Annotated in this window: 53 protein-coding genes; 33 read left to right on the plus strand and 20 right to left on the minus strand. The window is 69.7% G+C overall.

The features are described from left to right. A partial coding sequence (locus WBA97_RS09225; RefSeq protein WP_424230310.1) for an NADase-type glycan-binding domain-containing protein occupies positions 1-1,060 on the plus strand: 1,060 nt, incomplete at its 5' end. A 16-nt stretch (positions 1,061-1,076) separates the two neighbouring features. On the opposite strand, the gene WBA97_RS09230 is transcribed toward WBA97_RS09225, so the two are convergent. Further along, the gene (locus WBA97_RS09230) at positions 1,077-2,741 is read right to left on the minus strand and encodes a hypothetical protein (RefSeq protein ID WP_424230311.1); all 1,665 of its coding nucleotides are present in this window, start codon (positions 2,739-2,741) and stop codon (positions 1,077-1,079) included. A 79-nt stretch (positions 2,742-2,820) separates the two neighbouring features. Next, on the minus strand, positions 2,821-5,568 hold the full coding sequence (locus WBA97_RS09235; RefSeq protein WP_424230312.1) for a choice-of-anchor D domain-containing protein: 2,748 nt from the start codon (positions 5,566-5,568) through the stop codon (positions 2,821-2,823). Positions 5,569-5,743: 175 nt separating this feature from the next. On the opposite strand from WBA97_RS09235, the gene WBA97_RS09240 reads away from it, so the two are divergent. Both WBA97_RS09240 and WBA97_RS09245 read left to right on the plus strand, forming a co-directional pair. Continuing rightward, positions 5,744-7,087, plus strand: coding sequence for a hypothetical protein (locus WBA97_RS09240; protein ID WP_424230313.1), 1,344 nt, complete (start codon positions 5,744-5,746; stop codon positions 7,085-7,087). Positions 7,088-7,282: 195 nt separating this feature from the next. Beyond that, positions 7,283-7,915 (plus strand): response regulator transcription factor, encoded by a 633-nt coding sequence (locus WBA97_RS09245; RefSeq protein ID WP_424230314.1) that lies wholly within the window; start codon positions 7,283-7,285, stop codon positions 7,913-7,915. Between the two features lie 341 nt (positions 7,916-8,256). Here the strand turns inward: WBA97_RS09245 and WBA97_RS09250 are convergent, their stop codons facing one another. The 3 genes from WBA97_RS09250 to WBA97_RS09260 all read right to left on the minus strand — a co-directional run bounded on the left by WBA97_RS09250 (position 8,257) and on the right by WBA97_RS09260 (position 12,722). After that, positions 8,257-8,940, minus strand: coding sequence for a response regulator (locus WBA97_RS09250; protein WP_424230315.1), 684 nt, complete (start codon positions 8,938-8,940; stop codon positions 8,257-8,259). Next, complete coding sequence (locus WBA97_RS09255) at positions 8,940-11,075, minus strand: histidine kinase (RefSeq protein WP_424230316.1); 2,136 nt, start codon at positions 11,073-11,075, stop codon at positions 8,940-8,942. Before WBA97_RS09255 ends, WBA97_RS09250 begins: the two co-directional genes overlap by 1 nt. Before the next feature lie 246 nt (positions 11,076-11,321). Continuing rightward, positions 11,322-12,722, minus strand: a complete 1,401-nt coding sequence (locus WBA97_RS09260; protein ID WP_424230317.1) for a hypothetical protein — start codon at positions 12,720-12,722, stop codon at positions 11,322-11,324. 99 nt (positions 12,723-12,821) lie between these two features. On the opposite strand from WBA97_RS09260, the gene WBA97_RS09265 reads away from it, so the two are divergent. Beyond that, positions 12,822-13,289, plus strand: coding sequence for a hypothetical protein (locus tag WBA97_RS09265; RefSeq protein WP_424230318.1), 468 nt, complete (start codon positions 12,822-12,824; stop codon positions 13,287-13,289). Positions 13,290-13,654: 365 nt separating this feature from the next. Here the strand turns inward: WBA97_RS09265 and WBA97_RS09270 are convergent, their stop codons facing one another. Then, positions 13,655-14,308 carry a TetR/AcrR family transcriptional regulator gene (locus WBA97_RS09270; protein ID WP_424230319.1) on the minus strand — a complete coding sequence of 218 codons (654 nt, stop codon included), beginning with the start codon at positions 14,306-14,308 and terminating at the stop codon, positions 13,655-13,657. An 87-nt stretch (positions 14,309-14,395) separates the two neighbouring features. On the opposite strand from WBA97_RS09270, the gene WBA97_RS09275 reads away from it, so the two are divergent. The 3 genes from WBA97_RS09275 to WBA97_RS09285 are packed head-to-tail and all read left to right on the plus strand — an operon-like array spanning position 14,396 to position 17,078. Further along, positions 14,396-15,547 carry an acyl-CoA dehydrogenase family protein gene (locus WBA97_RS09275; protein WP_424230320.1) on the plus strand — a complete coding sequence of 384 codons (1,152 nt, stop codon included), beginning with the start codon at positions 14,396-14,398 and terminating at the stop codon, positions 15,545-15,547. A gap of 28 nt (positions 15,548-15,575) precedes the next feature. After that, a complete protein-coding gene (locus tag WBA97_RS09280; protein ID WP_424230321.1) occupies positions 15,576-16,712 on the plus strand; it encodes a CaiB/BaiF CoA transferase family protein in 1,137 nt (378 codons plus the stop codon). Positions 16,713-16,766: 54 nt separating this feature from the next. Next, entirely contained in the window at positions 16,767-17,078 is a 312-nt protein-coding gene (locus tag WBA97_RS09285; RefSeq protein ID WP_424230322.1) for a hypothetical protein, read from the plus strand. Between the two features lie 131 nt (positions 17,079-17,209). Here the strand turns inward: WBA97_RS09285 and WBA97_RS09290 are convergent, their stop codons facing one another. Then, complete coding sequence (locus tag WBA97_RS09290; RefSeq protein ID WP_424230323.1) at positions 17,210-17,974, minus strand: crotonase/enoyl-CoA hydratase family protein; 765 nt, start codon at positions 17,972-17,974, stop codon at positions 17,210-17,212. A gap of 175 nt (positions 17,975-18,149) precedes the next feature. On the opposite strand from WBA97_RS09290, the gene WBA97_RS09295 reads away from it, so the two are divergent. From WBA97_RS09295 to WBA97_RS09330, 8 genes are all read left to right on the plus strand, one after another. Then, positions 18,150-18,311 (plus strand): hypothetical protein, encoded by a 162-nt coding sequence (locus tag WBA97_RS09295; protein ID WP_424230324.1) that lies wholly within the window; start codon positions 18,150-18,152, stop codon positions 18,309-18,311. Positions 18,312-18,567: 256 nt separating this feature from the next. Then, positions 18,568-19,056: a helix-turn-helix transcriptional regulator gene (locus tag WBA97_RS09300; protein ID WP_424230325.1), complete on the plus strand. Its 489-nt coding sequence runs from the start codon at positions 18,568-18,570 to the stop codon at positions 19,054-19,056. A gap of 65 nt (positions 19,057-19,121) precedes the next feature. Next, the gene (locus WBA97_RS09305; RefSeq protein ID WP_424230326.1) at positions 19,122-19,877 is read left to right on the plus strand and encodes a lytic transglycosylase domain-containing protein; all 756 of its coding nucleotides are present in this window, start codon (positions 19,122-19,124) and stop codon (positions 19,875-19,877) included. A gap of 68 nt (positions 19,878-19,945) precedes the next feature. Beyond that, entirely contained in the window at positions 19,946-20,761 is an 816-nt protein-coding gene (locus WBA97_RS09310; protein WP_424230327.1) for a Scr1 family TA system antitoxin-like transcriptional regulator, read from the plus strand. A 17-nt stretch (positions 20,762-20,778) separates the two neighbouring features. Beyond that, positions 20,779-20,973, plus strand: a complete 195-nt coding sequence (locus WBA97_RS09315; protein ID WP_424230328.1) for a DUF397 domain-containing protein — start codon at positions 20,779-20,781, stop codon at positions 20,971-20,973. Positions 20,974-21,045: 72 nt separating this feature from the next. Next, the gene (locus WBA97_RS09320) at positions 21,046-21,243 is read left to right on the plus strand and encodes a DUF397 domain-containing protein (protein ID WP_424230329.1); all 198 of its coding nucleotides are present in this window, start codon (positions 21,046-21,048) and stop codon (positions 21,241-21,243) included. Beyond that, complete coding sequence (locus WBA97_RS09325) at positions 21,240-21,599, plus strand: hypothetical protein (protein WP_424230330.1); 360 nt, start codon at positions 21,240-21,242, stop codon at positions 21,597-21,599. The genes WBA97_RS09320 and WBA97_RS09325 overlap by 4 nt, the downstream gene beginning before the upstream one ends. Then, positions 21,596-21,961, plus strand: coding sequence for a DUF3817 domain-containing protein (locus WBA97_RS09330; protein WP_424230331.1), 366 nt, complete (start codon positions 21,596-21,598; stop codon positions 21,959-21,961). The genes WBA97_RS09325 and WBA97_RS09330 overlap by 4 nt, the downstream gene beginning before the upstream one ends. 153 nt (positions 21,962-22,114) lie before the next feature. On the opposite strand, the gene WBA97_RS09335 is transcribed toward WBA97_RS09330, so the two are convergent. From WBA97_RS09335 to WBA97_RS09345, 3 genes are all read right to left on the minus strand, one after another. Next, complete coding sequence (locus tag WBA97_RS09335) at positions 22,115-22,822, minus strand: hypothetical protein (RefSeq protein ID WP_424230332.1); 708 nt, start codon at positions 22,820-22,822, stop codon at positions 22,115-22,117. A gap of 73 nt (positions 22,823-22,895) precedes the next feature. After that, positions 22,896-24,488 (minus strand): solute symporter family protein, encoded by a 1,593-nt coding sequence (locus WBA97_RS09340; protein ID WP_424230333.1) that lies wholly within the window; start codon positions 24,486-24,488, stop codon positions 22,896-22,898. Continuing rightward, positions 24,485-24,910 (minus strand): DUF485 domain-containing protein, encoded by a 426-nt coding sequence (locus WBA97_RS09345; protein ID WP_424230334.1) that lies wholly within the window; start codon positions 24,908-24,910, stop codon positions 24,485-24,487. The genes WBA97_RS09340 and WBA97_RS09345 overlap by 4 nt, the downstream gene beginning before the upstream one ends. A 757-nt stretch (positions 24,911-25,667) precedes the next feature. Between WBA97_RS09345 and WBA97_RS09350 the strand changes: the two genes are divergently transcribed. Genes WBA97_RS09350 through WBA97_RS09365 form a run of 4 tightly spaced genes read left to right on the plus strand, consistent with a single transcriptional unit; the run spans position 25,668 to position 30,640 of the window. Beyond that, complete coding sequence (locus WBA97_RS09350) at positions 25,668-29,021, plus strand: nitrate- and nitrite sensing domain-containing protein (protein WP_424230335.1); 3,354 nt, start codon at positions 25,668-25,670, stop codon at positions 29,019-29,021. Then, positions 29,018-29,458: a roadblock/LC7 domain-containing protein gene (locus WBA97_RS09355; protein ID WP_424230336.1), complete on the plus strand. Its 441-nt coding sequence runs from the start codon at positions 29,018-29,020 to the stop codon at positions 29,456-29,458. Before WBA97_RS09350 ends, WBA97_RS09355 begins: the two co-directional genes overlap by 4 nt. Beyond that, positions 29,455-30,051 (plus strand): DUF742 domain-containing protein, encoded by a 597-nt coding sequence (locus WBA97_RS09360; protein ID WP_424230337.1) that lies wholly within the window; start codon positions 29,455-29,457, stop codon positions 30,049-30,051. Before WBA97_RS09355 ends, WBA97_RS09360 begins: the two co-directional genes overlap by 4 nt. Next, positions 30,032-30,640, plus strand: coding sequence for a GTP-binding protein (locus WBA97_RS09365; RefSeq protein WP_424230338.1), 609 nt, complete (start codon positions 30,032-30,034; stop codon positions 30,638-30,640). The genes WBA97_RS09360 and WBA97_RS09365 overlap by 20 nt, the downstream gene beginning before the upstream one ends. Before the next feature lie 78 nt (positions 30,641-30,718). Here WBA97_RS09365 and WBA97_RS09370 read toward each other — a convergent pair whose 3' ends face one another. After that, positions 30,719-31,204, minus strand: coding sequence for an AMIN-like domain-containing (lipo)protein (locus WBA97_RS09370; RefSeq protein ID WP_424230339.1), 486 nt, complete (start codon positions 31,202-31,204; stop codon positions 30,719-30,721). Between the two features lie 269 nt (positions 31,205-31,473). Here WBA97_RS09370 and WBA97_RS09375 point away from each other — a divergent pair, with 269 nt between their 5' ends. Beyond that, positions 31,474-32,625 carry an acyl-CoA dehydrogenase family protein gene (locus tag WBA97_RS09375; RefSeq protein WP_424230340.1) on the plus strand — a complete coding sequence of 384 codons (1,152 nt, stop codon included), beginning with the start codon at positions 31,474-31,476 and terminating at the stop codon, positions 32,623-32,625. A gap of 331 nt (positions 32,626-32,956) precedes the next feature. Here the strand turns inward: WBA97_RS09375 and WBA97_RS09380 are convergent, their stop codons facing one another. After that, on the minus strand, positions 32,957-33,652 hold the full coding sequence (locus WBA97_RS09380) for a Crp/Fnr family transcriptional regulator (RefSeq protein ID WP_424230341.1): 696 nt from the start codon (positions 33,650-33,652) through the stop codon (positions 32,957-32,959). Further along, positions 33,649-34,575: a hypothetical protein gene (locus tag WBA97_RS09385; RefSeq protein WP_424230342.1), complete on the minus strand. Its 927-nt coding sequence runs from the start codon at positions 34,573-34,575 to the stop codon at positions 33,649-33,651. The genes WBA97_RS09380 and WBA97_RS09385 overlap by 4 nt, the downstream gene beginning before the upstream one ends. Before the next feature lie 130 nt (positions 34,576-34,705). Between WBA97_RS09385 and WBA97_RS09390 the strand changes: the two genes are divergently transcribed. Beyond that, positions 34,706-35,323: a hypothetical protein gene (locus WBA97_RS09390; RefSeq protein ID WP_424230343.1), complete on the plus strand. Its 618-nt coding sequence runs from the start codon at positions 34,706-34,708 to the stop codon at positions 35,321-35,323. Here the strand turns inward: WBA97_RS09390 and WBA97_RS09395 are convergent. Both WBA97_RS09395 and WBA97_RS09400 read right to left on the minus strand, forming a co-directional pair. Next, positions 35,314-35,697, minus strand: coding sequence for a VOC family protein (locus WBA97_RS09395; RefSeq protein WP_424230344.1), 384 nt, complete (start codon positions 35,695-35,697; stop codon positions 35,314-35,316). The two genes, WBA97_RS09390 and WBA97_RS09395, sit on opposite strands and share 10 nt — an antisense overlap. 10 nt (positions 35,698-35,707) lie before the next feature. Next, a complete protein-coding gene (locus WBA97_RS09400) occupies positions 35,708-36,445 on the minus strand; it encodes a helix-turn-helix domain-containing protein (RefSeq protein ID WP_424230345.1) in 738 nt (245 codons plus the stop codon). 75 nt (positions 36,446-36,520) lie between these two features. Between WBA97_RS09400 and WBA97_RS09405 the strand changes: the two genes are divergently transcribed. From WBA97_RS09405 to gcvT, 7 genes are all read left to right on the plus strand, one after another. Continuing rightward, positions 36,521-37,216 (plus strand): energy-coupling factor ABC transporter permease, encoded by a 696-nt coding sequence (locus WBA97_RS09405; protein WP_424230346.1) that lies wholly within the window; start codon positions 36,521-36,523, stop codon positions 37,214-37,216. Continuing rightward, complete coding sequence (locus WBA97_RS09410; RefSeq protein WP_424230347.1) at positions 37,213-37,584, plus strand: PDGLE domain-containing protein; 372 nt, start codon at positions 37,213-37,215, stop codon at positions 37,582-37,584. Before WBA97_RS09405 ends, WBA97_RS09410 begins: the two co-directional genes overlap by 4 nt. Next, positions 37,581-38,297 carry a cobalt ECF transporter T component CbiQ gene (gene cbiQ / locus WBA97_RS09415; protein WP_424230348.1) on the plus strand — a complete coding sequence of 239 codons (717 nt, stop codon included), beginning with the start codon at positions 37,581-37,583 and terminating at the stop codon, positions 38,295-38,297. Before WBA97_RS09410 ends, cbiQ begins: the two co-directional genes overlap by 4 nt. Beyond that, positions 38,294-39,025, plus strand: a complete 732-nt coding sequence (locus WBA97_RS09420) for an energy-coupling factor ABC transporter ATP-binding protein (RefSeq protein ID WP_424230349.1) — start codon at positions 38,294-38,296, stop codon at positions 39,023-39,025. Before cbiQ ends, WBA97_RS09420 begins: the two co-directional genes overlap by 4 nt. Positions 39,026-39,153: 128 nt before the next feature. Further along, positions 39,154-39,642, plus strand: coding sequence for a SigE family RNA polymerase sigma factor (locus tag WBA97_RS09425; protein WP_424230350.1), 489 nt, complete (start codon positions 39,154-39,156; stop codon positions 39,640-39,642). A 14-nt stretch (positions 39,643-39,656) separates the two neighbouring features. After that, entirely contained in the window at positions 39,657-40,520 is an 864-nt protein-coding gene (locus tag WBA97_RS09430; protein WP_424230351.1) for a hypothetical protein, read from the plus strand. A 49-nt stretch (positions 40,521-40,569) separates the two neighbouring features. Next, positions 40,570-41,667: a glycine cleavage system aminomethyltransferase GcvT gene (gcvT, locus tag WBA97_RS09435; RefSeq protein ID WP_424230352.1), complete on the plus strand. Its 1,098-nt coding sequence runs from the start codon at positions 40,570-40,572 to the stop codon at positions 41,665-41,667. A 55-nt stretch (positions 41,668-41,722) separates the two neighbouring features. On the opposite strand, the gene WBA97_RS09440 is transcribed toward gcvT, so the two are convergent. After that, positions 41,723-42,661, minus strand: a complete 939-nt coding sequence (locus WBA97_RS09440; protein WP_424230353.1) for a Ku protein — start codon at positions 42,659-42,661, stop codon at positions 41,723-41,725. Between the two features lie 161 nt (positions 42,662-42,822). On the opposite strand from WBA97_RS09440, the gene WBA97_RS09445 reads away from it, so the two are divergent. Then, positions 42,823-43,143 carry a WhiB family transcriptional regulator gene (locus WBA97_RS09445; RefSeq protein WP_424230354.1) on the plus strand — a complete coding sequence of 107 codons (321 nt, stop codon included), beginning with the start codon at positions 42,823-42,825 and terminating at the stop codon, positions 43,141-43,143. Here the strand turns inward: WBA97_RS09445 and WBA97_RS09450 are convergent. Further along, positions 43,127-43,951, minus strand: a complete 825-nt coding sequence (locus WBA97_RS09450; RefSeq protein ID WP_424230355.1) for an alpha/beta hydrolase — start codon at positions 43,949-43,951, stop codon at positions 43,127-43,129. The genes WBA97_RS09445 and WBA97_RS09450 overlap by 17 nt on opposite strands. 51 nt (positions 43,952-44,002) lie before the next feature. On the opposite strand from WBA97_RS09450, the gene WBA97_RS09455 reads away from it, so the two are divergent. From WBA97_RS09455 to WBA97_RS09465, 3 genes are all read left to right on the plus strand, one after another. After that, positions 44,003-46,987: a glycine--tRNA ligase gene (locus tag WBA97_RS09455; RefSeq protein ID WP_424230362.1), complete on the plus strand. Its 2,985-nt coding sequence runs from the start codon at positions 44,003-44,005 to the stop codon at positions 46,985-46,987. Between the two features lie 197 nt (positions 46,988-47,184). Then, complete coding sequence (locus WBA97_RS09460; protein WP_424230356.1) at positions 47,185-47,856, plus strand: GAP family protein; 672 nt, start codon at positions 47,185-47,187, stop codon at positions 47,854-47,856. Beyond that, positions 47,853-49,592 carry a SulP family inorganic anion transporter gene (locus WBA97_RS09465; RefSeq protein ID WP_424230357.1) on the plus strand — a complete coding sequence of 580 codons (1,740 nt, stop codon included), beginning with the start codon at positions 47,853-47,855 and terminating at the stop codon, positions 49,590-49,592. Before WBA97_RS09460 ends, WBA97_RS09465 begins: the two co-directional genes overlap by 4 nt. 328 nt (positions 49,593-49,920) lie before the next feature. On the opposite strand, the gene WBA97_RS09470 is transcribed toward WBA97_RS09465, so the two are convergent. From WBA97_RS09470 to WBA97_RS09480, 3 genes are all read right to left on the minus strand, one after another. Continuing rightward, entirely contained in the window at positions 49,921-50,049 is a 129-nt protein-coding gene (locus tag WBA97_RS09470) for a hypothetical protein (RefSeq protein WP_424230358.1), read from the minus strand. 479 nt (positions 50,050-50,528) lie between these two features. Further along, positions 50,529-50,912 (minus strand): hypothetical protein, encoded by a 384-nt coding sequence (locus tag WBA97_RS09475; protein ID WP_424230359.1) that lies wholly within the window; start codon positions 50,910-50,912, stop codon positions 50,529-50,531. Then, the gene (locus WBA97_RS09480) at positions 50,909-51,076 is read right to left on the minus strand and encodes a hypothetical protein (RefSeq protein WP_424230360.1); all 168 of its coding nucleotides are present in this window, start codon (positions 51,074-51,076) and stop codon (positions 50,909-50,911) included. Before WBA97_RS09480 ends, WBA97_RS09475 begins: the two co-directional genes overlap by 4 nt. A 180-nt stretch (positions 51,077-51,256) precedes the next feature. On the opposite strand from WBA97_RS09480, the gene WBA97_RS09485 reads away from it, so the two are divergent. After that, the gene (locus WBA97_RS09485) at positions 51,257-51,514 is read left to right on the plus strand and encodes a hypothetical protein (protein WP_424230361.1); all 258 of its coding nucleotides are present in this window, start codon (positions 51,257-51,259) and stop codon (positions 51,512-51,514) included. Positions 51,515-51,732: the final 218 nt, after the last annotated feature.

Below are 51,732 nucleotides of genomic sequence, written 5' to 3' on the forward strand. Positions count from 1 at the left end.
GCCGAAGCCGCCCCCGCCACCTGGGGCGCCCAAGCCGCCGCCGCCCCCGCCACCACCGGCGTCCGGTCCGGCATTGCCGCCCCCGCCCCCAGCGAAGCCGTCGGGTGGGCCGGTCCTGCCGCCACCACCGCCGGCCAAACCCAAGGCCTCCGAGTCCGAGGTCAGGGAGCTGGTCGCCCCCGTGACCGGGACGGCGACCGCGCAACCCGAAGCGGTCACCCCGCAGGAGGCGCAGCAGAAACCACCCCAGGTCCGCAAGCAGCCGCCGTCGAAGAAGCTCCAGCCCGGCGAGCTGGTCTGTGGCGAGTGCGGCGAGGGCAACCCGCCCACCCGCAAGTTCTGCAGCCGGTGCGGCACGTCCCTCGCCACCGCGACGGTGGTCAAGACCCCGTGGTGGCGCAAGCTCCTGCCCAGGCGCGGCGCGAAGGTGCGCAAGGCGGGCGAACGGTCGAAACGTCGCGGCCGGGGCGGCAAGTCCAAGCTCGGCATCGCGGTCAGCGCGACGTTCAGGTTCGCGCGCAGGGCGGTCGCGATCCTGCTCCTGCTGGGTGGCATCGCGTACGGGATGTTCGCGCCGTTCCGCGGCTGGGTGAACGAGCGCGCGGCGGAGACGAAGGGCACGTTCGAGCGGCTCGTCTTCCCGCAGTACGTCCCCGTGTCCGCCTCGGAGGCGCCAATGGCGTCGCTCGCGCTGCCCGACCACCCCGCCAACCTGGCGGTGGACGGTGCGTCCGACAGTTTCTGGGCGGCACCGATGGGCGCCGAGGAGCCGAACATGGTGGTGAAGTTCGACCGCACCGTCGACCTCGCGCGGATCATCGTCCACAACGGCGACGGCGCCGACTTCAAGGCGACCTCCCGCGCACAGAAGCTGCATCTCGTGTTCTCCACCGGCAAGACCACGGACGTCAGCCTCCAGGACCTGCCGGACCCGCAGACCCTGGAGATCGAGAACGCCGACGGCGTGTCCAGCGTGGAGATCCACGTGGTGACGACCTTCAAGTCGGTCACCGGCAACACACTGGCCATCAGCGAGATCGAGTTCTTCGAGGAGGTGTAGCCGTCGCGTGGATCGCTTACCCGAGTAGCGCGCCGAGGTCGATCGCCGCCCTGGCGAACTTGAAGCCCTCCGGTGGCACGCCTGCGGGGGAGTTGAGCCAGTCGCCCTTGCCGCGTGCGTGGAACTTCGCGTCGTCGAGCAGCAGCGACACGTAGCAGCCGTAGTCGATGGCGAACCCGTCGTACAGTGCGCCGGGATGGTTCGGATCGGCGATCCCGCGGCGCAGCAGGTGAAGCAGCCGTGCGTCGTGCAGATCCTCGACGACACCGGCGCGTTCGACGGCCAGCTGGTCGACGACGAACGTCCGCGCTCTCCGGTGCCCGACCACCTCGTCGACGAGCGCACGCAGCGCGGCACGCGCGTCCTCGTGCCCTCGGATGGCGGTCTGCTTGTCGCGCAGGTACCAGTCGCGGGCGGCGCGGCGCACGTCGGCGACGGTGATCGGCTTGTCGTGCGCGTGCTGCGCGGCGAGCGCGGCGATGTTGATCGCGTCCCTCGGCACGCCCTCCGCGGCGCGCACCAGCTCGGTGAACGCGGTGCGGCTGAAGTACTCGTCGACGAAACCGGTCACGTCCGATGGCGGGTCCCTGACCATCGTCGCGAGCCAGACCGCGGTGTGGTTGTGGAACAGCCGCGCGAAGAACTCCCGCGCACGGGCCGCGCTGTTGTCGAACACCAGGAACTCGTCCAGGTCCACCGACGACGCCGCGTCCGAGCCGACCTCGATGCCGACGTAGCCACCGGTCGCTGTCGGCGCCGCGAACCGGGACCGCCGCTCGATCGCCGCGATCTTGACGGTCAGCCCGCCCACCGGCAGCACCGCCCTTCGCAGCAGGTCCGCGAGGAAGGGCTGCAGATCCCTCGGCACGCTGCTCCACTCGTCGAGCAGCAGCCACAGCCGTGCGGGGGCGAGCGCACGGACGATGCCGCGCACGGCACGGCTGAGCGGCCCGAACATCACCTGGTGCCGCTCGACCCCGGTGCGCAGCAGCCTGCTCTGCGCGGACACCGACCGCTTGCTGCTCGCCGAAGCCCGCACGCCGGGCGAGGCCGACAGCGTCACCCCCGCCGACTGCGTCGTCTCCGCCTCGCCCGCGAACGTCGTCTCCCGCTCTACCTCCCCGACCACCTTCACGGTGGTGGCCGCCTCCGCGAGCGCGTCCAGCTCGCGGAGCAGGGCGGTCGGATCGTAGTGCTGGTCGCTCCGCCCGGACTGATGGTCGCTTGGCAAGTTCCGCCCGGACTGATGGTCGCTTGGCGAGGTTCGCCCGGACTGATGGTCGCTCCGCAAGCTCCGCTCCGAAACCTCCCGCTCCATCGCCACCGCGAGCAGGCCGTCGTGCACCTCCTCGAGCGTGTCGATGAGCAGCTGCGTGCCGCGCTCCGCCGCGGTCTGCGCGCTGTCGGCGTGGATGCCACCCGCCGACCCGATGGTGCGCAGGTCGACGTACACGGCCACGTCACCCATGCCGGCGAGCAGGTCGGACAGGTGCAGCAGCGCGTGCGTCTTCCCGGTACCGCGCCTGCCGTACAGGATCTGGTGATCGCTGGAGTGCAGCAGCGCCGCGAACGACCCGGCCTCGACGTAGGTCTTGGACACGGTGTGCCGAGCGGAGTTCTCGGCGCGCCGTGGGATACGCAGGAGCGCCTGGTTGAGGTGTTGCTGCCGACCTGTGACCAATCGCGCTCCCGGAGCAGGGTGCCGTGTCTCCACCCTGCACCTGTACCCGGGTGACGGGGAGCCGCCACCCGGGTGACGGTCAGTTACGAATCACGAAGTCCGCCGGGCTGACCGACGGGGACACGATCAGCACCGGTTTGGCGGCCGAGATCGCCGGATCGGTGCCGTCGATGGTCGCGACCACCGGGTGGGTGCCGATCGGGGACCTGGGCAGAATCAGCACGACCTTGCTGAAGGTGCCCGTGCCGTCGGGCTGGGCGGTGGCTTTCTCCACCGAGCCGGTGATCGTGATCGTCACGGGGCGGTTCGGGGCGAAGCCGGTGCCGGTCACGGTGATCGTGCGGCCCGGTTGTGAGACGCCGGGGGAGACCGCGACGGCGGGGGTGCCGCCGGTGCCCGTCAGGCCGATCAGGTGCGGGGTGTCGTCCGGCACGTCGTCGGTGAAGCGGAGCACCGCCGTCCTCTGGCCAATCCTCTGCGGCGAGAACCGGACGGTCACCTGACACGTCCCGTCCGGGGGCACCGGAGTGCCGGTGCACGTGTCCGACTCGATCGTGAAGTCGGCGGGTGCGAGTGGTGGGGTCACCACGCCGACACCGGTCACCGTCAGGTCCGTGCCGCCCGTGTTGGTCACGGTCACCGCCTGTGCCGGGTTGGCCGACAGCAGCAGCCGGTCACCGAAGTCCAGCGGGTCGGGGCTCGCCGCGAACCGGCCGTCCTCCGGCGGGATCTCCTCCTCGAAACCCTTGCCGCGCAACGGAACCGTGAACTCACGGCCGTCGCGCAGCCGCACCACCAGCGTGCCGGTCTGCTCGCCATCGACTTCCGGGGCGAACGTCACGGACACCTCGCAGCTACCAGTTTGTTGCAGCACAACGGTTTCCGTGCCGGTGCAGGTCTGCGCGCCGATGGTGAACACGGCCGAGTCGTCGACCACCAGCTCGGTCACCACGAGCGGGCCGAAGCCGACGTGGTCGAGCCGGACGACCCGGTCGAGCGTCTCGCCGAGCGTCACGTCGCCGAACTCGAGCGGCGTCGGGTCCGCGCGCAGCTCCGGGCGGAACGTCCGCACGAACACGTCGGTTTGCTCGTTGTCGTCCACCAGGTCCGGCACCAGGTCGGTCGCGTTCGAGTCGAAGCTGATCGTGGAACCGTTGCGGGACAACGACGGTGCGGCCGCGTCGTACGGCGGTGAGTCGTCGTCGCCACCGCACGTGGCGCCATCGGGCAGCGGCTGCGCGCAGTCCCTTCCTGTGCCGGCCGACGCGAGCGTGCCCGGCAGCCTCGGCTGCTCGTCGGTGAGCCGCTGCCGGTCGACGACCAGGTCCCGCACCACGACCTGGCACACGACCCGCCCGTCCCGCTTCTCCGAGACCGGCGGCAGCGCACGCCCGACGGAGTCCGAGTCGGAGTCGGTCACGCAGCTGTCGTCGTACAGGTCCAGCGCGACGTCGACGCCGTCGTGCACACCGGGGTTGTCGGTGACGAACGCGAGGAACCGGCCGTCACCCGACAGCGCGGGGCGGAAGCCGTTGACGACCTCGTTCCCGTTGTCCCGCGACGCGATGGCCGAGTCGACCGCGGTGCCGTCCTCCTGCACGCGCGCCACGTACACCGTCGGCTGGTCGGCGACCGAGCGCCAGCACCCGTCGTTGCAGACGTCGGCCCACTCCTCCGCCTCGAAAGCGATCGTGCCCCCGTCGCCCGAAATGGCGGGCGACGCCAGGTGCACCGTCCGGTCCGCCGACAGTGGCACGGGTTTGCCCGGCGTCGTGGTCACGTCCAGGTCGGCGCGGGCCAGCGTGCCTGTCCGCATGTCCTTGCGGATCACCGCGTGGAACGTGACCCAGGTCGGGAACTCGCCGTTGATCTCCTGCCGCTCGTAGTCCACGACCAGCACCACGAACCGGCCGTCGGCGGACACGTCCGGCTGGGCCTGGTAGAGCGTCTCCACCTGGCCGAAGTCCGTGCCGACGATCTGGACCGGACCCGCACCGTTCGCCGTGAGCGGGGCGGTGCGCACGATGTGGTGATAGCCGAGGTGGTCGGTGATCCGCTCGTCCTCCCACACGATGCGGCTCGCGTCGTCGGACAGCTTCGGTGCGAACGGTGCGTCGGTGCGGTAGTAGTCGCCGCCGCCTTCGACATACTGTGGCTCGTTCGCCCGGAAGTAGCGGTAGACGAGGCTTCCGTCCTCGCGTCGCTCGTCGAACGTCCCGTCACCGTCGGGGTCGCGGTCACACACCAGCAGGTCCTGGTCGGAGTCCGCGTCCTCGACGATGATGTTGTCGGCCTGCGTGACGAACGCGACGAAGCGGCCGTCGGCGGACACCGTCGGTTCGGTGCTGAAGCCGTTCGGCGCCACCTCGCCGTACTCCGGCTCCTGCTGCTGTCGCTTGCCGTTCAACGACAGCTTCGGTTTCCCCGCGAGCCGAGGCGGTTCGAAGGTGGGTGTCGTGGTGGTCGTCGTCGGCACGGGCGTCTCGGGCTCCTGCGGGCGAACGAACTGGCCGCGGCTGATCATCACCGTGCGGCCGTTGCGCAGGTCACGCACGTAAACGGCCTCGTTGTGGTCGTTCGGCAGCGTGTCGAGCCGCGAGTAGCTCGTGAACACGACGGTCGTGCCGTCCGAGGACAGCTCCGAGTACGCGCCGCCGCTTTGGGTGCTGTCGTCGGAGACGGATGCGCGTACGGTGGAGCCGGGCGCGGCCGCGGCACGTGCGGACGTGTTCTGACCGGACAGCAACACCGCGGCGGAAACGCCGACCATCGTCGCGGCGACGACCACGGCAACGGCACGCTTGCCGCGGAGCAGGGATACAGGCACGGGGGACCTCCAGATTCACCGCGCCCGACGGTATGTGGAATCGCGTGGCGCCGGTCCCGGCGCGCGGGTGGCGTAGTGGACGCCCGGGTGCGCCCGATGGGGCAGCCTGCGCCGCCCTGCCAGGCTCCCCCGCGCAAGCTGTCACCGGCGGGATACGCCGCGACACTGTTCTGCCATGGGAGCTACCACGTCGCTGGCCAACCGGCAGCTGTCCGTGACTCCGGGCCAGGCGGTCGAGGCGACGGTCCTGGTACGGAACAACGGCACACTGGTTGACCAGTTCACTTTGGACATTGTCGGCGACTCGCGGGAATGGGTCGAGGTCACGCCGCACGTCATGAACCTGATGCCGGGGCAGGACGGTGAGGCCACCGTGCGGTTCGCGCCGCCACGGGACTCGTCGGTGCCCGCCGGGCCGGTGCCGTTCGGCGTGCGGGTGCTCTCGCGCGAGGACCCGCCGAACTCGTCGGTCGCCGAGGGATCGGTTGATGTCGAGCCGTTCATGGACCTGCAGCTGGAACTGTCGCCGAAGTCATCACGGTGCCGTACCAAGGCCGTGCACGAAGTCGTCGTCGAGAACTCCGGCAACTACCCGATCCCGGTCGAGGTCGTGACGAACGACCCGGAGGAGCAGCTTCGGCTGTCGCTGGACCACAGCACGCTCACCGTGCAGCCGGGCACGTCCGCGTTCCTGAAGCTGAAGGCCAAGCCGTATGACCGGTTCCTGCGCGGCGCCGACAAACGGCTGCCGTTCGGGGTCACCGCGATCGCACCGGACCAGCCGCCGGTCAACATGGACGGCACGGTCGTGCAGCAGCAGCTGCTGCCGAAGTGGCTGCTGCCCGCGGCGGTCGCGGTGCTCGCGGCGGCGGTCGTGCTGGCGGTGCTGTGGTTCACGCTCGTCAAGCCGACCGTGCAGACCGCGGCGCGCGAGGCGGGCAAGTCGGCGGCCGAGAAGGTGCAGGCCGAGCTCGAGGACAAGGTCGAGCTCGCCGAGCGGCGTGCGGTGGCGGCCGAGGAGCAGGCCGCCGCGGCGGACAAGAAGGTCGACGAGATGGCGGCCGGTGGCGGTCCCCCCGAGGGCACCGGCGGCGGTGGCCGGGGTGCGACGACCGACGACGATGGCGTGGACATCTCGGGAGGGTCCGCTGTGGACTTCCGGATCACGACCGACGCGGACGCCCAGGCCGACCCGGCCGAGTTCGAGTCGTTCAAGGTGCCGGCCGGGGTCATCGTGCCGGAAAAGACGCTGGTGCTGACCGACATCATCCTGCAGAACCCGCGTGGCGACAGTGGCACGCTCGCCATCAAGCGCGGTGACAACGTGCTGTACGCGACGGGGCTGCAGAACTTCCGCGACATGGACTTCCACTTCCTGGAGCCGTGGACGTTCAGCCCCGACCAGCCGCTGACCGTCGAGGTCAGCTGCCAGCTGCCGGGCGCGCCGGAACCCGCGACGGGCAAGTGCTCGCCCGCCGTGTCCTTCTCGGGCAGGCTCTCGGGCCCGACACCCAACTGAGTAGTCCATTTCGGGGCCCCCGACACGGTCGGGGGCCCCGCTGTGTGCCCGTGTGGACACGGTCCGTGGTACGGACGGGCAAACTCGGGACACCAGTCCCATGTGCCTGGGACGCACGTTCGGGCAATGTTCTCGGTGCGCGGGTTCGACGTGCTGGGCGTCGAGTCGGGGGCGTGCTAGAGAGCGGAAGAATTGATGTTGGAGCAAAGCCGTATCCCGGTCGTAGTGCGAGCGACCGACCCGATCCTGCAGAGCGGTGTCCAGATGGCACTCCGCACGCGGCAGGAGGTGTGGCTGGTCGACGAGGAGACGGCGTCCCCGGAGGCGGTCGCGCTCGTGGTGACCGACCGGTTCGACGACCGGGGGGCACAGCTGTTGCGCACGTTGCAGGTGCGGGGGTTCACCAGGGTGGTTCTCATCGCGGGGGAGCTGGAGGACACGGAGATCCTGACGGCCGTCGAGGGCGGGGTGTGCGCGGTCGCCCGCCGCGCCGACACGACGCCGGACCTGTTGGTGCGACTGATCAAGGCCGCCGCCGTCGGTGAGGGCGCACTGCCGCCCGACATCCTCGGCCGCCTGCTGAACCGGGTGTCCCGTCTGCAGCGCCACGTACTGGAGCCCCGTGGTCTGCACCTGGCCGGCATCACGAACCGGGAGACCGAGGTACTGCGCCTGGTCGCATCCGGACTGTCCACAAAAGAAATCGCGGACAAACTCTGCTACTCACAGCGCACAGTAAAAAGCATCCTCCACGACGTAACAAACCGCTTCCAACTAAGAAACCGCTCCCACGCCGTAGCCTACGCCCTCCGCGAAGGCCTAATCTAACCCCACCCACCCCACCCCAACCCACCCCAACCCCCACGAGCCCGCATAAAAACCCGCGAGTCCACGGTTCAGAACCCGCGAGTCCACGGTTCAGAACCCGCGAGTCTTCGGTTGGGGACTCGCGAGTCCACGGTTGGGGACCGCCGAGTTGGCGGTTCCGTTCGGCGCTGTCGATGACGGGGCGAATCGCCAACTCGCGGGTTCCGAATCACCAACTCGTGAGTTCTGAACCGTCAACTCGCGGGTCCCGAACCGTAGACTCGCGGGTCCCGAACCGTGGACTCGCGGGTCCCCAACCGTGGACTCGCGGGTTTTCAGGTGTGGACTCGTTGGGTGGGGGGTTATTGGCCGTTGGTGGTTTCGCCTAGGCCTGCTTTGCGGGCTCGGACTATTGCTTGGGCGCGGTCGGCTACGTGGAGTTTGGTGAAGATGCTCGAGACGTGGTTGCGGACTGTTTTCGGGGATAGCGACAGGCGGCGGGCGATGGTCGAGTTGCTCTCCCCGTCCGCGATCAGCGCGAGCACCTCGCGCTCCCTGGAGGTCAGCTCCGGGAACACCGTGTCCGTCTGCGTCATCGGGCCGCTGTTGAAGAACCCGAGCACCCGCGTCGCGATGTCCGGCCCGAAGATCGCCTCGCCGCGGCCGACCGCGTGCACCGCGCGCACGATCTCCTCCTGACCCGACCCCTTCAGCAGGTACCCGCGCGCCCCGGCCCGCATCGCCGCGAACACGGACTCCGTGTCGTTGAACATGGTCAGCACCATCACGCCGGTGCCGGGCCGCTCACCGACGATCTGCCTGGTCGCCTCGATGCCGTCGATGTCCGGCAGGTGCAGGTCCATCACCACGACGTCCGGCTCGAACGTCCGCGCCGCCGATACCGCGTCCCGCCCGTTCGCGGCCTCACCGATGACATCCAGCGACGGCTCGGCCGCCAGCACCGTGCACAGCCCGAACCGGAACAGCGGATGGTCGTCGACCACCAGGACACGCAGCCTCGGTACCGGCTCCTGTGTCGGCTCCATCAACCGCCCTCCTTCGGCAAGGGAAGCGTGGCGAACACCCGCGTCCCGCCTTCCCGCTCCGCTTCCACCAGACACTCCCCACCCAGCTCCGTCGCCCGTTCCCGCATCGACGACAGCCCCACGCCGCCGTTAGTCACGGCGGGCAGCCCGACCCCGTCGTCGACGACCTCGATGTGCAGGTCGTCGTCCACCCACAGCCGCACCGCGCACGAACTCGCCGCCGCGTGCCGCGTCACGTTCGTCAACGCCTCGCAGATGATCCGGTACGCGGCCACGTCCACCGGCGCCGGGAGCTTCGGCATGCTCGACGGCACCTCCAGCACGATCGTCACGCCGTCCACCGACGAGTCACTGCCCGCCGTGCGGCTCGCGAGCGCGCCCGCGTACTCGCGGATCGCCGGGATCAGCCCGATCCGGTCCAGCACCGGCGGCCGCAGCCCGTGCGCGAGCCTGCGGATCTCCACGATCGCGGCCTGCAGTTCGTCCCGCAGCCTGCCGAGCAGCTCACCGGTCGGCGAGGTGTCCCCGACCGTCCGCTTGCTCACGTCCAGCCCCAGCGCCACCGCCGCGAGCGTCGGGCCGACCCCGTCGTGCAGCTCGTGCAGGATCCGCCGGCGCTCCATCTCCCGCGCCCGCACCAGCCGGTCGCGGCTGCGGCGCAGGTCGCGGGTGAGGCGCGCGGTGTACACGGCGGCACCCGCGTGCCGCGCGACCTCCGCGAGCGCGATCCGGTCCGGCCGCGTCAGCTCCCGCAGCGCCGACCGCCTGCCCACCACGAGGTTGCCGACCCGCTCACCGTGGAACGTCAGCGGCATCCGGTGCAGCTCCCCGGTCGGTGTGCCGACGCTCGCGGCGGTCTCGCTGCGGCCACGCGCCTGGATCTCGATCGCCATGTACGGCAGCCGCAGCGCGGCGGACACGGTCTCGACGATCTCCGGCAGCATCGTCGACGCGGTCGGCGTGTTCTCCAGCCGCGACGCGAGCGCCGACACCACGCGGTACGGGTCGTCCCGGTCGCCGTAGAGCCGCCGGTTGATCAGTGCCTGAAGCCGCCTGCGCACCGGCTGCGACAGGACCGCGATGCCCGCCACCACCACCGCCTGCCACCACACGCTCGTCACCGGCCCGAACAGCGCCGACCAGGTGGACACCACCGCGACGTACACGCCGACCGCGCCGATCGTCAGCGCCCCGTACACGACGGTGCGGCTGACCGCGACCTCGATGTTCAGTGCCCGGTACCGCAGCACGGCCGCCGACATCGCGATCGGGACCGCCATGTACGGCAGCGCCTGCATCTCGTACGGCACGAGCGGGCGCCCGTTGGTGATGACAGGCACCACCCAGATGGCGAAGTACGCGACCACGCTCCCGATGAGCGCCGCCAGCAGCCACAGGAGCGGCTTGCGCGTCGGTTCACCACGCCGGCCGCGGTACTTGCGGACCAGCACGGTGACGATCAGCGGCGGGTACACGAACAACGTGGGCAGCACCGGCACGACGAGCACGTGGACCCGCTCGAGCGGCTCGCCGAGCACGGCGAGCGTGCCGAGCCAGACCAGCCCGTACAGCACCAGCGGCCCGGCGTACCCGCCCGCGATCAGCCATCGCTGCTTGCGCGTGACCGTGGTGGCGGGAAACGCGATGGCGAAGTGCAGCACCGCACCCCACAACAACGCGAACGCGACCTGCCCGGTGAAGTGCCCCCAGAACTGGTACCCGGCGACGAGGTCGACGGCCATCAACGGGAAGAACCCGGCCCCGGTGATCGCGACGATGCCGATGGCCGAGGTCAGCAACGTGGCGTGCGCGGCCGGATCGCGCGGCCGAGCCCAGAACACGGTGACGCTCGTGGTGACGAGCAACGCCGTCACCAGCAGCATGGGCCACCAGCCGCGCATGGCGTGGAGGAGCGGGAAATTCTGCAGCGTGACCTGCAGTACGAGGGTCTCCCCACCACGGTCGACGAGGTAGGTGAGCGTGTCACCCGCCGCCACGCGATGTCCGCCGGGCAGGTGTTCGGCCCGCTCGGCAAGCCGCTGTCCGTCGATCGCGAGGATCTCGTCGCCCGGCCGCAGCACGCTCCCGCGCGTCGCGTCGGAGACGATGATGTGCCCGATGGAGACAGCACTCACCGCAGGGCTGACGGTGGCACCGTCCGTGGGCGAAGTGGCCCTGGACCAGACGCACCAGCCGGCCACCCCGAAGAGAAGGAAGGTGAGCAGTAGGAGCGAGGCGGGTACACGCCGCGCGCCCGCCGGGCCGATCACTCCAGGATCATCCCCCACCGCCGAGGCTCACGACAGGGCATTTCGGCACCGCTGCCCGATAGTGCGCCATTGAATGACCGGCCGGTTCGGCGATCCGAACCGGCCGGGTCGCTATTTGTCGTCCGAAGTGGACCGTTCCGGCGCGGGGGGAGCGGCGGGCAGCTCCGACAGTGGGGTCGGCTTCGCCGCCTCACCGGCCGGAGCCGAGGGCGGGGTCACCGGAGCCGGAGGTGGCGTCGCCGCGGGGGGATCGGCCGGTTCGACCGGTGCAGGGGTGGCGGGCGCCGGAGGAGTGCCGGGCGCTGCGGGAGCGCTGGGTGCTGCGGGAGCGCTGGGACCCGCGGGAGCGCTGGGACCCGCGGGAGTGGCGTGCGCAGGAGTGCCGGGCGCGGGAATGCCGGGGGCCGAGGGAGCGGTGGGCCGCTCGGCGGGTGTCGCCGATTCGGCGGGCGCCTTTGTCGCCGGGGCGGCGGGTGGCTCGACCGGTGCCGGGGAGACCGGCGCCGGGGGAGTGGCGGGCGCCGAGGGAGCGGTGGGCCGCTCGGCAGATGTCGCTGACTCGGCAGGCGCGTCTGTCGCCGGGGTGGCGGGTGGCTCGGCCGGGGAAGGCGCTGCGGGCGAACCGGCGGCGAAAGCGGGCGAACCGGTTGCCGGGGTGACCGGTGACTCGGCGGCGGCCGCCCATGCGGCCGGCGAGTCAGCCGCCGAGGTGGTCGCCGGAGTGACCGGTGCCGCGGCACCCGGAGCGCCGCCTGCCGCGGTGGCCCCGCTGACCACCTGCGTCTGCGCGGAATCGTCACCCTGCACCTCGGTGGGCCGATCGACGGCGGGCGCATGGACAGGCATCTGCGGCCGGTACCCGTACGGCGCCGGGAAACCCATGCGCGGCGTGTTCGGCTCCACCCGTACGTCGCTCGGCTTCTGGCCGACGTGTACCAGCACCACGGCGACCAACCCGAGCAGGAGACCGGTGAGCGGCAGCCACAACCCGAGCCCCGCGGTGAACTCCAGCGTCTCGCCGGCCTCCAGCTCCTGGTCGTTGTACTGCTCCATCTGATTCAGCAACGAAAGCAGCTGCAGCACGGTCGCGCCCGCGAGCACGCCGACGCCCGCCGAGATCAGCGAGCGGGCACCCGACACGGAACCGAACGTCCTGGTCCGCGCGGCCACGAAGGCGAACACCGCGCCCATCACCAGCAGCGCCGCCGCCAGCACGAGCGCGAGCCCGGCCAGGAGGCTCTCGTCGTCGATCGGGCTGGTGCTGCCGTCGTCGGCGAAGCCCCACCACGTCGTCTTCGTGGCGTAGACCGACGAGTCGCCGTCGATCTCGATGCTGTTGCGGAAGGTGGAGACGGCGCCGAACGAGCCGCCCACCACCAGGCCGGCCACGACCAGCGTCAGCACACCGGCCACCAACGTGGTGAGACCGCCTCTCGACTTCTGCGGCATGGGGGCGCCCATCATGGGTGCCATGGGCTGGTACGGCCGGTAGCCAGGTGCGGGCTGAGTCACACGCGAATGATGCCAGTGCCCGGAAGTGAGGCTTTCGTCGCCCGAACGGTCACCCGCGGCCCACTGCCAGGCCGTCCCGCGACCTGAACTACTGAGGTCATGAGTGAGACCACCGTCGTGCTCGGCGCGGCCATCTTCCGCGACTTCCGGCTGTTCGTCGCGCGTCGCTCGCAGCCGCCGTCGATGGCGGGGTTCTGGGAGCTGCCCGGTGACGAGCTGACGGGTGACGAGCGCGGCACGATCGAAGACCTGTTCACCACCGAGTTCGGCGTCGCGGTAAGCGCGGTCGACCAGATTCTGGGCAGTGACCGCGTGCTGATGAGCTGGCGGGACGCGGACAACAACTCGGTCGACGCCGTGCTGCGGGTGTGGCGCTGCCAGTTCCCAGCGGAGGTCACGTTCGAGGAGGGCGAGCCCCGGCCGAACATGCACCGCTACGACGACATCAGCTGGGTGCCGGTCGAAGAACTGGACTCGGTAGGCCCATGGCGGGACGAGGCACGGATCGCCGCGGGAGAAATCGCGGACTGGTTCCTCAGCGACGCACAGTGGCAACGCGCGGACTAACCCCCACGCTCCAAACCCCGCGAGTCCACGCTTGGGAACCCGCGAGTCCACGGTTCAGAACCCGCGAGTCCACGGTTCAGGACCCGCGAGTCCACGGTTGGGGACCCGCGAGTCCACGGTTCAGGACCCGCGAGTTAACGGTTGGGGACCGCCGAGTTGGCGGTTCGGCGCTGGTTGAAGACGGGCGACTCGCCAACTCGCGGGTCCCGAATCGCCAACTCGCGGGTTCCGAACCGAAGACTCGCGGGTTCCGAACCGTGGACTCGCGGGTTTTCGAGCGGGGGGCGTGGGGGCTTGGGTGGGGTTCTGGGGGAAGCCGTTGCTACTGCGAACGTCACGTTTCGCGTTTGAAGCCCTCTTCTCTGTTAGTGCGGTGAGCGGCCCGCGCGAGGGCCAGGCCGCTCACCGCCAGTCATGAACTGCTCCAGCATGAGCGACTTCCACTCCGTGAGCAGTGCGGTCCGCCGCTTCGCTTCGCCGCCGATCATGGCGTCCAGGGCCAGCCCCCGGATCAGGTTCACGGTCAGCAGCAGCAACGTCTCCGTGCGGCGTTCGTCGAAGTCCGCGCCCACGATCTCCCGGTAGAACTGCAGCGTCGCGTGGCCGAGCGCGCGGTCCACCGGCAGCAGGCTCCTGCGCAGCTCGGGGTCGGTGCGTGCGGCGACCCACAGCTCGACGGCCGCGGTCGACAGCGCCCCCGAGTACGCCTTCCACAGCTGGTCGATGCCCACCTCGATGCGTTCCTGACCGGGTGGCAGCTCGGCCGTCGCGTCGAGGATCTGCGCCGACAGCCGCGCGAACAGGTGCTCCAGCGCGCTGGTCATCAGCTCGGCCTTGGTCGTGAAGTGGTGCTGCTGCGCGCCGCGCGACAGGCCGGCGCGCTGGCAGATCTCCTGCACGGTGGTGTGTGCGTACCCCAGCTCGACCAGGCACTCGACGGTGGCGTCGAGCAGCAGTTCGCGGGTGCGCTCGCTGCGTTCGGCCTGCGTCCGGTGCTTGCGGGCGGTCGGGCTGGGCATGTTGCTCCTCTGCTTTACGTGCAGGTCTGCACGCAGGTACATTCAAGCGAGACTTTACATGCCATCCGGATTGTTTTTGGAGTACTCATGCCGCTCACCCAGCGTTCTTCCTGGTTGGACAAGGATCTCGACTCGTTCCGCGAGCTCGCGCACTCGTTCTGTCAGAAGGAGCTGGCCCCCAACCACGAACGCTGGTCCGAGCAGAAGCAGGTGGACCGCGAGCTGTGGAACAAGGCGGGCGAGGTCGGCCTGCTGTGCCTGTCGATCCCGGAGGAGTACGGCGGCGGTGGCGGCACGTTCGCCCACGAGGCGATCCTGCTGGAGGAGCAGGCCAAGGCAGGCGACGACGCGTGGGGCAACTCAGTGCACTCCGGCATCGTCGCCCACTACATCAGCTCGTGCGGCACCGAGGACCAGAAGAAGCGGTGGCTGCCGAGGCTCGCGTCCGGCGAGCTGGTCTCCGCGATCGCGATGACCGAGCCCGGCACCGGCTCCGACCTGCAGAACGTGAAGACGAAGGCCATCCGCGACGGCGACCACTACGTCATCAACGGTGCGAAGACGTTCATCACCAACGGCGCGCAGGCCGGGCTGATCGTCGTGGTCGCGAAGACCGACCCCGGCGAGGCCGCCAAGGGGGTGTCGCTGCTGGTCCTCGAGACCGACGGCGCGGAGGGTTTCCGGCGCGGGCGGGTGCTCGACAAGGTGGGCATGCACGGCCAGGACACCTCGGAGCTGTTCTTCGACGACGTGCGCGTGCCCGAGGAGAACCTGCTCGGCGGGCAGGAAGGGCTCGGGTTCATCCAGCTCATGCAGCAGCTGCCGCAGGAGCGGCTGATCATCGCGGTCGGCGCGGTGGCGGCCATGGAGAGCGCGGTCGAGCAGACCATCCGGTACACCAAGGAGCGCACGGCGTTCGGCCGTGAGATCTTCAAGTTCCAGAACACGCGGTTCAAGCTGGCGGAGGCGGCGACCGAGGTCGCGGTGAGCAAGGCGTTCCTCGACCAGAGCATCGAGCGCCACCTGAAGGGCGAGTTGGACGTGACCGGCGCGGCGATGGTCAAGTGGTGGACCACCGACCGGCTCTCGCGGGTCGCCGACGAGTGCCTGCAGCTGTTCGGCGGCTACGGGTACATGAACGAGTACCCGATCTCGCGGGCGTGGACCTCGGCGCGGGTGCAGCGGATCTTCGGCGGCACCAACGAGATCATGAAGGAACTCATCTCCCGCACGCTCTGACGGCCACGCTTTCTCGACAAGGGGACCCATGGGACCGCTCGCATCACTGAAGGTCGTCGAGCTGGCCGGGCTCGCGCCCGCGCCGTTCGCGACGACCGTCCTGGCCGACCTCGGGGCCGAGGTGGTCCGGGTCGACCGCGCCAAGCCGGGCTTCGACGTGCTGGCCTTCCCCGACGACCCGTTGTCGCGGTCGCGGCGGTGGATCGGCGTCGACACGAAGAATCCCGAGGGCCGCGACATCGTGCTGCGGCTGGTCGAGGAAGCGGACGTGCTCATCGAGGGTTTCCGGCCGGGGGTGACCGAGCGGCTGGGCCTCGGCCCGGACGACTGCCTCGCCCGCAACCCCGGCCTTGTCTACGGCCGGATCACGGGCTGGGGCCAGGACGGTCCGCTGGCTCAGGCTGCCGGGCACGACATCAACTACATCGGCCTGGCCGGTGCTCTGGAGCCGATCGGGCGGGCGGGTGAGCGGCCGGTCCCGCCGCTGAACCTGATCGGCGACTTCGGTGGCGGCGGCATGCTCCTCGCCATGGGGGTGCTGGCGGCGCTGGTCGAGCGGTCGGTGTCGGGCCGGGGGCAGGTGGTGGACGCGTCGATGGTCGAGGGTTCCGCCCTGCTGACCACGGGCATGCACGGGCTGAAGAACATCGGCATGTGGAGCCGGGGCCGAGGACAGAACATGCTCGACGGCGGCGCTCCCTTCTACGACACGTACGAGACGTCGGACGGCAAGTACGTCGCGGTGGGGGCGATCGAGGAACGTTTCTGGGGCGACCTGGTGAAGGTGCTGGAGGTCGACCCGGAGTCGGTGGCCGGGCGGCTGGACCCGGAACAGTGGCCCCAGGTGCGGGAGGTGCTGGCCGCGGCGATCAAGGCCAGGACCCGCGACGAGTGGACCGCTGGAGCCGAGGGCACGGACGCGTGCCTGACCCCGGTGCTCGACCCGGCGGAGGCGTCGACGCACCCCCACAACGTCGCGCGTGGTTCGTTCGTGTCGCTGGACGGGCATCTGCAGCCGAGTCCGGCGCCGAAGTTCTCCCGCACGGCGGCCGCGACGCCGAGGCCTCCGGTGGAACCCCGGTCGTCCACCACCGAGGTACTCACCCACCTGGGGTACGAACTGTCAGAAATTGACCGATTGCGCACGAATGGTGTCATTGCGTAAATCAGGGTGACACCCGGATGTGTGAACAGGGTGTGTCCACATAGTCTCCGCGTCATGACCTCCACAGGGCCTGAGAAAACCGCGCCGGTGACGATCTTCGTCGACGGCACGTCGGGGATCAGCGTCACCGGCACCCTGGACGCGACCACCCTGGCGGAGCTGAACCGCTCGGTGGCGGACTTCTTCGAGGCGACGGACACGTCGGAACTGGACGTGCTGACCCTCGACCTGAGCACGGTGTCGGCCTGCGACCACACGGTCTCCGCCGCCGTCCGCCACGCCCAGTCCGTCTGCGCGGAGCGCGCGGTGGCCCTGCGCGTGGTCCCGAGCGAGGCGGTACGACAGGTCATGACAGCCCGCCACTGACAACGAAACCCCGCGAGTCTTCGGTTCAGAACCCGCGAGTCTTCGGTTCGGAACCCGCGAGTCCACCGTTCGGAACCCGCGAGTCTTCGGTTCGGAACCGGTGAGTTGGGGATTCGGTCCACCGGCAGGTGTCAGCCGAACGCGCCGTGCCTGCCCTCGCCCCCGGCGAATCGGGCCGCGCCGGCCAGTCCTTCCGCCAGCGCGCGCCCGCCGTACGCGAACTCCGTCGCCATTGGGTCGGGCGCCTCCCACTGCGCCAGCGCCGACGCGCGGTCCGACCGCAGGCACGTCTGCGGGAACGCCGCCAGCGCTCCGGCCAGCTCCTGTGCCGAGGACAACGCCGTACCGGCGGGCACGACCCGGTTCGCCAGCCCCATCGCGAACGCCTCGTCGGCGTCCACCGGGCGTCCGGTCAGGATCATGTCGAGAGCCCGGCTCTGGCCGATGAGCCTCGGCAGCCGCACCGTCCCGCCGTCGATCAACGGCACGCCCCACCGCCTGCAGAACACCCCGAACACGGCCGTCGTGTCCGCCACCCGCAGGTCACACCACAGCGCCAGTTCCAGCCCGCCCGCGACGGCGTGCCCGTGGACGGCCGCTATCACCGGCTTCGACAGCACCATCCGCGTCGGCCCCATCGGCCCATCACCGTCAGCCATGGGGGTGAGCTGATTACCTCTTTCGGTGCCCACTGACTTTAGGTCGGCACCCGCGCAGAAGCCCTCGCCGACGCCGCCGAGGACGGCCACGGCCGCCGAGTCGTCCGCGTCGAACGCGCGGAACGCGTCCGCCAATGCCGTGGCAGTCGGTCCATCCACCGCGTTGCGTGCCTCCGGGCGGTTGATCAGGACGGTGGTCACCGGGCCAGACCTCTCGACACGGACTGTTTCCACCACGTGTTACCTCCTCGCTGGTTTGGACGAACAGCGGCCAAGACGCTGTGCGCGACGGTGTACGCACCGTAAGCTGGGCCCAGCCATCTGCATGAACGGATGCCGCAGCGCATGCTGTATGGATGAAACCCGGGGCAGACGGGCGATCAGTGGGGTAGTAGGCGGACGGGAGAGTCTGATGAACGCGAAGAAGGCCATGATGCTCGTGGCCGTAGCGCTGATCCTGTTCTACGTGATCACACAGCCGACCCAGGCGGCGGAGGCCGTGCAGGGCATCCTCGGCTGGTTGCGGGATGGCGCGGAAGCCATCATCACCTTCATGAAGAACCTGTTCGCCTGATCCAGTAGCAACGCGAAGCGCCGCCTGGTAAGACCTCCGGGCGGCGCTTTCCCATGTCTTGGCCACGGCAGATCACGGAACGTGACTGCCCTCCAGTGATCTACGCGCCACATTGGACCGTACGGGTGGATTCTGGCCTCGTACCCCCAGTTGGCGGGCTTTCGTCGAGATCAGGTCTGGCGAATTGTCGGTGGTGGCCTTTACGGTTCCCGCATCGACTTTCCGCGGGGCAGTCCGCAGTTCTCGAGGAGGCAGGATGCTCGACGATCCCGGTGTGGATGACCTGGTGCGGCAGTGGACCGAAGACCACTCGAAGGCCGCCGAGTCGGACGAGATCAACCGCATCACGTCCGAGTGGCTCGCCGATGTACCGGTCCAGACGCAGGGGATCCCCGGCCAGCGCGCACGCGGTGGCAACAACCCCTGGGCCTCCGTCGAGGCAACGGACCCCCGGTTCTTCGCGGCCATGCGTGAGCGGCTGCCCGGCGTCCCCACCGAGCTGATCTCCGCGGCGGCCGGCTGGTGGCAGATGGTCGGCGGGCTCGCCGAGGCCAAGGAGTGGTGGGACGCCGGCATCAGCCCGCTCGACCAGCGCGCGCTCGACTACCGGGCCGCCGGCCTCGCGCCGTCGGACCTCAACCGCAGGCTCGGCCCGCTCACGGTCCTCGACCACCTCCGCCGTGGCAGCGCCCCGGCCTGGTGCGTCAACCGGCTGCAGCGCCAGAACGAGCGCCGGTCGGCCTGATCTTGTTCGTAACGTTGTGGCACGGCCGTCGTTGACCTCGTGTGACCGACGGCCAGCTACCTGACATGCGTGGCGCGCTCGTCCGCGTCGGCCTGGTACTCCTGGTCATCGCCGTTGCCGGTGGTGGCGTCTGGTTGTTGAAGGCGGCGACGGAGCCCGAGCAGAGCCCCATCGAGGTCCCGGCCGCGTCGGTTCCGGTCGCGAATGTGCGCCCCGGCGCAGTGGCCCCACCGCAGCCCCAGGCGGGCGCGGTAGGCGAGGACCCCCTCAGGACGTGGGCTGCCCGCGTATCGCCCGCCACTGACGTCCCGGCCAGGGCACTCATGGCGTACGGGAACGCCGAGCTGGTGCTGCGGTCCGAACAAGCCTCCTGTCGCCTGTCCTGGGCGACGCTCGCGGGCATCGGCCGCGTCGAGTCGAACCACGGCCGCTACGGCGGCGCGCGGTTGAACGACGACGGCCGACCGTCCAAACCGATCATCGGTGTCCCGCTCGACGGTTCGGCCGGGGTGAAGGCCATCTCCGACACCGACGGCGGCCGCTTCGACGGCGATGCCGAACGCGACCGCGCCGTCGGCCCGATGCAGTTCATCCCGTCGACGTGGAAGAAGTGGACCGCGGACGCCAACCTCGACGGCGTCGGCGACCCGCAGCAGATCGACGACGCCGCACTGGCCGCGGGCCGCTACCTGTGCGCGGGTGGCCGCGACCTGGCGACCCCGGACGACTGGTGGGCGGCCGTGTTCTCGTACAACAACTCCGTGCCCTACGGCCAGAAGGTCTTCGGCCTCGCCGACGGCTACGCGAAGGCCGCTGTCTGACTGGGATTCCCACTACCGTCCGCCCGGCTGCGATCATGTTGTGATCGTTCGGGCACAGGAGGTAACGGGTGGCGCCCACGTTCCGGCGGCGACGCCTGGCGCGGCGGCTGCGGCAGATGCGGGAACAGGCGGGGCTGACCCTGGTGGAAGCCGCGCTGCGGCTGGACAAGACGCGAAGTTCTCTCGGCCGCATCGAGACGGGCCAGTCACGAGCGGATGTCCATCTCGCCCGCTCGATGATGGACTTCTACGACGTGTACGACCCGGAGTCGCTCGACCTCGTCCGGGAAGCCAACCGCCCGGGCTGGTGGACCAAGTACGGCATCGACGACCGCGGCTACATCAGCATGGAGACCGATGCCTCGAGCCTGCACGAGCTGGCCATAGTCAACATCCCGGGGCTGCTGCAGACCGAGGTTTATATGCGGGCGCTCTTCGCCGCGCACCGGCGCCCGGCCGATCGCGTGGAAGCCGAGGTGAGTGCCCGCCTGTTCCGCCAGAGGCGGCTTGTCGATGAGGAGTTCCCGCTGGAGTTGGTGGCGATCATCGACGAGGCGGCTCTGCGCAAGAGAGTCGGCGGGGCGGAAGTCATGCGCGGCCAGCTTCGGCGCCTCGCCGAGCGCGCGGAGCTACCCACCGTCAACCTGCAGGTTCTCCCTGATGCGGCGGGCAGCCACGCGGGAACGGATGGCGCCTACGCGATTCTCGGCTTCCCGGAAGGGGATCCCAGCCTGCTCTTCGTGGCGTACGTCGTGGGGGCCGTCCACATCGAGAAACCCGAGGAGGTGGCGCAGGCTAGACTCAAGTTCGATCAGCTGCGATCTGAGGCGCTGAGTCCGCACGATTCCTTGGCGCTCATCGAGCGGTTGGCTGGCGAACTGTAGTTCGGAGAGGCGATTTGGTGTCCACGGTGGAGTTTTCCGGGGCGGTCTGGCGCAAGAGCAGCCGGAGCGGTGGTGGTGGGAACGACAACTGCGTCGAGGTGGCGTTCGTCGATGCCGCCGTCGGGATGCGGGACTCCAAGAACGTGGAGGGTGGGCACCTCGTCTTCGGGGGAGTGGCCTGGAAAGCGTTTGCTACCCGTTCCTGGTCCTGATCTCCTGCCGCGGCCTCTCCGTGGCGCTCATCGAGCGGTTGGCTGGCGAACTGTAGTTCGGAGGTGTCCACGGTGGAGTTTTCCGGGGCGGTCTGGCGCAAGAGCAGCCGGAGTGGTGGCGGTGGTGGCGGCGACAACTGCGTCGAGGTGGCGTTCGTCGGCGCTGCCGTCGGGGTGCGGGACTCCAAGAACACCGGCGCGGGCCGGCTCGTGTTCGGTGATGCGGCCTGGGAGTCCTTCACCGGGGGAGTGTTAGCGTCACGGTCGTGAACGTGGTGGCTCGCCGGGTGGGGATCGTCCTTCTCTGTGTGGTGTCGCTCGTCGCCTGTGTCGGGCTGGCCTGGTGGCAGTGGCAGCGCTTCGAGAACGGCGGGACCTGGCAGAACCTCGGCTACGTCCTGCAGTGGCCGCTGTTCGGGCTCTTCCCGGCCTTCATGTTCTGGCGGCTCCGCGAACTGCGGGCGCGGACACCGCCGCGAGAGCAACCCGTGTCACACGCGGCACCCCCACCTGAACCGGACAAAACGCCGATCCGGCAGGATGCGGTGGACGACGACCCCGAGCTGGCCGCGTACAACCGGTTCCTCGCCCAGCTCAACGCACGAGACCAGCAGGAGACGCGATGACCGCCGAGTCCCCCGTCACGGACGAGGAGAACCCCGCCCAGGCCGTCGGCGAGGCGGGGATCCGGGGCGCGCTCGCCCGGTTCCGGGTGCTCGCGTACATCGTCGGTGTCGGCCTGCTGGCGCTGTGCTTCGCGATGGTCATGAACTACGGGTTCGACGAGCCGAGGTACTCGGCGATCATCGGGCCGGTCCACGGGTTCCTCTACATCGTCTACCTGGTCGTGATCGTCGACCTCGCGCTGAAGGCCCGCTGGTCGCTCAAGGGCACGATCCTGGTGATGCTGTCCGGCGTGATCCCGGTCGGCTCGTTCTTCGCCGAGCGCACGGTGACGCGGAAGGTCCGCCGCGGCGAGGCCATCTAGTAGTGCTTTGTCAGGTCGGTGGGCGAGCTGGCGCCGGGGTGCGGATCGGCCGGGGAAACCGAGGCCGTGACCTGCATGAACGCTGGGGGGCTTGCTCCGGCGCGAGGTTCAGCCTCTCCGCGTTCGCGCAGGTCAGCACAACCTGACAAGGCACTAGAGCCCGACGCGCCGCAGCGCGAGCGTCACGAACCCACGCATCGACCGATCCCAGCCGGGTGGCGCGGGCGGCGGCGACTCGTCGACCAGCAGGTCCAGTGCGTTCCCCGGCAGGTCGGCACCAAGCCGGAACGCGAGCGCGACGGCCGCCGTCATGCGCACGTCCCGTGACGGTGACTCGAGAGCCGTCATCAGATGGGTGTCGACCGACGGGTAACCGGTGAGGTAGCCGAGCGTGAGATTCGCGCTGGCCGGTGCCGCCGAGGCCAGCAAGGCGTCCACCACTGGCTGCGACACCGGGAAGTACGCCAGCATCTCGGCCGCCTGTGCCGCGAGAAGCGGGTCCGCCAGCCATGCGACGTAGGAGTCGACGTGCTTGGCGGCCGCCTGGAACGCCTCGTCGGGTTCGAAGTCCTCCGGCACCGGCAGCGAGACGTCCCAGAACGCGACGTCGTGCAGCAGGCTGACCAACGCCTCCCGGTCCGGCGTGGCCGGATCGTCCACAAGCGCCACGAGGAACCCGGCCACGGCCGCGCCCGACGAGGATCCCGGCACCCGGGACAGCCAGGTCAGCGCCACGGAACGGGTGTCGAGGCTGTCGGATCTGAGCATCCGCAGGCGATCAGGCACATCCGCGGCGACGCCGTCGACATGATGCAACTGCCGCCACGGCACATCGGCCAAGCCCGCGAGTGGGTCACGCACACCCCGTTTCTACCGCACGGATGGCCTCCCCGTCAGCGAACGGCCTCCGAATCCATGGAATGTGCCGTCGGCCTCACGGGCGGATGCCGGTCAGTGAGCGGACCGCCATCTCCTTCCGCAGGGCCGGGTCCTCCCGATTCTTCGACAGCACCGTGCCGAGGAAGCCCATCAGGAAGGAGATCGGGATCGAGATGATGCCGGGGTTCGTCAGCGGGAACAGGTGGAAGTCCACATTGGAGAAGATCGACGTCGGACCGCCGGACACGACAGGGGAGAAGAACACCAGCAGCAGGCACGAACCCAGCCCGCTGTACATGCCCCACAGGGTGCCGGTCGTGTTGAAGCGTTTCCAGAACAGTGAGTACAGCAGCGTCGACAGGTTGGCCGATGCCGCGAAGGCGAAGGCCAGTGCCACCAGGAACGCGACGTTCTGGTTGTTCGCGAGGATGCCGCCGATCATGGCGAGCACGCCGACCACGACGGCGGTCAGCCGGGCGACCCTGACCTCGGACCGTGGGTCGGCCTTGCCGCCGCGGAAGATGTTCGCGTACACGTCGTGGGCGAAGGACGCCGACGCCGTCAGCGTCAGACCCGCGACCACGGCGAGGATCGTCGCGAAGGCGACCGCCGCCACGATGCCCAGCAGCAGAGTCCCGCCGATCTCGAACGCCAGCAGCGGCGCCGCGGAGTTCTCCCTGCCCGTCGACGCCAGGATGCGGTCCGAGCCGACCAGTGCCGAGGCGCCGTAGCCGATCACCAGGGTGGCCAGGTAGAACACGGCCATGCAGCCGATCGCCCACACCACCGACCGGCGCGCCTGTATCGCGTTGGGCACGGTGTAGAACCGCATCAGCACGTGCGGGAGGCTCGCCGCGCCGAGGAGCAGCGCGAGCGACAGGGAGATGAAGTCGAGCTGGGTGATCGCCGTCCTGCCGTACCGCACGCCCGGATCGAGGACCTTCTGGCCATTGGCGTTGTTCGCCGCGGCCTCGTCGAGCAGGGCGGACACGCTGAACCCGAACTTGCCGAGCAGGAACACGGTCATCAGCACGACGCACAGCATGAGCAGCGTCGCCTTGATGATCTGCACCCACGTGGTGCCCTTCATGCCGCCGACGAGCACGTAGAAGATCATGATCAGGCCGACGACGCCGACCACCAGCGCCTGCCCGCCCTTGCCGTGCACGTCGAGCAGCAGCGCGACGAGACCACCGGCACCAGCCATCTGGGCCAGCATGTAGAAGAACGAGATCACGAGCGTGGACGTCGCGGCGGCGGCGCGTACCGGGCGCTGGCGCATCCGGTACGCGAGCACGTCACCCATCGTGAACCGGCCCGTGTTGCGGACCAGCTCGGCGACCAGCAGCAGCGCGACCAGCCACGCGACGAGGAACCCGATCGAGTACAGGAAGCCGTCGTAGCCGTGGACGGCGATCGCGCCCGCGATGCCGAGGAACGACGCCGCCGACAGGTAGTCGCCGGTGATGGCGACGCCGTTCTGCGAACCGGTGAACGCGCTGCCCGCCGCGTAGTAGTCGGCCGTGGAGGTGTTGCGGTGGCTCATCCGGTAGACCACGTACAGCGTGATCGCGACGAAACCGGCGAACACGACCAGGTTCAGCAGCGGGCTGCCGACCTGGCCGGACTGGGCGGAGATCATGGTCATTCCTCGGAAACTCCCGCGCCTGCACGGATCTCCTCGACCGCGGGATCGAGGTGCTTCCGCGCGAACCGCACGTAGGCGGCGGTGATGGCGATCGTCGAGACGAACTGGAGGACGCCGAGCACGAGGCCGACGGTCACCAGCCCGTACAGGCGGTGGCTCATGAAGTCGTGGGCGTAGGCGGCGAGCAGCACGTAGGTGAGGTACCAGCAGAAGAACAGCGCGGCCATGGGGAACACGAAGCGCCGGAAGCGGCGGCGCAGCGCCGCGAACCGCGGGCTGTCGTGGATGGCGGCGAAGTCCACCACGCCCGGGGATACCTGGGGAGTGCTCTGCGTGGTGATCCCGCCGAAGCGTGTGCCTGTGCCTCTGCCTGCGTGCTCCGGCTTGCGCGCCGTTATCGGGGTGCGAACCACCTGCGTCATGTGTTCCTCCGTTGAAGTGGTCGCAGGACAATAACCCATGCGGCCTGATTTCAATGTGGAGACGGGCCGTAGGAGAACCGGCGGGGCGTCATGATAACCACGACGCGGTGGAACTCCTCATGGCGCCCGGAGGATGGCGTTCTCGATAAACGCGGCACCTCTCGCGGGGTCGAAGTAGACACTACCGAGCGGGAGGGTGTCCTCGCATTCACACCTATTGGTGAATCTTAACGTGACGTTGCGTCGCGAAAGTTGCGCACCGCAGGGTCGACGTGACGGATCGTGATCGTTGCGGCGACTTTGCCTGGCTGCGAAATACTCGGAAGCCGTGTGCTCGTCAGCGGATCATGCGTCCGAGCGGAGCATGGACGCGGGCGTTTGCGCAGGTTGGAGCGTTGCGGAACGTCACGACCCCGGCAGGATGCTCCCGTGCGAGGTATGCGCTCCGATTGACGTGAACAAAGCCGTCGGTGGACCGTTGGGTAACGCAACCCGAACGGGCGATTAAGGCCGTGATATCCGGACGCTCCGTAGAAGTGACATGATCAAGAAGTTCGCGTGCGTGGTCAACAGGCCTCAATTTGATCGCTTTGACGCCGGTTTCCGCAGGTCATGACCCGTCTTTTGGAATGCCTTCTTGATCGGGTATCTGGGGTACGATCGAAGTTCAGTTCTCGCCGCCGCGGCACACCCCGGCCCGCGGCGCGGTGTGCTCGACTGGAATTGTCGTCTCGTCATTCCGAAATGAGGCGCTGTCTTGAAGGCTGCGACACAGAACGTGTCAACCGAGCACGGGAACGGGCCTGCGGCGCATGCCGACGAGTCCGTCTCCCGGTGGTCGGCGCTGATGAGTGTGCTCGCGAACTGGCGGGACTGGAACCTCCCCGTCAAGCTCGCCGCGGTCACGCTCGTGCCGGTCGTCTTCGCGATCGTGCTCGGCACCATGCAGATCTCCGACCAGGTCGACGAGGCGAACTCGTACCGGCGGGTGGACCGGCTGGTCGCCGTCAACGAGGAGTTGCGCGGGCTGGTCGGGGCGCTGCAGGTCGAGCGCGGCGCGGCCGGTGTGCTGCTCGCGGGTCGGACCGCCGACGTCGTGCCCCAGCTGGCCGACGAGCAGCGGGACACCGACGCGACGCGCGCCGCGTTCATGCGTGCGGCGGGCCGCGTCACCTTCGGCCATGAGGCGGCGGCCGACCGCTACGCCGACGTCGAACGGTGGCTCGGCGAGCTCGCCGACATCCGCGAGCAGGTCGCGGCCCCCGGCTTCGACGCGGGCAACGCCGTCATCCGCTACTCCGCGGTCGTCGACACGCTGCTGAGGTTCGACCGGACCATGGCGTCCGAGGCGATCGACCCGACCCTGGCGTCGACCGCGTCCGCGCTGTACGACCTGGAGGAGATCAAGAAGGAGGTCTCCTACCAGCACGCCGTGATCGCGGTCGGCATCTCGCGCGGCGTCCTCACCGGTCCCGAGGTCGACGCGCTCACCGCGTCCGTCGGCAGGCAGGCCGACCGCCTCGCCGACTTCTACTCCCTCGCGGCGGAAGACCGCCGGGACCTGTATGACGCCACCGTCGCGGGCACGGGCATCGCGGCCCGCAACAACATCGTGGCGGCGGTGGTCGCGGACCCGCACGGCGGCCCGCTGCCGACCACCGCGCAGGCGTGGGAGGACGGCTCGGTCCTGACCGCGAACCGGATCGGCGACGTCGCGTCCGTCCTCGGTGCCGACCTGCGCGACCGCTCCGCAGCGCTGCAGGACGAGGCGAGTGACGGCGCAGGCCTCGCCGCGGTCATCCTGCTCGTGGCGCTGGTGGTCGCGGTCGCGGTGATGGTCGTGGTCGGCCGCCACCTGCTCAGCTCGCTCGCCGCGCTGCGCAACGGCGCGCTCGACGTGGCCGAGCGCGCGCTGCCAGCCGCGGTCGCCCGCATCCGCGACCGGGGTGAGCAGGCGGGCGACATCGAGCTGCCCCCGGTGCCGGTGACGTCGATGGACGAGGTCGGGCAGGTGGCCCGCGCGTTCGACGCCGTGCAGCGCCAGGCTCTGCTGCTCGCCACCGAACAGGCCGGCCTGCGCGCGACGTACGCCTCGGTGTTCGTCAACCTCTCGCGCCGCAGCCAGGGTCTCGTGCAGCGCCAGCTCCAGTTGCTCGAGCGGCTGGAACGCGACGAGGAGGACTCCGACCAGCTCGCCACGCTGTTCCAGCTCGACCACCTCGCGACCCGCATGCGGCGCAACAACGAGAACCTCATGGTGCTGTCGGGCAGCGACGGTGGCAGGCGTGCGCAGCGGCCGACCGGCCTCGCCGACCTGCTGCGTGCGTCGGTGTCGGAGATCGAACAGTACCAACGGGTCGTGCTGCTGCCGCCGCCCTCGGTGCAGGTGGTCGGGTACGCCGTCGGCGACCTGGTGCGCCTCGTGGCGGAGTTGCTCGACAACGCGACCGCGTTCTCCGCGCCGGACACGCAGGTGACGATCGCGAGCCACTCGTTCGAGGACGGCTCGGTGTGCATCGCGGTGCTCGACGAGGGCATCGGCATGAACCAGGCCGAGCTCGACGAGGCCAACGCGAAGCTCGCCGACTCCGGCCTGATCGACGTGGCGACGGCACGCCGCATGGGCCTGTTCGTGATCGGCCGTCTCGCAGGCAGGCACGGCATCGAGGTCTGGCTGAACGGCGGCCACGGCGTCAAGGGCGTCCAGGCGACCGTCACCGTGCCCGCCGACGTGATCGCGCCGTCCGACGTGCCGGTCGGGCCGGAGCGGGTGAAGGCCCTGTCGAACGGCGCCGGCCTGCTCACGCCGTTCTCGCCGGCCGGCGAGCGGCCGACGGCGAACGGGGTCAACGGCAGGCACACCAACGGCCACGTGAACGGCAGTACGAACGGGCATGCGAACGGCAACGCCAACGGGCTGGCGAACGGCTTTGCGAACGGCCACACCAACGGCGCCAACAGGATCACGCCGTTGCCGCGCCGCGCCCAGCCCGAGCCCGTGCCGGAGACCCCGCAGCAGGCGGCCGACGCCGAGGCGCCCCCCCAGGAGGAGCTGTCCGGCGAGGGCCACATGCCGTTGCCGCGCCGCTCGCCGGGCGGGATGTTGCCCGGCCAGCGCGGCGCTGGCCCTGCCGAGGACGAGATCGCGGGTCCGCACGACACGTTGGAGCCGTCCACCGGCGAGTCCGGCGCCGGGTTGTTCTCCCCGGCCGCCGAGCACGCGCAGGACGACGACGGGTGGGGCGCCGAGGGCACCCCGGTCGACCGGGCGTCGGTCGAGGAGACCACGCCGATCTTCGACGAGATGGTGTCGGCCTGGTTCCGCGCGATGTCCGACCCGGCAGTGGACGCCAGGACCGCTGCCGCCATGATGCCCCAGCTCCCGGGCAAAGATCCGCAGAGCGGTGGCGAAGTGTGGAACTTCGCCACCGACTCCGGCTTCGACGCCGCCCGTGCCGTGTTGGAAGCCGAGCCGTCGGACTACACCTCGAGTGGGCTGCCGCGCCGAAGTCCGAGGCAGAACCTGGTTCCCGGCAGCGCCGTTTCGGGTGCGGCCGACGAACCGCCCCGGTACGGGCGCGATGCGGACGACCTACGCAGCCGGTTGAGTGGTTACCGGCAGGGCGTTCGCAGGGCGCGAGATCACCGGGGTGGCGCCGAACCCCCCTCCTCGAGCGCCGCTCCGGTGATCCCGCCTCCTCCACAGGCACCGGACGCCGAGCCTGCCGACGCGGAGACCGCGCGGCTGGACCTGACCGGTGCCGGCTGGCGGTTCGCCGCGGACTTCGGCTGGCAGACCGCGAACGAGGTGTCCTCGTCGACCCCGGTGGACTTCACCTCTGGCGGGCTGCCCCGGCGCAGCCCGAGACAGAACCTGGTGCCCGGCAGCGTTTCCCCTTCGGGTAGCGGCACGGGTACCAGCACGGGCGGCGGCGTGGGGAACGGCGCCGTGCCGCCGATGGCCGACCGCGCCGAGGAGATGCGCGGCAGGCTCGGCAACTTCCAGATGGGCCTGTACCGCGGCCGAAAGCGCCTCGCGGATCGGACCTCTGCGAACGGTTTCCACAACGGACAGGGACTCGACCACAAGCAGCAACAGGAGAGTGAATGACTTCGCCGCAGGCCCAACCAAGTCAGTTCGGATGGTTGGTCAACGACTTCGCCGAGCGGGTCTCCGGGGTCGCGCACGCCGTCGTGGTGTCCGCGGACGGGATGCTGCTCACCTCGTCCGCGCGGCTGCCGATCGACCGCGCGGACCAGCTCTCCGCCGTCGCGTCCGGCCTCGTGTCGCTCACGCAGGGCGCCGCGCGCTGCTTCGAGGCGGGCACCGTCAAGGAGACCATCGTCGAGATGGAGGGCGGGATCATGCTGCTGATGTCGATCAGCGACGGGTCCGCGCTCGCGGTGCTCGCCTCGCCGCTGTGTGACATCGGGCAGGTCGCGTACGAGATGACGTTGCTCGTCGACCGGGTCGGGCAGATCCTCACGCCGGAGCTCAGAGCACAGCTCCAGTGTGCTGGCGGGAGGATGGTTGGGCTGCCGGCGTGAGTACCCACAGCACCGACGACAACGACGCCGGGTTCGCCAACGTCCTCAACGGGCTGACGCTCGGCGGTGGTGGCGGCAGCAGGCGGAAGCGGAAGAAGTCCGAACCCTTCAAGCACGCCGCGCAGTCACCGTCCGCGAGGGGCCGGTCCGGCCGGGAGATCGCGGATCGCGCGGCCTGGACGTGGACCATCCCGTCGTCCGCGCCGGTCGTGACCCCCTCGATCTACCCGTTGACCGACGAGGACCTTGTCGCGGACGCACAGATGGTCCGTCCCTACGCGTGGACCAGAGGGCGAACGAAGTCCACAATGGATCTACAGATTGAGACGATGGTGTCCACAAGCGAGCATGGCGAGAATATCGAGGCCCTGGCGCAGACCGAGCACCGCGTCATCGCGGAACTCTGTGCCGAGCCGAGGTCGGTCGCCGAGGTCGCCACACTCCTGTCGGTGCCGCTGGGCGTTGCCAAGGTGCTGCTCGGCGACATGGCGAGCCTCGGCCTGGTCATCGTGCACAGGACCGCGACCGGTGGCGCCAACAAAGCACATCTCATGTTGATGGAAAGGGTGTTGAGTGGACTCCGTCGACTTTGACGCGGCAGGTGCCGCGGGTCCGTCGCTGACGTCGGTCAAGATCGTCGTCGGTGGCGGTTTCGGTGCAGGCAAGACGACGTTCGTCGGTTCGGTGTCGGAGATCATGCCGCTGACCACCGAGGCGGTCATGACGGCGGCCAGCGCCGGCATCGACGACCTCGACGCGACTCCGCGCAAGCAGACCACCACGGTGGCCATGGACTTCGGCCGCCTGTCGCTGGACAGGGACCTGGTGCTGTACCTCTTCGGCACGCCCGGCCAGGAACGCTTCTGGTTCATGTGGGACGACCTGGTTCGAGGCGCGATCGGCGCCGTGGTGCTCACCGACACGAGGCGCCTGGCGGACTCGTTCTCGCCGATCGACTTCTTCGAGGACCGCGGCCTGCCCTACGTGATCGGCCTGAACTGCTTCGACGGCAAGCAGACCCACGGCGTCGACGAGGTGCGAGACGCCCTGGCCGTCGCAGGCACGGTCCCGATCGTCCGCTGCGACGCCCGAGACCGTGAGTCGGTGAAGAACACCCTGATCACGATGGTCGAGTATTCGATGGAACGCTGGGTGACCGCCCACGGTGCGGGCGTGGGCTGAGCTTTCGCAGGCAATAGTCCTGAAAGGCGCCTTCGGGTCATGGAGCGTCTCCGAAAGCGCCTGTCAGGGCATGGGAAATCACCAGAGGTGAGCGACGTCCACGATGATTCGGTTCGGCATCGTGAACACGCGGAACGGAAGCCGAGCCCGGACGCCGAGACCAACGGTTGTCGTCCCCTCCCAAGATCCGGCGAACGCGACCTGCCGGAACGTCTGGTAGCCGGTCACGTTGACCAGCTCAGACCGGTTCGTGTAGTGATAGGTCTGCACGTAGTTGTGGTCGTAGGATGGCGCCTGGACCGTGACCGACAGCTTTGCCCCGCCACGCAACGGGATCACCGCACCACTCGGGTCCTCGGTCATCTGGTCCACATAGGACACCCAGTATCCGTTGGCGGGCCCGGTGGCGTCGAACACCAGCCGGTCGTAGCAGTCGTGGCGGCCGGCGCGGACGTTCACCAGGTTGCCGCTCTGGGTGGGATTGGCGGACTTTGCCTGCGATCCCCACGTGATGCCGCAGTACGGCGCGGCGGCCGCGGTCGTCGCGGGCACAAGAGCGAACAAGATCGCCAAAAGAGAAACCAGTAAGCCGGATCTTCGTAACATTTCTTGACTCCCCTCGAAAGGTGGTCTTTGCGGAGTCAGACGTGCGGCGCTGACAATGGTTGTGCAAACGGCCGCTACCGGCGAAAAGGCCACGCTGCACACCGTTGTGACCGCGCAGTGTGACCGGGTCCGGGGGTAGGGCGCCCCGCACAGGCCGGTTGGGCAGATCAAACGGTCTTTCCGGGCGCTCTCACCGACCCGCCACGGATCACCGTAAGGTGCTGGTCATGGACTTGTCGCTCACCGAAGAGCAGGCCGCGCTGCGGGAGCTCGCACGAGACTTCATCGACCGTGAGGTCGTGCCAAACGCCCGCGACTGGGACCGGGCCGAGCAGGTCGACAGGGCGATCGTCGGCAAGCTCGCCGACGTCGGGTTCCTGGGGCTGACCATCCCGGAGGAGTACCGCGGCTCCGGCGGGGACCACCTGTCGTACTGCCTGATGATGGAGGAGCTGGGCCGCGGCGACTCGGCGATCCGCGGCATCGTGTCCGTCTCGCTGGGACTGGTCGCCAAGACGATCCTCACCTACGGCACCGAGGAGCAGAAGCAGCGCTGGCTCACCCGCCTGTGCGCTGGTGAGTCGCTCGCCTGCTTCGGCCTCACCGAACCGGATACCGGCTCGGACGCGGGCAACCTCGCCACCAAGGCCGTCCGTGACGGGGACGGGTGGGTCCTGTCCGGCTCGAAGATGTTCATCACCAACGGCACGTGGGCCGACCTCGCGCTCATCTTCGCCCGCACCGGTGAGGCGGGGCCGAGGGGTGTGACCGCGTTCCTCGTGCCGACGGACTCCGACGGGTTCACCCACCGCGAGATCAAGGGCAAGCTCGGCCTGCGCGGCCAGTCGACGGGCGAGTTGGTCCTCGACGGGGTGCGGGTCGGCGACGGTGACGTGCTCGGCGCACCCGGCCAGGGTTTCAAGATCGCGATGGCCGCGCTGGACAAGGGGCGCATGTCGGTCGCGGCCGGGTGTGTCGGCCTCGCGCGGGCGGCGCTGGAGGCGTCGGTGAAGTACGCGGGGGAGCGGCACCAGTTCGGCAAGCCGATCGCCTCCTTCCAGCTGGTGCAGCAGATGCTCGCGGACATGGCCGTCGGCACCGACGCGGCGCGGCTGCTGGTGTGGCGGGTGGCCGACCTGGTCGACCGGGGGCTCCCGTTCAACGCGGAGGCCTCCATGGCCAAGCTGTACGCGAGTGAGAACGCGGTGTCGGCCGCGAACCTCGCGATCCAGGTGTTCGGCGGCTACGGCTACCTCGACGAGTACCCGGTCGCCAAGATCCTCCGCGACGCCCGCGTGATGACGCTGTACGAGGGCACCAGTCAGGTGCAGAAACTGTTGATCGGCCGCAAGCTCACCGGCATCAACGCGTTCGTCTGACCGGACACGCACGTGACACGCCGCCGGCGACCCCCCCAGTCGCCGGCGGCGTGGTCTTTTCTTGAGAATGGACTTCAGTCCGTTCAGGCGTGCAGCAGGACCAGAGCAAAGTGGCTCTCCACTTTATGCCTCCTTTTCCTTACTCAGACGTAGAGGCCGATAAAGAGTCCGCACACCACGCCGGTCAGGAACAGCCAAAAACCCAACCGCATTGCCGCGGAAACCGTGCCGATGTACCTCATATCAGCCTCCCCCAGCGAACCCGTTTCACCCGGGCAAGGAGAAGAATGCGCCTGTCAGGAGGAAACCTCGACGACCGATGACACTCTCGCTATGTGTCATTTGGCATGTTGGGGGAGAACGAGCGCAGCACGCCCGGTGCGGTGATCACGAACTCGCGGCGGCCGGTGATGAGGATCCCGCGTTCGCGGAACGCGGCGACGGCCCGCGTCACGGCACGCAGTGAGCCACCCACCCGGTTCGCGATGTCCTGCTGTGTCAACGGCATCCGCACGGCCACGCCGCGCTCGGTCATGGTGCCGTGCACGTCGGCGAGGTACACCAGCAGCGCCGCGACCCGCTGCGCGACGTCCATGGTGGCGAAGTCGACGCGTGCCGCGTCCGCGTCCCGCAGCCGCACCGCCATCTGCCTGAGCAGTGCGAAGCCCACCGAGGGCCGCTCGTGCACGCAGGCGAGGAACTCGTCGTGGCGGAACTGCGTGAAACCGGTTTCCTGCATGGAATCCACGGTCGCCGTGCGTGGGAAGTCCATCAGTGCCGCGATGTCGCCGATCACGTCGCCTGGTCCGCGCAGCGCGAGCAGGACCACCTGGCCGTCGGGCGTCGTCCTGAACACCCGCACCCAGCCGGACAGCAGCACCAGCACGTGGTTGGTCGGGTCGCCCTCGTGCATGAGCACGGTGTGGGCGGGCAGTTTGCGCGGCGTGCCGCGGGCGCGCAGGAACTCGCGGTCGTCGGGGTCGAGGTAGCTGAGGAACGAGGCGGGGACGGGCTCCTCCGCCGTCATGGCGCCGCCCACCGCACGCCGTAGCTCAACCCCTGGTGCAGGCGGGAGAACTCGAGCGCCACCTCGCCGAACCGGTCGGCGGACACCAGTTCGTCGTCGGGTGCGTAGTCGTCGATGGCGCGCGGCGGGATGCCGTTGACCCGCCAGATCCGAGGGGGTGCGGCGCCGAAGCGCACGCGGACGCTGAACTTCGCGCACGGCTGCAGTGGCGTCAGCACGTAGTACGGCGGCATGACCGCCCTCGGGTGCGCCGTGAACCGCACCCCGTACTCGTGCTGCTCGCCTGCCCGCAGCGAGGTGGGCAGGCGCAGCGCGAACTTGCGGTGGCTCGGCGCGACGCGCTCGCTGCCGGTGATCTGCCCGCCGTACAGGACGGCCGCGGTGATCGGGCTTTCATCGCCGCTGCCGGGAGCGGACAGCCGCAGCTCGACCTCCTCCAGCCCGTCGGCGGTGGCCACTATCGTGCGCTCCTCGACCAGCTGAGGCGGGTCGACGTCCATCCGGAGCAGCCCGCGCAGCGAACCGATGTGCCAGCCCTGGTTGATGCTGGGGTCGTCGACGAGGTCGTCGAGCTGCTCGGCGATGATCCCGAACCCGACCTTCATCCGCCGCACCGCGGCCCTCGGGTGGTCGCGGTTGATCTGGCGGGCGGCCCACCCCATCCGGTCCTGCATGAACTGGTGATCGGCCTCCGGGTGCAGCGCCAGCGCGGCCAGCACGGAGACCCGCAGGTCGGTGGGCAGGCGGCCGCACAGCTCGGTCAGCCGCTCGCCGACCTTGCGCCGGACCAGCGCGGGGGAGTCGTCGGAGGAGACCCCGCAGGCCACCCGCAGACCCGGCCCGATCCGGTCGGCGACGTCGTTGGCCAGCATCCCGCGTCCACGCGGAATTTCCAGCAGTTCGTAGTACGTGCTCACCGCCACCTGAACATGGTTACAGGTTGGTGATTGTCAAGTCCACCGGAGAAGTGTCCACAAATTGTCGCCGGACATATCTTGGACAAATCCGAGCCGTTTCCCGACGGCGAAATCAATGGCCGCTACGGTCGAAATCATGCCGAGGGAACCCGCTGACCCCACGGCGCCGTACCCGCCGGCGAGGGGGCGGCGGGTACGGACCGACCGGCTCGGGTTCGCGGTGGACGTGGTCGGCTACGGCCAGCGCACCAAGCAGGCGCAACAGCGTCTCGGGGACCGCCTGTACGCGCTGCTGCGGCAGGTCGTGACGGACCTCGGCGACGCCGTCGACGAGGTCGACCACGACAGCGGCACGGGCGACGGCACGGTCGTGTGCCTGCCCGCCCTCGGCGATCCGACCGGCCTGTTGCCCGTGGTCCTGCGCTCGGCGGCCACCCGTCTCGCGGCGGACAACGCCGTCCACGGGGACCGGATCCGGCTGCGGATGGCCGTCGGGTCCGGTCCTGTCGGCGGCAACGGCTTCACCGGCCCGCTGGTGATCAACATCAGCAGGCTGGTGGACAGCGAGCCGCTGCGCCGCGCCGCCGACACCAACCTCGACGCCGACCTGGTGGTGCTGGTGCTCGACGCGGGATGCGGCGACCTCGCGCCCGGCTACCTGCCGGTCGCCGCCGACCGGGTCGGGCTGGTCGACCTCGCGATGAAGGAGTCGGTGCGGCGGGCGTGGCTGTGGATCAGCACGCCTCACGGCTGATAGGTGCCGAACGACCACAGGTTGCCCTCGGGGTCACGAGCGGAGTACTCGTGCGAGCCGTAGTCCATGTGCTCCGGCTCGCGCACCACGTTCGCGCCCTCGGCGCCCGCGCGGTCGCGGTGCGCGACCGGGTCGTCGACCACGGCGTACAGGCTGATCGGGGAGGCGAGCGGGCTGGCGGCGGTGCTCCCGAGCCAGCCGGGCTCGCGTGGGCCGCTGACCATGACCTTGCTCGTGCCCAGCGACAGCACGGCGTGCTGGACCACGCCCTTGTCGTCGTGGAAGACGTCGTCGGCGGTGAACCCGAACGCCTTGCACAGCCAGTCGACCGCGGCGTTCGGATCGGTGTAGTTGATGGCGGCGTAGATGCTCATGACCGCCACGCTAGGGCGCGGGCACCCAGGGGTATTGGACGGAAGGGACCCGCGCCAGCCAGTCGCCGGGGGTGGTGCCGGCGAACTCGCGGAAGTCGCGGTTCATGTGCGCCTGGTCGTAGTACCCGCAGTCGGCCGCGACCTCGGCGAAACGCCCGGTCGGCAGCCGCCGCAGCAACTCCTCGAACCGCAGGACCCGCGCGAGGGTCTTCGGCGCCAGGCCTGCCTGTGCGCGGAACCGGTCGACCAGGTGGCGCCTGCTCCACCCGACCTCGGCGGCCAGCGCGGCGATCGGCACGTTCCCGTGCGCTGCGTGCAGCCGCCGCCACACCCACGCGACCTCGCCGGCCGGTGCCGGCCCCGCGTCCGCCAGCCGCAGCAGCCCGTCATCGAGACGCTCTGGGCGCAGGTCGGCCAGTTCGGTGAGGGCGACGACCTCGTTGACCAGCTCGGACACCGGCACGCCGAACAGGCGGTAGGCGCCGAGCGGGGTGAGCTTCAGCTCGACGCAGTCGATCTCACCGTGCATCGACACCACGTCGCAGGCGTCGGAGGGCCCTGCGACGAACGCGTGCGGCAGCCCGCCGAACGCCTCGCCCATGTTGATGATCACAGTCACCGCGGTCGACGGCGGCGCGAGCCACGCGGCACCCTCTTCCTCGGGTTGCCGGAAGCGGAGGTAGTCCCTGGACAGCAGCGGTCTCAGCCGGGGGTCCGGCTGGGTGGCGACCGACAAAGCCAAGGGCATGTCACCCAGGGTAGGCCGGGATCGTTATTGCAACACTATGGTGATTGCCTGTTAGTGGTAACTAGGATGGGGGTCGTGTCCGCAACCGTAGCCATGCACATGAGCGACGGCCTGATCAACGCTCCGACCTCGCTGATCTTCGGCGGGGTGGCGGTGGTCGGCATGGCGGTCGCCATGGTCGGCGCCCGCCGTGACCTCGACGACCGCACCGCGCCGATGGCCGGTCTCGTCGCCGCCTTCGTGTTCGCCACACAGATGCTGAACTTCCCGATCCTGCCGGGGGTGAGCGGTCACCTGCTGGGTGGCGCGCTCGCGGCGATCCTCGCCGGGCCCTACGTCGGCGCGCTGTGCGTTGGCATCGTGCTGGTGGTGCAGGCACTCGTGTTCGCCGACGGCGGGCTGACCGCGCTCGGCGCCAACATCACCAACATGGCGATCATCGGCACCGCCGCCGGCTACCTGGTGGCGGTCGCGCTGCGGCCGCTCGCCACACGCGGCCGGGCGGGGCTCGCGACGGTCGCCTTCGTGGCCGCGTTCGTCAACACGGTGGTCGCGTCGCTCGGGTTCGTCCTCCAGTTCGCGATCGGCGGCGACGCGGCGTTCTCCCTGGCCGGGGTGACCGGCACCATGGTCGGGCTGCACGCGTTGATCGGCATCGGCGAGGGCATCATCACCGCGCTGACGGTCACCGCGGTCGCCGCGTCCCGGCCCGACCTCGTGCACCTGCTGCGGGGCACGGCCAAGCCACTCGAGGTGCGGAGCGCGGCATGACCACGACCACCAAGACCACCACCAAGAAGAGGACCTGGCTGTTCTTCGCGGGCTTCGCGCTCGTGGCGCTCGTGTTCGCCGGGGTGTTCTCCTACTTCGCCGACTCCGACCCGGACGGGCTGGACTCCGCGACGCTGACGGGCTGCGAGGTCGTGGAGACCGACGCGGGCGAGGAGCTGACCGGCGACTGCATCGCCAAGAACGCCAAGGACCACGACCTGGCGGACGGCCCGCTGGCCGACTACGCGGTGGGCGGCGACGACCGGTTCACCGGCGTGGCCGGTGTCCTGGGGGTCGCTGGCACGCTGGTCGCCGCCGGTGGCCTGTTCTGGCTGCTGCGCAGGCGCTCCACCGACCAGGAAGAATGAGCACGGAGATCCTGCACCATCCGGGCACGTCGGCCGTGCACCGGCTGCCCGCGCAGGTCAAGATCGTCGCCGCGTTGCTCACGGTCATCTGCGTGGTCGCCACGCCGCGCGAGGCGTTCTGGGCGTTCGGGCTGTACCTGCTGCTGATCGTCACCGTGTGGGGGATCGCGCGGGTGCCGGTGTCGCACTTCGCGAAGCGGGCGCTGATCGAGGTGCCGTTCGTGGTGATCGCGGTGCTCATGCCGATCTTCGGCGGCGCGGCCGGTGCGCTCGCCGGGTGGAACATCCTCGCCAAGGGCACGCTCGGCGTCCTCACCTCGCTGACACTGGCCGCGACGACCACCCCGCGTGAGCTGATCGTCGGCCTGCAGCGGCTGCGCACACCGACCGTGCTGACCACGATCGCGACGCTGATGCTGCGCTACCTGGAGGTCATCGCGGCCGAGGCGCGGCGGATGCGGCTCGCCAGGATCTCCCGGGGGCACGACCCGCGCTTCCTGTGGCAGGTCGGCGCGACCGCACGCGGCATCGGCGCGTTGTTCATCCGCAGCTACGAGCGGGGCGAGCGGGTGCACCTCGCGATGGTGTCGCGCGGCTGGACCGGCGCCATGCCCGACCGCGGCACGGCGGCTCCCGCCGCCACCTGGCTGGCGGGCCTTACCCCGGTGCTGGTCACGGCCGCCGTGCTCGGCACGGCACTATTCCTCCCATGACACCGGCGCTCCTGGTCAAGGGACTCGCTTTCGCCTATCCGGACGGGCATCAGGCGCTCTACGGCATCAACCTGCGGGTCGAGCAGGGGGAGCGGGTGGCGGTACTGGGGCCGAACGGCGCGGGCAAGACCACGCTCGTGTTGCACCTCAACGGTGTGCACACCGCGGGTGCCGGGACCATCGAGGTCGCCGGGCTGCCGGTGGAGAAGGCCAACCTGCACGAGATCCGCCGCCGCGTCGGGATCGTGTTCCAGGACCCCGACGACCAGCTGTTCATGCAGACCGTCGGCGAGGACGTGGCGTTCGGGCCCGCGAACTTCGGGCTCCGCGGCGCCGAGCTGGACGCACGGGTGCGCCAGGCTCTCGACGCGGTCGGCATGACCGAGCACCTCGACCGGTCGCCGCTGCACCTGTCGGGTGGGCAGCGCCGCAGGGTCGCGCTCGCCACGGTGCTGGCCTGCGACCCGGAGATCCTCGTGCTCGACGAGCCGTCGGCGAACCTGGAGCCGGTCGCGCGCCGCGAGCTGGCCGAGGTGCTGCTGTCGCTGGGCCGCACCACGCTGATGGTCACCCACGACCTGCCGTACGCGTTGCAGCTGTGCCCCCGCAGCGTGCTGGTCGACGACGGCGTGGTCGTCGCCGACGGCCCCACCCGCGAGCTGCTGGCCGACACCGAGCTGCTCGCGGCACACCGGCTGGAACTTCCTTTCGGTTTTCGGATGGACTGAGCGGAGCTTGCGGAGCGAGCATCGTTTCTGAGCGGAGCTTGCGGAGCGAACTTCGACACCGGAGCAACCTCACCGTGTACGGGCCGCGTTCCTGATGTTGTAGAGGCACTGCACAGGAGGTCACTGGGGTGAAGCGCGCCGAGGAGAACACGTACCGCGAGTACGTGACGGCTCGGATGGAGACCATGCGGCGCACCGCGTACCTGCTGTGCAGGGACTGGCACACCGCGGACGACCTCGTGTCGATCACCATCGGCAAGCTGTACCGGCACTGGCCGAGGGTCGGCGGGACCCCCGGCATCGACGCGTACGTCCGCAAGGCGCTGCTGCGTACCTGGCTGGACGAGAAGCGCAGGCCGTGGCGGCGTGAGCAGGTCGTCGAGGAGCTGCCGGAGCTGCCGACCGCGGCCGAGTTCGCCGTGGTCGGCCGGGCACAGCTGCTCGACCTGCTGGACGGGCTGCCTGCCAAGCGCAGGGCCGCCGTGGTGTTGCGCCTCTACTGCGATCTCTCGGTGGAGGAGACCGCCGAGATCCTCGGTTGCACGGCAGGCACCGTGAAGAGCCAGACCGCGCGGGGGCTCGACACGTTGCGTGCCAAGGCAGCGCAGACCGACTAGCGGAGAGGTGCGGAATGGACAAGCGAGACTTCGACGACGCGATCGGGGAGGTGCCGCCGTCCACGGTCGACGTGGACGCGGTCATCGGCCGCGGCCGCCGCGCGGACCGGCTTCGCCTGGTGGCGAACCCGGCGGTCGCCGCTGGCGTGGCGGTGGTGCTGCTGACCGGCGTGGTCGCCTACACGATGACACGGGACGACGGCGGGGGCACGCCGGTCGCGGGCACACCCGCCACGACGCCCGCGCCCACCACCCAGCTATCGCCGGTACCCGTCCCCGGCGACCGGGTGGGACCACCGCAGTGCGCGGAGGAACCCCGGGAGACGGCAGGGGACGCGGCGGCCCGCCTCGGTCCGGCGGCGGTCGCCGCCGTCCTGGCACAACGCCCGGAGCTGGAACTCGTGCCCGGCGACGAGTACCCCGTCGGCACGCCACGCGAGCCGCTGGAGCTCTACCAGGTGAGCCAGTCGCCGACCGAACTGCCGATCTGTGACGGCCGCGCCCGCTACGAGGCGTCGGCGTTGCTGCGCGGCCCCGACGGCACGGGCATGATCTACCTGATCGTGAATCCCGCCTGGGTCGAGAAGCAGTACCCGTGCGAGGGCATCCCGGACGTCGACCCCACCCGGACCTGTGACGAGTTCACCACCCCGGCCGGTGACGACGTCAAGGTGCACACCATTAACTTTCCGGGTGGCCGCAGCCAGATCGACGTCATCGCACGCCGGGCGGACGGCACGGAGGTCACCGCCGTCATCGGGGACCTGTCCTGGTCCAGCAAGAACGGGCTCCCCTCGAGCGTGGACGTCGAGTCCCTCGACGCGGACCAGCTGGCCGAGATCGCGACCGACCCGGATCTCACGCTGTTCCCCCGGTAGTGGCACCCCGTTGTTCCTGCCTGGTGTCTCACCAGGCAGGATCGGGGCCATGAGTACGCTTTCGCCGCTGAATGACGTGCACACCCGCCTCGGTGCGTCCTTCACCGACTTCGCAGGCTGGTCGATGCCACTCCGGTACGGCAGCGAGCTGGCCGAGCACAAGGCGGTGCGGGAGGCCGCGGGCCTGTTCGATCTGTCGCACATGGGGGAGATCGAGCTGACCGGCCCGGAGGCGGCGCGGGCGCTGGACTACGCGCTGGTGGGCAAGCTGTCGGCGGTCAAGGTGGGGCGCGCGCGGTACACGATGATCTGCGACGGCGATGGCGGCGTGCTCGACGACCTGGTCGTGTACCGGATCGGCGAGGACCACTTCATGGTGGTCGCGAACGCGTCGAACGCCGCGGTGGTCCACGCCGAGCTGACGGCGCGGGCCGAGGGGTTCACGGTCGAGGTCACCGACCGGTCGACCGACTGCGCGCTGATCGCCGTGCAGGGCCCGAAGGCCGTGGACATCGTCGGCGCGGTGTGCGACGCGGACCTCGGGGCACTGCCGTACTACGGCAGCGTGCCGACCCGCATCGGCGGCCACGACGTGCTGCTCGCCAGGACCGGCTACACCGGTGAGGACGGCTTCGAGGTGTACGCGGAGGCGCCGCACGCTCCGCACGTGTGGGAAACGCTGTCTGCCGCCGGCGAGGAGCACGGCCTGCTGCCCGCCGGCCTCGCGTGCCGCGACACGCTGCGCCTGGAGGCCGGGATGCCGTTGTACGGCAACGAGCTGACCGCCGACATGACCCCGTTCGACGCCGGTCTCGGCCGGGTCGTGAAGTTCGACAAGCCCGCGGACTTCGTCGGCCGCGCCGCGCTGGAACGCCGCCGCGACGCGGGCGACGCGGTGGAGCAGGTGCTGGTGGGCCTGATCGCCGATGGCCGCAGGGCGGCTCGGCACGGCTACCCGGTGATGGACGGCGACAAGCAGGTCGGCACGGTGACGAGCGGCGCCCTGTCGCCCACGCTGGGCCACCCGATCGCGATGGCGTACGTGCCGCCCGCACTGACCGAGCCCGGCACCCAGCTGACCGTGGACATCCGAGGCAAGGCGATGCCCGTTTCGGTGGTGAAGCTGCCGTTCTACAAGCGCGCGTGACAAACCCCGGAGGGCGCCTTCGAGGACATCCGTCCTGGCGACGCCCTCCAGTGTGTCAGGACGCGGCCGCCGTGCTCTGCGCGTCCGCGACCGCCTTGGCCAGCTCGTCGCGGTTCATCTTGGAGCGGCCCTTGACGTCGAGCTCCTTCGCGAGCTTGTCCAGGTCGGCCTTGCTGAGGTCGTCCAGGTTCGGGGACTTCGGCGCCGCCCGGCCCTTCTTGCGCCCCTCGACGCTGCGCGACAGCGCCTCGAACAGGTCGACGACCTTCGTCGGCTCGGACGGCTCGGCCTCTGCGACGATCTCCTTGCCCTCCCGCTTGGACTCGATCAGCTTCTCGACCTGCTCGGTGTAGGTGTCGTGGTACTCGTCGGGCCGCCACTCGTCCGACATCGACTCGATCAGGTTGACGGCCATGTCGATTTCCTTGCCGCGCGCGGACGCGACTTCCGGCAGTGACTTCAGCTCCTTGGCCGGGTCCCGGATGTCCTCGGGGAACAGCAGCGTGTTCAGCACGAGCAGCCCGTCCCCGGCACGCACGGCCGTCAGGTATTCCTTGCCGCGCATCACGAACGACGCGACCCCGGCGCGGTTCGTCTTCTCCATCGCCTGGAGCAGCAGCGAGTACGACTTGCTGTACTCCTCCTTGGCGGGCGCGAGCCAGTACGTCTTCTGGAAGTGGATCGGGTCGATGTCCTCCAGGTCGACGAACGAGTTGATGTCGATCGTGCGGGACCGGCCTGGCGCGATCTGGTCCAGCTCCTCCGGCTCGATGATCACGTACTCGCCGCCGCCGACGTCCGCGCCCTTGACGATGTCGGAGAACGCGACCTCCTTGCCGGTGCGCTCGTTGATCCGCTTGTACCGGATCCGGTCCGAGGTCCCCCGCTCGAACTGCCGGAAGCTGATCGTGTGGTCCTCTGTCGCGCTGTACAACTCGACGGGAATCGTCACCAACCCGAAGTTGATGGCTCCGCTCCAGATCGGTCGCGCCACTGCTACTGCCCTCCACCTGGCTGTTGCGTCATGGTCATGATGGCCCTTTCCTGCTACGACGCACCAGTCCGCGACTTTCGCCACCGTGAAGTTTGCGTCCCGAACGACCCGGGTACCACCTCGGCGAACAGGTCAAGCGCGATGTTGTGAAGGAGCCAGCCATGGTGGACGTTTCCCGGCTGCCCGGTCCGATTTCGGAAACGTGGGACTGGCAGCGACTGGCTGCCTGCCGAGGCCGCAACAGCGACATGTTCTTCCACCCGAGGGCGGAGCGTGGCCAGGCGCGGGAGGAACGGGTCGAGCGGGCGAAGGAGGTCTGCCGCGGTTGTCCGGTGATCGTGCAGTGCCGCCATCACGCGCTGACCGTGTACGAGCCGTACGGCATCTGGGGCGGACTCGACGAGTCCGAGCGCCGCGCCGCCTACGCGCACCGCAAGAAACTACAGGTCAGCGACAAACTGCAGGTCAGCGACGCGAGTTGACCAGCTCCACCACCGCATCGACCACCCGCGACCCGGCCACCAGGACCGGGTCGTTGTGGTCTGCGCCCCTGATCTCGACCACCCGCACCGGCCCCGCCGCCGCCTCGGCGACCGCGCGGCTCTGCCCGGGCGGGACGACCGAGTCGGCCGTCCCGTAGACCACGGTCGTCGGCACGTCGATCCGCCGCACCTGCTCTGCGACGGGGAACCGGTCCCGCAGCAGCATGCGCACGGGCAGGAACGGGTAGTGCTCGGCCGCGGTGTCCGCCAGCTCGGTGAACGGGGAACGCAGCACCAGGCCCGAGGGCGGGTGCTCCACCGCCAGCTCGGTCACCACGGCGCCACCGAGGCTCTCCCCGAAATAGACCAGCCGGTCCCTTGGCACCCTCAGCTCGCCGGCCAGGTACGCGTGGGCGGCCCGCACGTCCAGCGCGAGCCCGTCTGCGCTCGGGTCGCCGGGGTTGCCGCCGTACCCCCGGTAGTCGAACAGGAGTACCGAAAGGCCCTCGGCCCGCAGCGCGGCGGCCAGCTCGGTCCGGTGTGACCGGTCGCCGCCGTTGCCGTTCGCGACCAGCACGGTGAACCCCAGGCCGGGTCCGGTGGCCGGGACGTACCAGGCACCCAGCGTGAGCCCGTCCCCGGTGGTGAGCCGCACGTCACGGGCGCCGGGCAGCACCCGCGCGGCGGGCGGCAGCGGCCCGTTCGACGGCAGGTAGATCAGCTTCCGCTGGAAGAAGTAGGCGAGCGCCAGCACGACCACGACGACCACCACCGTCGTCGTCGCGCCGACCACCAGCCATCGAGGCACCCGCCCAGTGTTCCCGAAGGGCCTTTCATTAGGGTTTTGTGGGTGCTGACCATGCAGGACGCGCTGATCGCCTTGACCAAGTACTGGACCGACCGGGGTTGCATGATCGTGCAGCCGTTCAACACCGAGGTCGGTGCCGGCACGCTCAACCCGGCGACCATTCTGCGGGTGCTCGGTCCGGAGCCGTGGCGGGTGGCCTACGTCGAGCCCAGCGTGCGCCCCGACGACGCCCGGTACGGCGAGAACCCCAACCGGCTGCAGACGCACACCCAGTTCCAGGTGATCCTGAAGCCCGACCCGGGCGACCCGCAGGAGCAGTACCTCGCGAGCCTCGAGGCGCTGGGCATCGACATCCACGCCCACGACATCCGCTTCGTCGAGGACAACTGGGCCAACCCGGCGACCGGGTCATGGGGTCTTGGCTGGGAGGTGTGGCTGGACGGGCTGGAGATCACCCAGTTCACCTACTTCCAGCAGGCGGGCGGCATGAGCCTCGACCCGGTGTCGGTCGAGGTCACCTACGGCGTCGAGCGCATCATCATGGCGCTGCAGGGCGTGAGCCACTTCAAGGACATCCAGTACGCGCCGGGCATCACCTACGGCGAGGCGTTCGGCCAGGCCGAGTACGAGATGAGCCGCTTCTACCTCGACGACGCCGACGTCGAGACGCAGAAACGCCTGTTCGAGGACTACGCCAACGAGGCCCGGCGCATGCTGGACGCGCGGCTGCCCGTGCCCGCCCACCTGCACGTGCTCAAGTGCTCGCACACGTTCAACGTGCTGGACTCCCGCGGCGCGGTCTCCACGACGGAACGCGCGAAGGCGTTCGCGCGGATGCGTGGCCTTGCCCGCGAGGTGTCGGCGCTGTGGGCGGAGCGCCGCGAGGAGCTCGGTCACCCGCTGGGCATGTCGGAGCTGCCCCCGGCCGCCGAGGTGCCCGCGGAGTTCGCGGAGGTCACCGAGCCCGCCCCGCTGCTGTTCGAGATCGGCACCGAGGAACTGCCGCCGCACGAGGTGACACGCAGCGCGGCGGCGATCCGCGACGCGGTCGCGTCGAAGCTGGCGGCGACCCGCCTCGACCACGGCGACGTGGTGGCCGACGCGACCCCGCGCCGCATCGTGGTGCGGGTCGGGCGCGTGGCCCCGAGGGAGCCGGACGCCGAGCGTTTCGTCCGCGGCCCGCGTGCCTCGGCGGCGTTCGACGCCGAGGGCGCCCCGACGAAGGCCGCCCAGGGCTTCGCCCGCGGTCAGAAGATCGACCCGGCCGCGCTGGAGCGGGTCGAGCAGGACGGCGTCGAGTACGTCGGTGTCACGAGGACCGACCTCGGTCGCGGCGCGCTCGAGGTGCTGAGCGGTGTGCTCGGCGAGGTGGTCACGGAGCTGCGTGCTGACAAGAACATGCGGTGGAACGACCGGAAGCTGTCGTTCACGCGTCCGGTCCGCTGGCTGGTCGCGCTGCTGGGCGACCGGGTGGTCCCGGTGACGGCGTCGTCGATGACGGCAGGCCGCGAGACCCGCGTGCACCGCACGGCCGCCCAGCCGGTGGTGCCGGTCGAGACCGCGGCCGGCTACCTGGACTTCCTTGCGGGACACGGCATCGTGGCGTCGATGACGGTCCGCCGCGAGCAGATCGTGAAGGCGGCGCGCGACCTGGCGGCCACGGTCGGCGGCACGATCGACGAGCAGGCCGAGGCGGGCCTCATCGACGAGATCACCAACCTCGTCGAGGCCCCGAACGCCATCCTGGGTGGTTTCTCGGAGACCTATCTCGAGCTGCCGCAGGAGATCCTGACGACGGTGATGCGCAAGCACCAGCGCTACCTTCCGGTCCGCACGGCCGATGGCGAGCTGCTGCCCCACTTCGTTGCGGTGGCCAACGGTGCCTGTGACCAGGATGCCGTGCGTGCGGGCAACGAGGCGGTGCTGCGGGCCAGGTACGAGGACGCGAGCTTCTTCTGGCGCGCGGACCTGAAGGTCGCCCCGGAGATCATGAAGGCAGGCCTGCGCCGTCTCGCGTTCGAGGAGAAGCTCGGGTCCATGGCCGACCGCGCGGCTCGGGTCGCGGCGGTGGCAGGCGACCTCGGCGCCGAACTGTCCACAACGGACCGCTCCACACTGGACCGGGCGGCGGCGCTCGCGAAGTTCGACCTTGCCTCGCAGATGGTCATCGAACTGACCAGCCTCGCCGGCGTCATGGCCCGCGAGTACGCGGCCCGCTCTGGCGAGCCCCAGGCCGTGGCCGAGGCGTTGTTCGACATGGAACGCCCCCGCTCGTCCGGTGACCGTCCCCCGGCGACGGTGCCGGGCGCGGTACTGGCGCTGGCGGACCGTTTCGACATGCTGGTCGGCCTGTTCGCGGTGGGTGCCGCGCCGACGGGAAGCTCGGACCCGTTCGGCCTGCGCCGGGCCGCGGCCGGGGTGATCAGCATTCTGCGAGCGCACCCCGCGCTGTCGGACATCACCCTGGGCCGGGGGTTGCGGTCGGCGGCGGATCACGTGCGGGCACAGGGCATCGAGGTGCGCGAGGAGACGCTGGCGGAGGTCGAGGAGTTCGTCGTCCGCCGTTACGAGCAGCAGTTGCTCGACGCGGGGCATGACCATCGTCATGTGGCCGCGGTGCTGCCGCTGGCGGGTGCTCCGGCCGGTGCGGAAGCCACTCTTCGCGAGATCGAGCAGCGTGCCGGGGATTCCGAGTTCGCCGCGTTGGTGACCGCTCTGCAGCGGGTTCGCCGGATCGTCCCGGCCGGCACTCGGCCGGAGTACGACCCCGCGCGGTTGGTGGAGCCCGCCGAGGTGGCGCTGCACGGCGAGCTGGTGAAGGCCAAGGACGCCATGGCCACGTCCGCTCTGGCGGGCTTCGTGCTGGCGGCCACCTCGCTCACCGCTCCCATCAACACGTTCTTCGACGACATTCTCGTGATGTCGGAGGACGCCGAGGTGCGGGCCGCCCGACTCGGTTTGCTCGCCACCATTCGGGACCTGGCCGCGCCGGTGCTGGACTGGCAGGCGCTGGGAACGAGTTTCGCCGCGGATTAACCACGGCAGATCTCATCCGCATCGGAGGAGGTCACGGCGCCGGTCAATGCGACATGTTCGTGACGTGGCGTCCGTGGCCGCGTGGTCGGGCCGCGATGACCGGCGCAGACCTGGACCGGGTGTGCGACCGCCTCTACCTCGACAAGCCGGGGCAACGGCCATGCGATGACCGGGCATGACGTTGCGGAGGTTGGCGGATGGGGCAGACGCTGGGCGACCTGCTTCCGTTGGCGGTCGGGGTGGCGATCTCCCCGATCCCGATCATCGCGGTCATTCTGATGTTGCTGGCGCCGAAGGCGGGTGGCACCAGTGCCGGGTTCCTCGCCGGGTGGGTGGTCGGTGTCGCGGCGGCGACCGTGGTGTTCCTGCTGTTGGCCGGCACGTTTGACATGGGTAGTGGCGAGCCGTCATCGACGGCGTCATGGATCAAGCTGGTACTGGGGGTGCTGCTGCTGCTCCTGGCGGCGCGGCAGTGGCAGTCACGTCCTCGGGCGGGCGCGGAGCCGTCCGCGCCGAAGTGGATGGCGGCGATCGACCGGTTCACCGCGCCCAAGGCCGCCGGGCTGGGGCTGCTGCTGTCCGCGGTGAACCCGAAGAACCTGCTGATGTGCGTCGCCGCAGGCACCACGATCGCCTCCGGCGGGCTGTCGGCCGGGCAGGACAGCTGGGCGGTGGTGATCTTCACGGTGCTCGCGACCTGCACCGTGTCGCTGCCCGTGCTCGCCTACGCGGTGGGCCGCAAGCGGATGGCCCGCCCGCTGGAGTCGCTGCACACCTGGCTCGCCGCGCACAACGCGGCGGTGATGGGCACCATGCTGCTGGTCATCGGCTTCGTGCTCGTCGGCAAGGCCATCGGCGGCCTGGTGTGACCCGTCGCGGCGGCACGCCGCTGATCGCAGGCTCGCTGCGGGGCTACCGACGATCCTGGTTGCGCACCGACCTGCTGGCCGGGCTGACCGTGTGGGCGGTACTGGTGCCCGAGTCGCTGGCCTATGCCACGATCGCGGGAGTGCCGCCGGTGGTCGGCCTGTACGCGGCCGTGCCCTCGCTGGTGCTCTACGCGCTGATCGGCTCGTCCCCGCACCTGATCGTGGCGTCCATGTCGGCGACCGCCGCGCTGTCGGCGGGCATCATCGGCGACCTGGCCGACGGCGGCAGCGACCAGTATCTCGCCCTCACCACGGCACTGGCGCTCGTCACCGGCCTGCTCGGCATCGTCGCAGGCCTGGCCCGGCTGGGATTCCTCGCCTCGTTCATCTCCGCGCCGGTGCTCAAGGGGTTCATCATCGGGCTCGCACTGACGATCATGGTCGGTCAGCTGCCGAAGATGTTCGGCGTCGAGAAAGGCGAAGGGGACTTCTTCGCGCAACTCGGCGCCGTGCTCGGCCAACTCGGCGACACCAACGTCGCGACACTCGCCGTCGGCGTGGCGAGCCTGGTGCTGGTGCTGCTGCTGCGCCGGTGGCTGCCGCTGGTGCCCGGCTCGCTGGTCGCCGTCGTCCTCGCCATCGCCGCGGTCGCGGTGTTCGGTCTCGAGGCCCACGGCGTGGCGATCGTCGGCCCCATCGACGCCGGCCTGCCCCATTTCGGCCTGCCCGACACCGGGCCGGGTGACTACCCGACGCTCGCGGGCGCGGCCTGCGGCGTGCTGCTGGTCGGCTACGCCGAGGGCCTCGGTGCGGCGAAGACCTACGCCGCGAAGGCCGGTGTGGACATCGACCCCAACCGCGAGTTGTTCGGCCTTGGCGCGGCCAACCTCGGCGCCGGGCTGACCTCGGGCATGGTGGTCAACGGCAGCCTGTCCAAGACCGCGGTCAACGGCGGCGCCGGTGCGAAGAGCCAGCTCTCCGGGCTCACCGTCGCCGCACTGACCGTGCTCACGCTGCTGTTCCTCACCGGCCTGTTCGAACCATTGCCGGAAGCCACGCTCGCCGCCATCGTCATCGCCGCCGTGATCGAGCTCGTCGACATCCCGGCGCTGCGGCGCCTGCATCGCGTGTGGACACATGCCCTTGGCGGCATCTACGGCTGGGCCGCCCGCGCGGACTTCCTCGCCGCCCTGACCGCCCTGCTCGGCGTGCTCATCTTCGACACCGTGCCCGGCCTGGTCATCGGCATCGTCGTCTCGCTGACCCTGCTGCTCTACCGTTCCTCCCGCCCGCACATCGCCCGCCTCGCCAGCAGGAGCGGCCAGACCGGCACCGGCCAGGACGACCGCCCGCGCGTGTGGCTGGACATGGGCCGCCATCCCGGCCTGTCCACCGACCCCTCGGTGCTCGTCCTGCGGGTGGAGTCCGGGCTGTTCTTCGCCAACGCCGACCACATCCACGCACACGTCCTCGCGCAGCTCACCGACGCCACCCGCGCCGTCATCCTCGACACCGAGACCGCCCCGTTCATCGACGTCACCGCCACCGACATGCTTGTCCAACTCGCAGGCGACCTCGCCCACCGCGACGTCACCCTTGCCCTCGCCCACCCGATCGGCCAGCTCCGCGACGTGCTCGAACGCGCGGCACGCGACACGCCGATCACCGTCCACCCGGACGTGGACTCCGCCGTCGCGGCCGCGCGGCAGCACATGGCCGGCACGGACGGCCCGTGACCCGGGACGCCAGGGGTGCTCCGGACCGACTTCATCTGTTTCGGGTGAGGAGCCGCCGCGTCCTCGCCCTCGACGGTACGACCGGTCGGCTTGTGGCAGCGCTGTCCGGCGAGGGTTGGCGGGCAGCGGGTCGGAAGTCGACCGTTTCGGGGTGAAGTTCTACCCCGGGGTCGGGACGAGGCTCGGGGTATGACGGCGGCCTCCCGTGGCACCGGCGCGGCTCGCGGCGGTGCTCGAACCGGGCGACAAGAATTTCGCCATCGTCACGCCGTGACCGCGGCAGGCCGTCGCCGAAACCATCCCCGGAAACCCCAGCCCCCCAGGAGGGTCAGAGAAGCACGACCTCCCGAGACCCCTCGGTCCCCTTGACGATCAGCTGTTCCCGGTCCTCCCGCACGGCGCGGTAAACGAAGTCCCCATACCCGACCAGCCGCCGGAGCGCCTCGGTCAGGGTCACGCCCTCTCGCTCGATGACGTTCTCGAGTGCACGCACAGTATCCGGTGAAACAGCGACATTGATCCTCTTCGGTTCTGTCTTCGTGGAAGTCTGCTGTCCCGCGGGTTCGGATGGTGCACCCTTGGCCGTCATGGTCACATCCCGTTGCGTTAAGTTGGGGCATTCGGGTTAAGTGTATGTGCGTTGCTGGTGCGGATGCAACACGATAACTACACGTAATTGACACTCACAGAGTGTTGTCAGGTCGCCTCCGGAGGGTTACGCTCAAGGTGGGCCGACCGAGCTGACCTGCATCGACGGCCCGCCGGGAGGCGCGAAGCACATGCCTGACACCAGCTCCGCCGCGTACCGACGGCACGCGGAGCGGCCCCCATGGCGCGTGAGTGGTCTCGAGCCCGTCGACTGCACGTGGTTCGAGACCGGTGACGAGCCGCCCGCTGACCTGCCGCTCATCGTGCTCGTCCCCGTTCAATCCGGGCTCACTGATCCCGGTCGAACCGGTTCGGGTTGACGTTCGCGCCCGCTCCGAAGAACGCGCCGACGATCGTGGCGGCCGCACCGAGCAGGATCGGCAGCATCGTGCGCGCCAGTTCCGTGGCCAGCGCCGGAGAAAGGGCGCCGATCCACAGGCCCACCACCAGCGTGATGATGGTCAGCAGTATCAACATGCCGACGCCGAGCAGCACCCACTTCTGCATGCGCAGGTAGTGACGCCGGGCGGCCTTCTTCGCCTCGAGCTCGGCCTGTCGTTCGCGCAGCTCCAGTTCCCTGCCACGGGCGATCAGTTCGCGGTTGCCCGGTGGTGAGCGGTCCACCCACGTGCCGTCGTCGGTGACCTCGCCCGGCCGGTTCCTGCGGATCATGACAGGTCCGGCAGTGGGATCAGCGCGATCAGTGGCTCGTCGACGGGCTGGTCGCCACCTTCCTCGTACCACGTGACCGCCGCGCAGGTGTCGTCGTCCGCGACGCGGCCGGGTACCGGCTCGTCGTCGCGCGGCGTCCTGGCCGCGGGGCTCGTGTCCTGCATGACGGGGTTCCTTCGTGGGGCCGGAGTGGGGTGTTCGCATTGCGAACATCACCCTAAGAAGCAGGGTAACTCCAGATTGCCACATAAACAACGGTGATTGCGTGCTAGGAACCTGTTGCTTATGTGTATGTCCCGTGCCAGACTTGACAAATCGGGGCCGACAGAGGAAGTGATGTGGTCATGCTGGGTAACCGCCCGGATGTCGAGGAAGCGCCCCAAGGCCGCCTCACCGCCGAGCCGAAGCGGATCAACGTGGCGATCTCGCCGGAGATGGTCCGCGCGCTCGAGATCGTCATCGAACGGGAGGGTGTGACGCTCACCGAGGCTCTGCGACGTCTGGTCGGCTACGGCGACTTCGTCTACCGGGCGGTACGCGAGCAAGATGAGCAGATCCTGCTGACCGGCCCCGATGGCACAAGAGAAGTGGTACTGCTCTAGGAAGGAAAGCGGTGACTGGTCTGGAGCTGCCTCATGGATCTTTGGGGCGAGGGCCGGGACCTGCTCAACAGTGACCTCAGGGGAACGTGACGGCAACCCAGCCACCAACCACTCACGATCCGAGGGTGCGCTGGGTCGGGACGAACACTTTTGATGCCGGGGAGGCGGACTAGGGACGGCACCCAGCCGCCAACCACTCACGATCCGAGGGTGCGCTG

Origin of the sequence: Actinophytocola sp. (assembly GCF_049647105.1) — a bacterium.
In the GTDB taxonomy this organism is placed as follows: Bacteria; Actinomycetota; Actinomycetes; order Mycobacteriales; family Pseudonocardiaceae; genus Actinophytocola.

Coding starts and splice junctions, on each gene's coding strand:
- WBA97_RS09445 (WP_424230354.1), top strand. CDS start 42,823: ATGGTGGACGTTTCCCGGCTGCCCGGTCCGATTTCGGAAACGTGGGAC.
- WBA97_RS09380 (WP_424230341.1), bottom strand. CDS start 33,652: ATGACGGCGGAGGAGCCCGTCCCCGCCTCGTTCCTCAGCTACCTCGAC.
- WBA97_RS09375 (WP_424230340.1), top strand. CDS start 31,474: ATGGACTTGTCGCTCACCGAAGAGCAGGCCGCGCTGCGGGAGCTCGCA.
- WBA97_RS09285 (WP_424230322.1), top strand. CDS start 16,767: ATGACCTCCACAGGGCCTGAGAAAACCGCGCCGGTGACGATCTTCGTC.
- WBA97_RS09395 (WP_424230344.1), bottom strand. CDS start 35,697: ATGAGCATCTACGCCGCCATCAACTACACCGATCCGAACGCCGCGGTC.
- WBA97_RS09400 (WP_424230345.1), bottom strand. CDS start 36,445: ATGCCCTTGGCTTTGTCGGTCGCCACCCAGCCGGACCCCCGGCTGAGA.
- WBA97_RS09275 (WP_424230320.1), top strand. CDS start 14,396: ATGCCGCTCACCCAGCGTTCTTCCTGGTTGGACAAGGATCTCGACTCG.
- WBA97_RS09265 (WP_424230318.1), top strand. CDS start 12,822: ATGAGTGAGACCACCGTCGTGCTCGGCGCGGCCATCTTCCGCGACTTC.
- WBA97_RS09340 (WP_424230333.1), bottom strand. CDS start 24,488: ATGACCATGATCTCCGCCCAGTCCGGCCAGGTCGGCAGCCCGCTGCTG.
- WBA97_RS09420 (WP_424230349.1), top strand. CDS start 38,294: ATGACACCGGCGCTCCTGGTCAAGGGACTCGCTTTCGCCTATCCGGAC.
- WBA97_RS09245 (WP_424230314.1), top strand. CDS start 7,283: ATGTTGGAGCAAAGCCGTATCCCGGTCGTAGTGCGAGCGACCGACCCG.
- WBA97_RS09240 (WP_424230313.1), top strand. CDS start 5,744: ATGGGAGCTACCACGTCGCTGGCCAACCGGCAGCTGTCCGTGACTCCG.
- WBA97_RS09480 (WP_424230360.1), bottom strand. CDS start 51,076: ATGCAGGACACGAGCCCCGCGGCCAGGACGCCGCGCGACGACGAGCCG.
- cbiQ (WP_424230348.1), top strand. CDS start 37,581: ATGAGCACGGAGATCCTGCACCATCCGGGCACGTCGGCCGTGCACCGG.
- WBA97_RS09300 (WP_424230325.1), top strand. CDS start 18,568: ATGCTCGACGATCCCGGTGTGGATGACCTGGTGCGGCAGTGGACCGAA.
- WBA97_RS09330 (WP_424230331.1), top strand. CDS start 21,596: ATGACCGCCGAGTCCCCCGTCACGGACGAGGAGAACCCCGCCCAGGCC.
- WBA97_RS09305 (WP_424230326.1), top strand. CDS start 19,122: ATGCGTGGCGCGCTCGTCCGCGTCGGCCTGGTACTCCTGGTCATCGCC.
- WBA97_RS09460 (WP_424230356.1), top strand. CDS start 47,185: ATGGGGCAGACGCTGGGCGACCTGCTTCCGTTGGCGGTCGGGGTGGCG.
- WBA97_RS09430 (WP_424230351.1), top strand. CDS start 39,657: ATGGACAAGCGAGACTTCGACGACGCGATCGGGGAGGTGCCGCCGTCC.
- gcvT (WP_424230352.1), top strand. CDS start 40,570: ATGAGTACGCTTTCGCCGCTGAATGACGTGCACACCCGCCTCGGTGCG.
- WBA97_RS09355 (WP_424230336.1), top strand. CDS start 29,018: ATGACTTCGCCGCAGGCCCAACCAAGTCAGTTCGGATGGTTGGTCAAC.
- WBA97_RS09390 (WP_424230343.1), top strand. CDS start 34,706: ATGCCGAGGGAACCCGCTGACCCCACGGCGCCGTACCCGCCGGCGAGG.
- WBA97_RS09295 (WP_424230324.1), top strand. CDS start 18,150: ATGAACGCGAAGAAGGCCATGATGCTCGTGGCCGTAGCGCTGATCCTG.
- WBA97_RS09475 (WP_424230359.1), bottom strand. CDS start 50,912: ATGATCCGCAGGAACCGGCCGGGCGAGGTCACCGACGACGGCACGTGG.
- WBA97_RS09455 (WP_424230362.1), top strand. CDS start 44,003: ATGCAGGACGCGCTGATCGCCTTGACCAAGTACTGGACCGACCGGGGT.
- WBA97_RS09270 (WP_424230319.1), bottom strand. CDS start 14,308: ATGCCCAGCCCGACCGCCCGCAAGCACCGGACGCAGGCCGAACGCAGC.
- WBA97_RS09345 (WP_424230334.1), bottom strand. CDS start 24,910: ATGACGCAGGTGGTTCGCACCCCGATAACGGCGCGCAAGCCGGAGCAC.
- WBA97_RS09250 (WP_424230315.1), bottom strand. CDS start 8,940: ATGGAGCCGACACAGGAGCCGGTACCGAGGCTGCGTGTCCTGGTGGTC.
- WBA97_RS09485 (WP_424230361.1), top strand. CDS start 51,257: ATGCTGGGTAACCGCCCGGATGTCGAGGAAGCGCCCCAAGGCCGCCTC.
- WBA97_RS09410 (WP_424230347.1), top strand. CDS start 37,213: ATGACCACGACCACCAAGACCACCACCAAGAAGAGGACCTGGCTGTTC.
- WBA97_RS09280 (WP_424230321.1), top strand. CDS start 15,576: ATGGGACCGCTCGCATCACTGAAGGTCGTCGAGCTGGCCGGGCTCGCG.